This is a genomic window from Chlorobium ferrooxidans DSM 13031, from assembly GCF_000168715.1.
Taxonomy (GTDB): domain Bacteria; phylum Bacteroidota; class Chlorobiia; order Chlorobiales; family Chlorobiaceae; genus Chlorobium; species Chlorobium ferrooxidans.
Genome location: NZ_AASE01000012.1, coordinates 1 through 57671 on the forward strand (window position 1 = coordinate 1; position 57671 = coordinate 57671).

Consider the following 57671-nt stretch of genomic DNA (forward strand, 5'->3'; position numbering starts at 1 on the left):
GGATCCCCTGAGTGAAATATCCGGCCTTAACACCGCCAGATCTCCGAAATTGTCGGCAAACCTGTTGAGACAATACGGTTATGGCTTCTCTGGGGACGAAAACTGCTTGTCAATGACACCATGATGAAAGTTTCCGCCTGATCGACACCCTCCTCCCTCCTGTTAAAGGCCGCTTAAATCCCTGGCGGCCTTTTGTTTTTAGACAAGCCTCTTTATATTTGCTTTTCCTGCACCTTTCAATCTCTTTTACCCTATGATTATTCTCACCGGCGGAGCGGGATTTATCGGCAGTGCCATGGTTTGGGAACTCAACCGTTATGGTGAAGAGAATATCATCATTGTTGACGATCTTGGCTCGACGACGACAAATAAATGGCGCAATCTCTCCGGGCTTCACTTTGCAGATTTCATCCAGAAAGACCTTTTTCCCGACCTGCTGGAGAGCGGTGCATTCAGGGATATTTCCGCCATCATCCACATGGGTGCAAACAGCTCTACCACCGAAACCGATGCCGACCACCTTCTGGTCAACAATTACGTCTATTCAAAAAAGTTGGCCTCATACTGCATGGCTCATGATGTAAGGCTGATCTATGCATCAAGTGCGGCAACCTATGGTGACGGTTCCAACGGATACTCTGACAATATTGCAGAAATTGAGAGGCTCCGGCCATTGAACATGTACGGATACTCCAAACAGTTGTTCGACCGGTGGGCAGATGCAAACGGCATTCTCAACCATGCCGCAGGACTGAAATTTTTCAATGTTTACGGACCGAACGAGTATCATAAACATGATATGAGCAGCGTCGTTTTCAAGGCATATCATCAGATTTGTGAAAAAGGATCGGTAGAGCTCTTCCGCTCTCATCGCCCTGACTACCTTGACGGCCAGCAGCTGCGCGACTTTGTCTATGTCAGGGACTGCACACGGATCATGCTCTGGCTGCTCGACAACCCTTCAGCAACCGGGCTCTTCAACGTCGGTACAGGAAAAGCAAGAAGTTTTCTCGATCTCGCAACAGCAACTTTTTCGGCTCTCGGCCGGGAGCCGGTCATCAACTTCACGCCGATGCCTGAAACCCTCCGCGACAAATACCAGTACTACACCTGCGCCGATATGACCCGGCTGCGCTCTGCCGGATACCATGAACCATTCACCTCGCTTGAAGAGGGCGTAAAAGAGTATGTACAGCACTATCTCGCTGCCGACAACCCCTGGCTTGATCTCGCGAAAACCAATTCATAATGCCTAACAACCCTTCACATTGACCAAAGAAAAAATCATCGAGATCCAGGGTATTGAGCCGGTCATTCTTTTCGGGCCCTATGATGCCCACCTGAAAAAAATAAGGGCGGAATTTCCCGATCTGCTCATCACCGCCAGGGGAACAAAAATCACACTCAAGGGAAAGCCCGAAGAGATTGCTGTAACCGAGAAGATTTTCAGCGAGATGAAGTTTCTGGCCGACAAGCACGGCGAAGTGCTTGACAATGACCTGAACATGCTGATCACGCTTGCCTCGTCACCGGCACCGGAGATGAAACCCGGACATCTGGCTGATGAAGATATCATTGTCGCAACAGCCGACTATGTCGTCAGGGCAAAAACCAACGGGCAGCGGCGAATGGTAGCAGAAGCAAAAACAAATGATATTGTGTTTGCCATCGGTCCGGCGGGTACCGGAAAAACCTACACCGCTGTTGCCATAGCCGTAGCGGCATGGAAATCCAAAAGTGTCAAGCGAATTGTTCTTGCCAGGCCGGCCGTAGAAGCCGGAGAGAGCCTCGGCTTCCTTCCCGGTGATCTCGCCCAGAAAATTGATCCCTATCTTCGGCCGCTTTACGATGCCCTGCAGGATATGCTGACTGCAGAAAAGCTCAAAATGCTCACCGAAAAAAGAATTATAGAAATTGTTCCTCTTGCCTATATGCGGGGCAGAACACTCAACAATGCGTTCATAATTCTTGATGAAGCCCAGAACGCTTCGAACAAGCAGATGAAAATGTGTCTGACAAGGCTTGGTCTCAATTCAAAAGCGATCATTACGGGGGACGTCACCCAGATTGATCTGCCCGAACAATCTGACTCGGGACTCACCAATTCGCCGGAAGTCCTCAAGGATATCAAGGGTATCAGCTTTGTCTATCTTGACAAATCCGATGTCGTTCGTCACCGGCTTGTGCGCGATATCATCAACGCTTACGAAATACATGAGCAGAAATAGCACTTCCTCCCGTAAAAAGAGCGCTTCAGGGTGGAACTTTCTTATTCCCCGACCGGTTCAAACGAATGTGACCGATACGGGTGAGGCCAAATATCTGAAGGTCCCTGCCTGATTTTTTCAATAACAGTAAACGAGGAGAAACAAAATGGCACACAGAATCACAGAAACGTGCACCTATTGCGGAGCATGCGAACCTGAATGTCCGGTCAATGCTATCACTGCGGGAGATGATATCTATATTATCGATGAGACGACCTGCGTGGACTGCATCGGCTTTCATGATGAAGCGGCTTGCGTCCAGGTCTGCCCTGTAGACTGCATCATCAAGGTCTGAAGTGGAAACAAACCACAAAAAAAATACAGAAGAGACCATCTACAGCCAAAATAAAACCTTAAGGGATGGTGCGTTTTTTTTGAGGTGATAAAAAAATCTTATATTATTCGAAATTGACCCGAATCGTTCTTTCATAGTTTTCAAAACATTAACAAGCAAGGAACTTAATATGGCACTCTACATTACTGAAGAATGTACCTACTGCGGAGCCTGTGAACCGGAATGTCCTGTTACTGCAATTTCTGCCGGCGATGACCTTTATGTTATCGATGCTGCTACCTGCACGGAATGCTCAGGTTACTCAGATTCACCCTCCTGTGCAGCTGTCTGCCCTTCAGACGCGATCGTTCAGGGATAAGCGATAAAGGAAGTTCAATAAATAAAAAAGCGGAAGGTTCATCCCTTCCGCTTTTTTATTTTCCGCTACCTTCCCGCCCGAAAACAGGCAATCAGATCTCGTAATCCACAACCCTCCGTTCCCGGGAGGCCTCACCGATAAACGGCTTCAATGCCTGATGCAGAGGATGCAGCTGATAGGCATCAAGCGACTGCCGGTCAACAAATTCACTGTAGAGCACCACGTCACCCGAGCTCTCGCTTCGACTGAAATCCAGACCAACCTCAATTGCACACATCCCCTTAATTCTGCCCCGCAACGCCTCCAGCTTCTCTTGTATCAGGCGTGCATTTGTCTGACTGTCGTTTCCATGTGCAGCATCCTTAAGCTGCCACATCACAATATGTTTGATCATTTTTTGCAACGTCTGCGTTAGAGTAAAAAATCAACTTTCTGTCTGTTTTTTTCTTGCGGATTTTGACAGCGCAAGATCACGCTTTTTAAGCTTTCCCGCAGATTTCGTTGCAGAAATCCCTTTTCTGTCGAGCTTTCTTCCCCTTTTCGTAATCGCCAGATCACGTAACTTCGACTTCCCGGCCAATTTTGCTGCAACCAATGCTTTCCGGTTCTGCTTCACGCCGGATTTTGCAACAACCGGATCTCCCTTTTTCATCTTTTTTCCGGATTTGGCTATGAGCACGGTGTGCTGTTTCGACTTTTTGGCCGATTTTGTCAGGGCAACTGCATGGCTGGCATGATGCTTCGATTTTTTAGCCGAAGCAGCAACTACAGGCGCACCCTTTCGGGCTTTCCGGTTATGCAACCGTGACGCATGCGCTATTTTACGCTCTCCGGCATCGGCTCTCACCGCCCGCTCTGCGGGAGGAACAGAGGAGCGTGCAATCAGAACAGGTTCCTCCCTCTGAATCAGCAGCGCCCGATCAAACATCTCTGCGGCAACATTCCAGCGATCCGTCCTTGAATTCAGCATAACCAGAAGAATATCCCGGTTATCCTTGATGGCACGACCGATCAGGCACCTTCCGGCCCTGCCGGTATAGCCTGTTTTGATCCCGACTGCATAGGGATATCTGCCCAGAAGCTTGTTGTGCGTTTTAAGGGAGTAGACCTTGCGGGTAGACTGCTCAACAAACACAGCACGATCAAGGCGCGCCACCGCATTAAAAACAGGATTCCTGACCGAATATTCCGTCAAACACAACAGATCTCCAGCCGTTGAGGTGTTGCCGGCATAAATCCCTTTATCAAAACCTGCCGGGTTGGTAAAACGGGAATTTCTCATCCCGATCGCTCTCGCCCTGGAGTTCATGGAAGCGACAAAGGCATCAACACTTCCGGAGAGATGTATCGCAATGGCAAAAGCCGCATCATTGCTTGAATTGACCATGGCCGCCTTGACAAGATCAAGAAGCCTGATTCTCTCTCCAACCCTGAATCCCGCTTTTGATGGCTCTACATTTGTGGACTCACGGGTAATCACCACATCCTGATCCAGCTTTCCGCTTTCAATCGCCATGATACAGGTCAGAATCTTGGTCAGGCTTGCAGGAGAGACCGGCCGGTCAATATCCTTTGCCATCACAACCCTTGAGCTGCATAAATCCTTGACAATATAGGAGTCTACCGGAGCCTGTATCTGGTAGGAACCATTACCGGGCTCTGCATGCAGCAATGCAGGGAGTGCTATGGAAGCCGTAAAGGCAAAGAAGCAGATACCGAGAGTTAATACCCTCGCTCTGGCGGGAAGATGTTTCCTGCTTTTACGGAAGAGTGGCGTCCATGGACGGCAAATTGCGGCTGTCGAAAATTGTTCTTGCATCGAAAGTGGTCTACTGTTCTTGTAATTACTGTCAACCGGAGTAAAAAAAGCCTCTCTGTAAAGCATAATCACTTCATCCGAAGGTACATATCCAAACCCTGAATCCCTTTATTTTATCACAAATAATCACCTTCTTTTTTTTATACCCTCAGCTATCAACCCGCGCTTTGCTGCACCGGCACTCTCGGAAAGCTCAATACTTGATACCATTGACTGGTACTGGTGGACATCAAGCAGTACAACCGTACTTTTGCCATGCTGCGTAAGCACCAGTGGTCGTCCGGTCTTCTTGACCAGCTTCACCAGTGATGCTGTGTTTGCGCGAAACTCCGACAACGGCCTTATATCTTCCTCAAGATTGATACTTCCCATATAAAACCATAAATAGTACTATTATCTGTACCAATAATTGTACGATTTTAAGTACTAAAAAACAACTCTTTCCGGAATATTCCGAAGCGAAAAGCTGATTTACAGCAGTTATTCCGAAAGCGTTCCGGCCTCTGATATTTTGGGTTTCGGGGTATGAAGATCGGTAACATCCATACCCTTTATCTGCATGACCAGATGGAGCGTGTTGGTCACCAGCTCTTTGACGGAGCGTTTTACATAGCGGCTTCTGAAAAAGGTGTTGTAATTATTTTCAGTATCTTCGGCGATCCACCCTCTGCTCCATCCGACAAAATTAAACGGCGGAAAGGTAAAACCGAGGTCGCTGAAAAACGCATTGAGATTGCCCGCAACGCCCTGCACATTATCCTGTCCCCCGGTTATAATGAACGAAGCAACCTTGTTTTTTATCAGCACCCTGTCATGTATGGTTATCTGGTTCTGAACGGTATTGAGTCGTTCTGCCATTTTGTAAAAAAGTGAGGATGCGTTACCCCACCGGATAGGAGTAGCAAGAATAACTGCATCCGCCCACAACACCATGGCGCGGTAAACCGCATTCATCCCGTCCTCCGGATCCATTTCCGATATGGAACAGGGCCAGGTACAGGCATTTTCATGACGACTGTAGTACCCTTCGCAATGCCGGAAATCAAGATCACGGATTCTGATCATTTTTGTTGCCGCACCGAACTCCGATGCCGCAAAATCGAGTGCACTCTGCAGAGCCGTTTCGGAAGTGGAAGGACGTGGCAGATCACGATTCATATTGGTAGTGGAAATACCGAGCACATTGAGACTACTCTTTGTGGTCTGATACTCCATCTTTCGCAGATCGGCCAGAGGGTCATCATCATGAACTGCCCTGAAAGCTTCTCTTGAGGGCTCTTCAGAAACCATGATCATACCGTTCTCGACAATCACGTCATAGAGCGCCTGACGATCCCTGTAGCCCTGGGGCGCCTTGCCGCTCTTCAGGCTGTATTGCCAGCCATGCCAGGGACACACAATATAAAGCTCTCCGTCTTCGAGCCGCTGAATGGATCCCTGGCTGAGATCTCCACCCTCATGAATGCAGCTGTTCCCGAGTGCGGTAACCGTGCCCTCATAATGAAACAACACAATGGTATGTTTGTCGGACCGGACCGATTTATGCGTATTCTCGGGCAGCTCCGAGAGCGGTATGAGTGGAATGTAGTGCATGGAATCAACGGTTGGTTACATAACCTCTTTTCAGAATCTGATCGCTTCACGGGCTGCTGGCAGGGATGTGTTCCCTGCTACCGCTCCGTCAGCACAAGCTTGAGGGCAAGGCCGACAAAAAGTGCTGCAGCAACTCTGTTTACAACGCTCTGAGCACCGGGAGAGTTGCGGTAACGCTCCCCCACCCCTCCGGCAAGCATACTTATCGCTCCGAAAACAAGTATGGTTGCCAGAATGAAGAGCCCTCCAAGCAGAAAAAACTGCATCGTCACGGAGCCTCCTGCCGGATCGACAAACTGCGGGAGAAACGCCATAAAAAAGAGCGAGACCTTCGGATTGGTGAGATTCATGACAATCCCCCTTCTGTAGAGCTCTCCCTTTGAAAAATGAGGAACCTCTCGCTTCTCCGCCGTTGATCCTCCGGCCCGGAAAGCCTGCCATGCAAGATAGATGAGATAAGCCGCTCCGATATACTTGAGGATAGTGAAGGCAAACGCCGAGGAGTTGACAAGCGCGGCAAGCCCTAAAGCCACCGCAACGGTATGGCCAACAAGACCGGTGGAAAGACCAAAGGTCACAAAAATACCGGCCTTCCGTCCGTTCTGCGCCGCCTGGGCCATAACAAAAAGGTTATCGGGACCGGGAGAGAGGGCAAGAATTATCGCGGTCGAAAAAAAAGCAAGCATCGTATGGGTATCAATCATCATAAACTCATTTTAAAACCAGCAAAAAAAGGAGGCTCTGTTTATTGTCGTGAGTTTCCCCTCAAATTATTTTCTGACAATATACCACATCAAACCTCACCCCTCTTTTCTCTCCGACTCCCGTCAACCTGCCGCACTCCGTGAACCCGTTGTTTCGATGAAAATCTATACTGCCGGGGTTACGTGACGAGATGCTCACCAGAATTGAGGTAATACCCATGCCCTGCGCTTTCTGCTCAAGGCAGTGGAGAATATGTTTTCCAATCCCTCTGCCGGTATATCCATGTTTCAGAAAGCAGGTAAGTTCGGCCGTAGAGGAAAATGCCGGAATTGAGCTGTAGGGGCGAAGCACTCCGAAACCAACGACAATGTCGGACTCATCCCGGGCGGTGACTGCCGGATATCCCGATGAAAACTGCACAAATGATTCGAACATTTCATAAGAGAGCGGGCTCTCGGTATATGCAGCAAAACCCGATTCCGTATAGAAATTGAATATGTCAATAATCGCTTCCCTGTCATGGAGCGTAACCGGCTCAAGAGAAATCCTCATATCCCTTAAAAAAGTTGCTACCGTTTTTGGCCCGGCTTCAATTGCGCCTTGCAAAAAGTTATTCCCGTATTTTAAATTTACAGTGAAGTGAGCAGAAAACATCGAAAAGGGCGGAAATTCTCTCCACTCCGCATTGAGCCCGATTCAGAGTATCAATCCGGGAGGATGATAATAAGCGGTTTTTCCATCCTCCTCTTGAACCTGACAGAAGAGCGGTTTATATTACCCTCTGAATACAGATTCCTCTGTCGATGATCGGAAAGTCACCATGATGGTGAACTACATTATTTTCAGAGGTCTCTACTAACGTGCAACCGTCACGGTAAATTAAGGGAGTTCTATGCTTAAAGAAGCGGCAGGGGTAGGCGGTGCTCTATTGCTTACACCTCTTGGCGTCCCGATAGCGCTTCATGGAATTGCAGGAATTCTTGTCGGAGGAGCCGGGCTTTTTGTTGTGGATGCAGTACTGAAACAGGCTGAAGATATCATGCAAAAACCGGAAACTCAGTCAGGAATGCCGGAGTCAGAGGATAGAGATATTCCGGATTAGCGCCATCGGAGAGTTCAGATCAACCGCAGGTGGTTTCAGCAGGTAGCCAGGCGGAGTTGAACAGTTGCAGTCAACGCATCTGTGGAGGACATTTTTTTCAAAAAATGTATCGCACGGGTATTAAACTCCAGAGGCTGGTCAACATTGCAGACATGGCCGGAATTATCGATCACCTCAAGCCATGAATTGGTGTGGCGGGTTATGATGTACCGTACGGCAGGAAGAAACATGTGATCCTCATCACCCATGAGATAGAGTGTCGGTATCGCGGTATCCTTTTCCTCAAAATATTTCAGGAGCGGCGTTATCTCATTGGTCAGACGGAACCAGCGCATAAACTCCTTCTGCGCCACTTTCTTGGCTTCATTGACAAAGAGCAGCCTCGACTTTTTATGGCGCTCGCTCGGCATGATAATCCACGCAAAAAAACGATAGAGCCACATATAGGGGACAACCCGCTTGAAGGTGTTGCCAAGGGTAACCAGCACCTTTGCCCGGATGTTGAGCCGGATAATCGCTCCGCCCATCACCATGGATGATACCCTTTCGGGAGCTATTTCACTGAGATTGCGAATAAGAATTGTTCCAAGCGAGATACCGATAAAATGGGCTTTCTGAATCCTCAGTGAATCGAGCACCTCTATGATATCACGGGTGATATCCTCAAAGTCGTAGTGACGATCCTCCTTGTGCAGGGCCATGCCTTTTGACTTTCCGTGACCACGGAGATCGACAAGCAGAACGTTGAAATGACGGATAAACTCCTTTATCTGCAGAAACCATATCGAAGAGCTGCCGCCCGCTCCATGTACAAACACCACCCAGGGAGCTTCGGGGTCATCCAACTCATATGTTTTGTAATGAAGCATGGAAGAACACGGTTCAAGAGAAATTCTGTCAAAAGAGAATCGGTGGTGAATATACCTAATTTTGGGGACTACCGGGAACAAAAAAGGCGGCTTTCCATCAATGAAAGGCCGCCTCTGTTGTTTTATCAGGGTTTAACCGCTTCACAGAGAAGTTGATCATACTTTCTGACAATGCGGACATTGCTGAAGCCAATATTTTCAAGAATACCCTGGTAAGCGCTTTGCTCTTTGAAACCAAGCACTGAAAACGGCATACCTGCACCGAGAATATAGTGGCTCAGGTAATCAAAGTTCGGACTTTCAGGATCATCGATAATCATATCGAGAATGAGCAGTCTGCCGCCGGAAGGAAGGGCGTCAAAAGCTTTGCGGCACATCATATCAGTCAACTGCGCATTTGCGGAATAGAGAATACGGCAGAACATCACCGCATCAGCTTTCGGGTATGCATCCTTGTAGATATCCACGGCAGCACCCCTGAGACGACCCTCTACACCTTTTTCTGCTGCATTTTCATTAACCAGTTCGATTGCACCGGGAAGATTAAGAATGGTGGAGTCAAGCTGCGGATATTTTTTCAGAAGAGCTGCTGAAATATCACCGATACCGCCGCCCACATCAACAAGAGTTTTTGTCGCTGACAGGTTTGCCTCCTCAAGAAGAAGCTTTATGGCAAAATGGGCATTGCTGCGATGAATCTCTTCAAAATACCAGTTATCTGCTCGAGTTACCGGTGGATAAGCGACTTCTGCCTTGAAGTTAATCTTACCTTTAACCGCATCTGCCATCTGCAGATAGAATGTATCAGCAAGATTTGCCATCGCTTTCGCTACAGGAATCATATAGAGATTGGGATGCTCCGGATTCAGAACAAACATCTCTCTTGCTGATGGAGTCAGGCTCCATTTGCCCCCGGATTCCGTGGTAATACCAATCTGACGTAGGGCTTCAAGAAGCATAACAAGTCTTTGCGGTACTGCCCCGGCAGCAGAAGCAAGTGTTGCTGTATCTTGCGCCTCACCGGCAAGGTGAGTAAAAAGATCGAGCTCAAGAGCGGCCTTGAAACAGCCAAACTCTACAAGACCTTTGAAAATAAGTTCATTAGCCCTGTGATTTTGTTTCAGTAACTCAATGTCATTCATGTTGCAGGGGCGGATAAAAAGTTGAAAAAAAGTGGTGTTTACAATAATAACTTCTGTTCATTGCCGTCAATGCTCCGTGATGGCTGAACAAATCCATTCAGCGCCTCTCCTTGATATGATGCAACTCTTCAAACGTATCAAGCTGTTCACGCAGGTTTTTTCTGAATGCGAGGCTGGTGATAAGATTCAGCAGTTTATACGGATTTCGCCTCACCCTGTTGGCAATATTTTTCCAGGCGTAGGCTTTATAGTAACTGGTCATGAATTTGTGCTGGAACTCGACCGGATCGTATTTATCCGAGCGGATAACAAGATTCATGGCGTTGTAACGATCCCAGTCCTCATCGGTAATCAGCCCCTTGTTCTTGTACTCCCAGTACATCGAGGTTCCGGGATAGGGGGTGATAATCTGGAATATCGGCATGAAGACATTGTTCTTGCTGACAAACTTCACCAGATCATCCATATCCTCATAGCTGTCGAGATCGGGATTGACAAGAAAATTGCCCTGCACATTCAGTCCGGCCTGACGGCACTCCTCAATAAGACGGGCAAATTGATCGGCAGAATTAACGTGACCCTTATTGTAGGCTTCAAGCGTACTCTGCTTGATGGACTCAAACCCGACAAGCACCATAATACAGCCTGCAGCGACAAGCTTTTTTACGGTCTCCTTGTCTTCAAGAAAATTGATACTGAAGAACACACTGAAGTTGATGTTGCACTCCTTGATCAGATCAAGTGTCTCCCATAGACGTTTCTTGCTGACACCGAGGTTCTCATCACAAAGCATAAACCAGGGCTTGGATGATTTGCTTTTAGCCTTGAAAAAGACCCGCTTTGCGGTTTCAATCTGCTTTATCAGATCTTCAGGCTTCTGGGCCCGGTAGAGCTTGCCGGTAAAGTTCGGGGTAACGCAAAACGAACACTCGAACGGGCACCCTCTGGTGATGTAGATCGGAATGGATTTTGTTCCGTCCACCTTTGTGCGTTTGGAGGCTTTGGCAATACGCTCGTAATCAAGAGGAACGATCTCCTGTACCTGGGGAAAGTCTTTGGAGTTGTAGCTGGCTTTGAGTGTGTTCGAGGCAACATCATCAAGGATGGTTTGCCAGAGGTTCTCGGCTTCACCGCAGACAAGTGTGTCAGCATGGGGTGCTGCCTCTTCAGCATTGAAGGAGACATGCAGCCCTCCGAGAATGACCTTCTGACCTCTTTTACGAAACTCGTCCGCAATTTCGTAAGATCTTTTTGCATCGATTGTTCGCGACGTTATGCCGACAACGTCATATTTCTGACTGTAATCGACCGTATCACCGAAATGCTCGTCGATAATCTCGATATGATGATGCTCCGGCGTCAGACTCACCAGTACGCCGAGCGCCATATTAAACAGCGGCTTCTGATTTGATTTCGAGTCTTTCCTTCCTTTCGGGGCAACGAGCAGCAGCTTGAGTGATTTTTTGCTGTGCGGTACTGGGTTACTCATGCTTGAGATCTTTTATATCGGTTGTAATTCAATAAATAACATTGCCAGAACAACGATCACTCATACTTCTCGGGCGCAATAGCCCACTTGCTTCGGCCCGGAATCAATCAATTCAGAGCCTTGTTATACTCCTTCTTATGCCTGGTCTGTTCATGATTGTTAAGATTAAAAGGAATATGCAGCCATTTATCCTTGAACACCGCATTGCCGGGCTCAAGTCCGGTAAGACTGATCGGCAGCGAAATAATTTTACGCTGGTTGCCGATATGCACATAGAGCTCGTCACCGGTAACCCATACATCGATATCGACAGGGTTGGCAAACATGAGCTTCAGCTGCACCTCATAGATATCGCCGTTACGAACAAACTTGATCGGTGGTTCATCATACATGAGATCGGATGGATCCGTATCTCCGTACATATCCTTTGCGAACTGCTCAAGCGCCTTCAGTCCGACAATCTCCTGTTCATACATCCTCAGCTTTTTAACCGGAAGGGGTGAAAAGCCCTCCTCGATTTCACCAAGGTACTTCTGCTGTATAGTTTTCCAGTTCTCCAGATATCCGCTGTTCTCCTTGGTATCAAGAAGCCTGTTGACCAGCACCATATCGACCTTGAAACCATAGAGGTTCAGGTAGGTCAGCGCCCGCATGGTCTCCTTGATGGACATCTTCTCCGCATTCATGACGAGACGCACCGTGGACTTCTGGTTATCGGTCAGAATCTCGCGAATACCCTCCAGCTCATCAAAGACCTGATCAACCGAATCCATAGCCTCATCCGGCGGAATGTAGTAGGCAATCTTGTCAGACATCTTTGAGAGCGGCTTGCTGAGTGGCCGGACAATATATTTGGTAACATTTTTCACTGCCTTCATACCCCATGCAAGGGTATCGGGAAGGGAGAGAAGCCGGAGCGTTTCTCCGGTCGGGGCGGTATCGAGCACCAGCACGTCATAGAGGCCTGAAGCCTTGTATCGCTTGATTCTCAAAAGGGAAAAGAGCTCTTCCATACCGGGAAGGATGGTCATCTCATCGGCCATGACCCCGGAAACACCCTGAGCCATAAATATGCGGGTATAAAACTTCTGTACCGACTGCCAGTTCTCCTTGAGATCAACGTATGGATTGACCTCAATGGCATGCAGGTTTTCCGTGATTTTGGTAGGTTCGGCACCAAGGGGGAGGTTGAAAGAGTCCGAAAGACTGTGCGCAGGGTCTGTGGAAAGGACAAGAGTACGATAACCGAGTTGCGACAACCGAACCGCTGTTGCAGCAGAAACACTGGTTTTGCCAACTCCACCTTTACCGGTAAATGTTAAAATACGCATGAGCCGAACATTGGATTAAAATGGACTATGAAAAATTTATTTTCGGACTTTAACAGCTCCTCCCGGAGCTTATCTATATTATTTGAGCAAGAGGCAGGCAGGAATAGCTATAAACTCACCACAGCTTCCCCAAAGCATGATCGGCTGACCGTTGTTCATCATACACAGATATCAAGAGATAACAAGCAGGGGATCTTACGGTACAAATTATTACAGCTAACCTTTTACAGAAAACCGGATTTATATTTCGAACCTTATACGAAAGAGATATTTACAGCAATCCGAATGCGAATGGACTACATCCATACTATCTCTGCGAAGTCTCCAATGTACTAATAGTTAACAGTTTATTCCAAGATTTTTCTTTATCCTCCTGTCAGGAATTCCGGCAAAGAAGCGGACATGCACATATTTCTGCCCGGGATAACAACGAAAATACTGCAACAGAAACGGGCAATATATATACACGATACATCGCGTATATATAGGCATACAGAAACAGGAAGACATACTCCTACGTCCTCCATGCACCACAACTGCCGTAAAAGTCTGTTGTGCCTGCGGCATCTTTCTGCCTGACTACTGAACAGTTCAACAGGGTTCTGCTTCATAAACCGAAGTGATCTCAATGCAGCTTTCAGGGGGACTGAAACAGCCGCTTCGTTTGATTATTTATCTTATCTGCTTCGCTTCTTAAGTTTTACCTGTTATTTTTGCGAAGAATGGATTTCAACTAACCATAATGCGAACAGGGTGAGCGAGTTTCGGTCAAAACACAACAGAGAGGAGAGAAGCTCCGATAAAGGGTTGTTCAACTCACTCCACAGCCGCAAGTCGGTAGCGCCCGTAATTCGCTCGACTGAACCCCTTTCAAAACTTGCTCTCTTCATAAGATTCCTCAAGCCGGTCACCTGGATTCCGGTTATGTGGAGCTTTCTGTGCGGAGCTGTTTCAAGCGGCTTTTTCGGATGGCATGATATTACGGGAATAAAATTTCTGCTCGGCATGCTGCTTACCGGACCGCTTGCAAGCGGAACCTGCCAGATGCTCAACGACTATTTTGACCGCGATCTTGACGAGATCAACGAGCCCAACCGACCCATTCCCGGAGGAGCAATATCACTGCAAAACGCTACCATCCTGATCGCACTCTGGTCAGTACTTTCCGTCATCACGGGATATCTGATTCATCCCCTGATTGGTTTTTATGTTGTGATCGGCATCATCAATGCCCACCTCTACAGCGCCAATCCCATCAAGCTGAAAAAGCGGCTCTGGGCTGGAAACTCCATTGTCGCAATATCCTACCTGATCATTCCCTGGATAGCCGGAGAGATCGCCTATAACCCGAACCTGACCCTCACATCGCTTCAGCCTTCCCTTATCGTGGCCGCGCTCTTTACGCTCTCAAGCACCGGCACCATGACCATCAACGACTTCAAGTCCATTGAAGGTGACCGGCAGGTAGGCATAAGAACCCTTCCTGTTGTATTCGGCGAAACCCGGGCCGCTCTCATTGCCGCAATCCTGATCAATCTCGGGCAGCTTCTTGCCGCTCTCTACATGCTGCTTGTCGGTCAAAACGGCTATGCACTCGTCGTTGCCCTGCTCGTTATTCCCCAGTTTTTTTTGCAGTTCAGCCTTGTCCGCTCACCCTCCACCATGGATGTGCGCTATAACGCCATAGCGCAGAACTTCCTTGTTGCCGGCATGCTTGTCTGTGCCTTTGCCATAAAAGCTGCAAAACCATGAGATTCAGCTTCACGCCTGAAATTTCGGTCATCATGGCAACCTTTAACCGGGCCCGTCACCTTGAAACTGCCGTAGAGAGTGTCCTTGCACAGTCATACAAAGAGTGGGAGCTCATCATTGTCGATGACGGCAGTTCTGACAACACCTGTGAAACGCTCGACCCGTTTATCCGGAACTATGCCAATATCCGCTATCTGAAACACAGTAACCGCAAAGCCGCACTCTCACGCAATGCCGGAATCCAGGCATCATTCGGCCGCTATATCACCTTTCTTGACAGTGACGATCACTACCTCCCTGCCCATCTTGAATCAAGAATGGAGATCATCTCCAGTCTGCCGGAGATTGACCTGATAACCGGCGGCTATCTCTGTGACGACACCATCATGGTCCGGGACTGCAAAAATCCCGATAAACTGATCAACATAAGGGAGTGTACACTTGGCGGCACTTTTTTCGGCAAAAAAGAGCTCTTTTCAGCGCTGAGAGGCTTCAGGCCGCTTGATTACGCCGAAGATACCGATCTCTGGGATAGAGCTTCAGCGAGCCATTCGGTCAAAAAAATAGAGGATCCGAAAACCTATGTCTACCGGCGTGCGGATGACAGCACCACCCTTAACTATTAGCATCCCATGATCTCATCCGTAACCGTCTACTGCAGTTCAAGCAATCAGGCACCGCGAGAGTATTTCACTGCCGCCGAAGCTCTTGGCCGACAACTGGCACAAAACGGAATCGGTCTGGTCTTCGGAGGCGGACGGGTCGGATTGATGGGAGCAGTTGCCGATGCCGTTCTGCAGCACGGTGGAAACGTCAAGGGGATCATCCCCCGGTTTCTGGAAGAGCGAGAGGTTGCCCACTACGGTCTGAGCGAACTGCATGTGGTAGAAACCATGCACGAACGGAAGATGAAACTTGCCGAATGGGGCGATGCCTACCTTGTACTGCCGGGCGGTTTCGGCACCATTGATGAATTGATGGAGGTGATCACCTGGAAACATCTCGGCCACCACAACAAAAAAGTCATCCTTCTCAATATCAATGGATTCTGGGATCCTCTGCTCCTCTTTTTCAACCGGATTGCAGAGGAGCATATGATCAAAGCAGAGTATGAAGCCTACTACACGGTATGCAACACCGTTGAGGATGCCGTCAGGCTGCTGCTGCGCTGAAATCAACTCCTGCCTGTCAGCAGGCACCACACCGCCAGTATTACAATATAAGGGGAAACAGTCAAGGCGCGTCCGGTCGGGTAACCCAGAACAGCAGGAACCGCTTGCGCCTCTTTTTTTCACGGCGAAACGGAAAAGCATCCTGAAGGGCCTCGATCACCAGAGACATGGCAGGTTCCGTCCAGCGATGAGGATGCTCTTCAAGCCACTTCCCCACTGTTGCACAGACCTGACCCTGGGTTGCACCGTCCGGAGTCGTAAAAAGCCATCGATTACAGACATCACAGACCCCCGCAACATAACCCCGGAAATCACCGGCATTGATATCCTTTGCCGGTTGACCGGTATCGAATTTCTTGTACTCCCGCCACACACCAACAAGATCATTTCCGGTAATCAATGCACATCTTCCATCTGGCGGGTATGAACTCTTCCGGCTGTAACCATCAGAAAATTCTTCATAGCAAACCCCTTGTTAGAAAAGCCTGCGCAAAATTACAAAAATTCCCCGTAAATCTCTCAAGCACCCCAACATACCGAACAGGCCCCGTTATAAATAGTCGTGAGCGGGTTGAAAATTCATCTTCTCGCTCTCCATGTCGTCCACGTTGTCCATTTCCTACGTGAGCACTAAAAGCGCTTCTGATAGACATGACAGTAGGGCTGATGTCCATTTTTTTCATAATAGTCCTGATGGTACCCTTCGGCTTCCCAGAAGGTTCCGGCCTTTTCAACACTGGTCACAACACGGTACCCTTTGGTCTTCAACTCGGCAATCAGCTTCTCTGCCACACGTTTCTGCTCCTCATCAGCATAAAAAACCGCCGAGCGGTACTGCGAGCCGATATCCGGCCCCTGCCGGTTCATCTGACCGGGATCGTGAATCTCGAAAAAGAGTTTTGCCAGGGTCTCATAACTGACCAGAGCGGGATCAAACTCAATCTCAACCGCCTCGGCATGCCCTGTTTTTCCGCTGCACACCTCCTTGTAGGTCGGGTGATCGGTCAAACCGCCAATGTAACCCGATTTGGCTGAAAGCACCCCCTTGATCTTGCCGAAGTGATACTCGACGCCCCAGAAACACCCTCCGGCAAAAATCGCCTTCTCTGTTTTTGATTGAAGCGCTGCTTCCGGCTGAAATTGCAGGGAGACCGAGTTGACACAGTGTCGCACATTTTTCGGAGTAAGCCCCTCATGCAGAAAAACATGACCGAGATGGGCCCCGCATTTGGCGCAAACTATCTCGGTTCGCCGGCCGTCAGCATCCGGAACCTCTTTTACCGCCCCGGCAATGGCATCATCAAAACTCGGCCAGCCGCATCCTGAATCAAACTTGTGATTCGAATAAAAAAGCGGAGCGTCACACCGCCGGCAGAGATAGCTCCCCTTCTCCCTGTTCTGGTAATATTTCCCGCTGAAAGGGGCCTCTGTTCCTTTATGCACAATTACCCGCTCCTCTTCCGGAGTCAACTTGTTAAAACTCATACCACTCTCCTTTTGAATAGTAAAACGCGGCTTCTCAACTGCCTGCGACAACCTGTCACCACCACACCCGCAGAGGAGCAGGAGTTGTATGCAAAGCAAAAAAACCGCCTGCATACCGTGATACAAAGGTTTATGGTCGCTGAAAAACATGGTTCACCGCCTATTTTTTAACCGTAAAATCAAGACAACATCAATAGAACCCGCAGGTGCTGCTGAAGGTTTCCCTGAACGCGCAATCAACGCATTGTTGTTCACTGTTATCTTTTTACGACGGGAGGAGAGTCCCTGCCAGATACCAGCGTGTGGCCTTTGTCAGGGCGAAGAGGGCTTACCCCTTTGGGCAAGGGGGCGGTTACTATTCAGAACGAGAGGATCGGATTCAGGATTCAATAATCCTCAGCATCATCCTGTTTTTCGGCGAGAGGGATCATATCAGAAAGTGCTCCTGAAGCTTTTCCGATAAGCGATCCGGCGGCAGCTACCGTAAGGCCTGCAACAGCCAGGCCTGCAAGTGCATGAACAAAAGGCATCGCAATCGGAGCCAGAAGTACTGTTGGAACCGCTACTTTGAGTGTCTTGCTCTGCAAAAGAGCATCCTGAATCTCCTCAATATTAAAGCCCATGATAGTGATAGTTGAACGGGTTACTGCCGGGCACAGTCAGCTTCAGCAGAAATAGTTTTCTGTATGCAATATAGCTTAATGACGTAATCTCGCCTCATGGAGACGAAAAATTAACCGTTACGTTGCAAAAACGGCCCTCATATCCTATACTCTTACTGTATGCGCCGGACAATTAGCTCAGTTGGTTAGAGCGTTCGCCTCACACGCGAGAGGTCAAAGGTTCGAGTCCTTTATTGTCCACCCCCTCCATCCATGCTCTTCTGCGAGCTTCTACTGAGATCATTGTCTTATCATTACAGTTAACAAAAAGTTAACACATTTCACTCTTTTTCACTCTCAATTGAAGAGCATTCAGGGACGTAAGTGACGGAGGTAACAAAACAGATCCGCCCGGCTCAGCCAAAAGGGATTTCAATTTACCGGTTGTATATTATCAGTAACAGCTGGCGACAGGCCGGATTGGCCAAGATCAGCAGATTCATCTGCAAGTGTCTCAACTGCTGCCCAGGTTGCTCTTTCAGAAACAGACAGGAGATGAAATATGTCAACTCTCATGAAAAAAGAGGAAGCCCACAAACTGATTGATCTCATGCCTGCGAATGCTACATGGGATGACCTGATGCATGAAATATATGTTCGGGAAGCAATTGAGCGCGGGTTAGCTGACAGTAAGGCGGGTCGGACAAAAGAGGTGAAAGAGATAAGAGGCAAATACGGCCTGCAGGAATGAAAGTCCACTGGACAGATACCGCAGCAGGTCATCTCGATGCCATCTATAATTTCATTGCTCAGGACTCTGCCGACTATGCCCGTCGCATGATTGATCGCCTTACGCGAAAATCCAAACAGATAGCCGAATATCCCTTTTCAGGCAGAAGCGTTCCTGAATATGAACTGGAGCAGGTCAGAGAAGTGTTCGAAGGCCCTTTCCGTATCATCTATTACATCAAGCCGGATCAAATTGATATTCTTGCGGTCATTCACGGAGCTATGAATCTCAGCAGCTGAGCACATTAAAATGGGGAATTCAGAAATTCAGGAACAAGCACACCTGCGAGCGATGCATCCTTTCAGTTCGGCATGACACCTTGAAGAGATTTTGATGAGGGGCAAAGAGGTTGGAGTCGCTGCTGTTGTCTTAACGGCCTCGAAACCGCTCCATGAGACATCATCAATAAGAAACCTGACGAAAAGTTTCTTGACGGGGAAAGAGGCTGCCAACTGTAGTAGAAAATCGGGAGTAAATACAGTAAATCACGACCTTCCCTGCGGGAGTAGCTCCGAAACATTGTAGTACTGGAAATATGCCGGGGCTGTGTAGCGGCAGGACAAAAGAGACTGTATAGTATTTCTATAATTGCGATTAGAATACTCGCTTTGCATAAATCATGTTATACAACAAATAATAAGAACAAGAATGCTTCAGGAATCTAATCCGAGCAAGCCATGTTTTTGGGCTCACAGCAAAAAACTATTCAGATGACAACGCGTCATTGTCAGTGAAATCCAGCTTTGCTCGAAGGCGATCAGATAAAATCTTTGCCAAATTCGCAAATTCTTCCAGTCGCTTGAGGCGGTTCTCAATTTCCTTACGATCCTCATTATTCTCAACTTCTTCGTCAGTCAAAGCAACTTCGTTTGAAATAACGCGTATGATGGGCAGATAGTCTACATCTATTTTGCCCGCTGCCTCAGCCAGAGTGACCCACTCCATAGACTTGTCAGCAGCATCCCGAGCAGCGCCCGCCAAACAAAAACGGATAAGAAGTCTTGCCGTATGATCAACCCCGTCAGCAATTTCGAGCCAAGCAGCACTCTCAGTATTTTTTTGTTCTTTGGCTGCTTCATTGCGAACAGGCCAGTAATATCTCGATTCTGCGTTTTTTGGATCAAGGCTCTCAAGTGCCCTCAGGATTGCTTCAAAGTTTTGGAACGGTCGGCGATCTCTCGGCATCGTAGAATGGTGATCCCAAAGTTCGAGAATTGCACTCGCACACTGAGCACGTTTTTCGTCTTTATCTTCTTCTTTTGCGGTTTCAGCACCGTGAATCAATTCTACAACATAGTGCGCCATCCATCGTCCGAGCGTGTCGACTGACTGGTCAAGGCCAAGTTCTTCGACAAGCCGTTTGCCGAGCTTTAGGATATTATCAAACCGTGCAGATTCTTCCATCGGATTTGAAAAGATAGATTCTTGTGTCAGGCGGGACATATCCAGGCTTCGTTTCTTTATTATGTTCATATCTGGAGCGAAGAATTTTTCGGTCGACCGCAACTTTTATTATCAGGTCTCGGTCAACCAGCTTAAGCAACTCAGTTAAATATCCAGGATCCACGATCAGTCTTCGCCCTTCCTCGACGCCATTTTCATCCTGTTTGCTTGGGTGATGGCCCCATATTTCGCACCAAATAACATTTTGACCATTATCCTCTTTAGTCCAAACTCTGCCATCTAAGTCAGTAACGATTGGTAGTACTTCCATGACAAATTTTGCGGGTTTGATCGGTGGATATTTTATATCCCCAGACCATGGATCAAATTCATCGAGTCCACTGCTTCGATCACGGTCCAAAACCCACCCTTTCAGTTGATATCTTCCCTGGTCTATCTGGAGGTCATCAACAGCATCCGGGATGCGGTAGTCATGAGAGTTAGTTGCTGTTTGAAGCGCTCGCAAAAGTGCATCCGATCGATCACGAGTCACAAAAGCACTGCTAATGCGAACAGACTCTTTCTGCTTTCCAGATATAGCTGTCCAATAACCCCAAAGATTTAGCCGCTGATGACAAATTCCCAATACCCTGTCGAAATCAACGACTTGAACTGAACATGACCACTCATCGGTATCTTTTTCATCCTTCCAATCCGGCCATTCAAGCGGTTGAGGATCGCGTCGGTCAGTAAGCCAACGTCCATCCTTCCGGGTCAGATTATGGTTATCAAGCCATTCTTGAAAATCGTCCTCTGGGTAGTCAGGGTTTTGGTGTAGTGGATCGGTTAGTAATAGCTTTCCGGCCACCGTCATCATCCCATGATATGCTAAATAAAACTGAAGATCGTCTGTTCTGGGAATATCCCCATGAGAATGATGGGTATCATCGTATGAATAGATCTTCTTGCTCAACCTCTGATCATTTCGCCATATTTGACGAGAGCCATATCCCCACTCATACTCGATGACATGGGCAACGTCTTTCGAAATTTCAGCCTCTGATAGCGCGAAAAATTCACCAAGTCTCGAAAACCAATATGGCCCAATATCGATACCAAAATAATATTCCCAATCTTTCGAACTCTCAGGGCTGTTCATTCGTCGTTCACTGACTCTCTCAAAGCTTTTTGTAAACTGAACAGGGAAACTCGACGTGTTTACGGAAAGGAGCTTCTTGCTCGTTTCATCATCTAGAATCCAACGTCCAGTTTTTATGAGCGATTGTAACGATTTCGTCGCAAAGTCTCGAATCAACACGTGTGGGGAACCATCAAGAGCAATCTTCACAAGAAAATCTATGTGCGGTATGATACTCTCCGGGCTTTCCAGGCTCGCTCGTGCCAATGCGATAAGAAGCCATTGAAGAGCGTGTAAATTATAGAAATGCAGTGTATGATCTGCAAAAGGACCCGCCTTTCCCTTTTCAGCTAGCTGTATCAGGTTTTTCAATATTTCAGAGTGATCAAGGAAGCACAATCCTCGTACAACGTGAGCTGATTGCCAACGGTGGGAACTGCTGGGCGCGGCTAAACCAGCCCAAATATAACCAGCTATCGCACCATTGATATCCACAGGAGGAAAAAGGTCTTCAGACCAAACGCCGTCACCATCATTCTCTTTCAGAAAATCATCAAACAGTTTTAGTCCGAATCTGAGCACCTCAAGGGCTTCAGTCTGATCAATTCGAAGAGCTAAAATCCCCGTAAGGGTGAACAATTGACCTGATGACAACTCTTCTGCTGTGCCAGCAATGGCTTCAATAACGGTATTGGCAATATCACTCTCTGAAAGACCGGAGACTTCACATGCCAAATCGAATGGGAAAATTTCATAATAGCGGCTTCTGTTTATCTTCATACAATATCGTCGACAGAAGACCTTCAGCGTATCTCGAAGTGCCGCATTTATTCCTGGTCGCGGCATCCATTTCGCTGGCACTTGTTCAAGAAAATTCCGAAATTGGTACAATTCAAACTCGGGCACTTCGGCCACTGATTGGATAAACTTGTTTTCTTTTCCAATCTCAACCCGATTGCATGCTTCGCTGAAGAAACGATCATAATCGTATGGTGTTTCTGTAGATTTGAAAAGATGGTAGGCATCTCTTATGCCGTTTGGGTTAGTCAAATCTGCCTGAGCAAATACTGCGTCCCAATCCCGTTCTTCTCCACGCGCTGAAGCTCGGTAGGAATCGTAATTCCCTAAGCTGTCATCATCTGATTGTTTAGATCGCTCTTTTCGTTCGCAATATGCAATGAGATCATCAATAGCTATCAACTTCACACCATGCGATATTGCAACAGCTCTCAACTTTTGCCAAATTGATGCACTATAATCATCTAGCCGCATGTAACGGTAGAGATAGTTCGTTACCTTAATCTTCTGTGTCTGGGTTTTACAGGCTCCAAGTGCGGAACTTAACAAGCTGACATTATCCCATTGAGCACGGAAACCAATGAGCGCCATCGGAGCTAATGGATCAAGGCTTCTTTCGTTTAAAAGAAACATCAATGCTTCAGGCAATAACCGCTCTGCCCAACCAAATTTCCTATCCCTCCACCGACTGAGTATTGTCAAACAAGATGAAGGACATAGAGCAGCAATAGCTCTGACAGTTGCTTCCCAGTCAAAATGATCGTCGTAACCGTATTCATATGTAAGTTCTGCACATCGAGAGAGTCTGTAAACTATTTCCGGTACAGGCTTTTTAGGATCAGCTGCGCGATCCGCCATATACAAAATCGATGACCAGCGATCCCTATTTTCGTCCCCAATATTACTTGCAACTTCCACAGCCTGATCAAAATACGACTTCGAATCGGATTCACTGACGGCCATAATAGCCCGTGCTACAGCAACGTATGAAGTAACTTTTGATCTTGCGTCTTCTCTCCCATTATGGGTTAATTCAAATGACCGTTGGGCATAACCAAATGATTTCGCCTGCATTGGCTTGTAGCGCGCGGTGATTCGGGCCATGCTGTTGAATGTCGATGTAAAAAGTGAGCGCTTCAAGGAAGCCACCCATGTGTCGAATTCTACAAGCCTTTTTTCTTGTGGTCCACCAGCCATGACCAGAATATCGAACCAAAGCAGGGCGATCTCATCAGCCGTATACGATTCCTCGCTATAGCTGATACTTTCAGCTTTCGAGGAAACAGCACAAGCATCAGCGATAGCTGCACTAAGCTGATCTTCAGTTACGTTCCCAAGAAAAACACTAACCCAAAGTTGGTGCCATGGCAAAAGTGCTCCTATAGCCGCTCTGAATTCTCGCGCATCCTGTGAATTGTAATGTGAGTTCTGCGTCTCCAACTCTTTCCGAAAATCAGGGTGTGCGAGATCATTCAGCTCTAATGCCACACCATCCATAGACGCTTTGAGCGAATAAGCACGAAGGAGTGAAAACCTTGAACCACTAAATCGAGAAGAAAGACCACGAGGTGGATTATCGGGTAGAAAGCGACTGAGAAGGACTGCCAATTCCTTTGGGTTAAACTGGGTAAGTTGGCATACCGCTTCTACGAGTGAAGTCACAACTACGAGCAGCTTTTCCTTGTGATCGAAACGTTCTACTTGCAACATTTTCACTCTTGAGTTACCCAGCAACCGTAACGAACGGTTTATTGCTTGCAACGGTGGGTACCTATGAACATTCCGCAATTCAGTAGTAACAGCAAGAACGAGACCAAGATCATTACCTGCCGCTAAGGCAACCGTATCTAAATCCGAATATCTCCCATGATCAACAAGTCTCTCTGCAACGATTCGTCCTACCCTGTACGAAACCTCACGAGGAGACCAACGACGAAGATACTTCACTGCTGACTGAGCACCATTAATATTGAGCTCTGTCAGCACTATTTCAGCAATTTCGGTATCTTCAATCCTTTCTTTTTCCCTGTCTTTTTCATTGAGACTCGACCAGTTTCGAATCCATTCATGAGCCATTCTCAATCGGCTAAGAGCATCACCTCGCAACTCGGGAAAAGCAGAAAGCAATCCTGCCTCGTAAGCATGATGGGAACCCATCCAACCACCGCCAAATGTCCTTCGCGATACTAGTTCCTGAATAAGGCTTGAATCCATAAATACGGCCGCCAAATCCGTATTTTCTTGGATAAGAATGTGTTGACGACTTTCGGCAGCCGTTTCACCGCCAGCTTTCAATGCGAGCTTTGCTGCATCAGCGTAGCGTTTAGCACGCAGGCTGGCTTTAAGTGCGAACTGCAACCGTTGCAATTCCACATCACGTTTTTCAAGTGGGCTACCTTCAGGAAGACTCTCAGTTGATAGGGCCAACTCCAACAGTTCGGAAAATTGGCCTGCTTCCAACATCAACTGTGGAAGTGCTGCTGCCACATAGGCACTTGTTGAAGCGAGGGGTCTCAGGATCTCAATGAATTTAGCGAGATCAGCCGCTTCCGGTTTGAAATGATCTCTGAACCATGTTTCAGCAGGTTCATCGAAAAACTGGACGGTCTCTCCTGCTACCATAAGTGGGCGGCCAAGGTCATAGGCAAAGCTTTTCACTGCCGCCTCCTCAATTCCAGAAATTGAAGCCAATACCTTGATCGGAATGAGAGGCCGAAGAGAAGCAAGTCCTGCACAGATAAGATTGATCTGCTCGCCTTCCGTCTTCCCGACTCTATCACGAAGCTCATGAAGTGCACGATCAAGCAAATTTGAGATCGCATTGTCGACGGTAGTAGGATTCGGACCAAGCGCTCTAAGAATTTCGTGTAATGGCACTTTAATGGATAGAGCATTCGCTTGAACGCGAGGATTTTGCGAGCTTAGCCGGTGAAACTCATCAACATCCTGCTCTGTTGCATCAGGAAACGTCAGTCGAAGTAAATTCGCTGTTTCTGATCGGCTAAATGGACACAATTCAAGCTGAAGTGCACCATACGGAGGATCAAGCAATTTAAGGCGATGAGTTCTGGCAGTCACAATCAGACGCACCCCGTCTGGGAAGTTTTCACGCAACAGATCACAAGCGAAAGATCTCGACTCGCCAAGTTCGTCAGCCAACATTTGTGCATTATCGGCAGCATCGACAACGATACAAAGCAATGCTTCTGGATGCATTTCTCTTATTGACGTAATGCTTTGATTGATCCGGTGTTTAAACGCTTTTAGATAAGCAGTTGGATCGGCATACAGTTTGGGAATAAGTGGATGACAGAGACCCATGCTCGATAGTTCGTTTACTATCTGCACCAAAGCGTCTTTGTGTCTATGTCGATATGCACTTGTATTGCGGTATTGTCCATTACCGAAGCAATCATAAAGAAGGCAAACAGACCCCAAGGGAAGCCCGTGCCGAATTCGTGTTGCAAAAACGGACTTACCAACACCACCGTCTGCGTGAATGATTACAGAAGAGGATTCTCCGCCTACGATTTTGGCTATCAGTGTCTCCTCTTGTTCACGTGGCACAACGTTATCCGTATCTACGATGCAACTGGTTGCGGGAAAAAGGGAAGTCTCATCAGTCCTGAATGCCCTCAATAAATCTGTTTTGGTAATCGTCGGATTATTCGAGCTCTCAGAAAGCGCCTTACGATTTACAAGTTCTTTAAGCTGTACCGGAGCATCCACGTCAGCACCAGGCAGATATCCACTGACTTCTTGTATCAGAATGTTTCGTTGATCCCAATACCCTTCATGCTGCCCATCCAGATGCAATAACCGGCAAAAGCGAGATAGTTCATCACCCGTAAGGTTTGTATGATGCTCAAGTTTTGCCAACTCATTTGGATGGCTAACTTCAGAACCAGCAACAATTTCAGCAACAGTCTCCAGAATATCTGCACTTATCGGTCGATTGGTAACAAAATAAAAGTGCAGCTTTTGTTGACATTGTTCTGTGCCATACTCATGGCATTTTGACCCATACCATTCAGCAAACCCTTTGAGTGTTTTTTTTAATCCGCTGGCTGTCCAAGGCTCGTTCGGATTCTGGGTCGAATGTTTGAGCTGATAATACTTGATAGAATCAGCTCTCTCAAAATTTTCACTTCCATAATATTCGGCAATGTCAATAAGTTCTTCACCGACATCTATGGCAGAACCGCTGTCGCTTTCAGATGTTGAAGCCCCTTCGATTGACACCGCCACCAATCCAGATGAATTTGATAGCAATGGTAGACAACGCCGAGCCGCCCACAAATAGTGAAATTGATCACCATCTCTACTATAGCGAACTAAATCACTGTTGCTCATATCTCGAATACCTAATGATGTGGGGTGAGGCTGACCAATCATGCTGATTTGGTTTATGGCCGAACGTATACGTCAGAGCTATTTCCTGCAACGTATTTTGAATGTAAGGCGTAATATCATGTCATACAAAGTGATTTCTTGTCAGGCATTCTTTCCAAGAAAAAAATAACCTGACCTTTTCAGCTTTAAGCCTGATAATTTGTTTTATCAACATTTATCAGCCTTGTCCCAAATTTGCGGATGACAACAGCACAATGTTTTGTGCAAACGCTTCATCGTACCCCATAGCAGAAAAAAGCGTATCATCATGCTCTTTCACCAGTTGCTCCATAACAATACTTCTGAAGCATTCCTGCCTATCCTTCTTTGACCCCTCGAAAATGAACATGCATTTCCGCAAGAGATGCTGTTCCTCGTCTTCTTCATATTGAAAATGCTGCGTTAGAACAGAGGGTTTTTCCTCTTTGTCGTGATGGGATAGATCGGGTGGATAGGCTTGTGTTGAGGGGGATGAGATTCGCGGGCAGATGTGCACGAAAATGGTAAACGGTAAAAAGGGTGCATGACGCGCCCTTTTTACCGTTTATTAACAAGTGATCTTCCTGCTTTGCAGGGAGCTTATTTGCAGGTTTGTCCTGAACAAAACACGGATCCGAGAGCGTTTGAAACCTGACCTGCTACTGAACCCGCTACAGACCCGACTGTGTTAATAAGAAAACCTGCGATCCTGATACCGACACTCGCAAAAAAAACGGGTATTCCGATTGAGGGAACAAACAAAAGAACGCCTACCACATTTTTAACGATATCGGGTGATTGTGACTGCTCTGACATGATATATATCTGTTTAAAGTGTTCAAAATAGATCACACTATCCATAACCACAGCGAGCAGTAAAAAAGTTTACAAAAATATCGGCCCGGGATACCACCTTCCGTCTCATAATCTCGCCTCGTGTCTCATTAAACCATCCAAATCACAATATGAGACAACCGCTCCTCCACTATTGCACCTGAACCAGCCGTTTCTGACGGAGAGCAATTGAGTGCTTTTCCATTTAAAAATGGACTTTTTTTATCTGCATTATCTCACGAAACAACGAGATAGCAACGGTTACCGGGCGTTATGAGAAGCCGGAATAGTTTGCCGGAAATATCTTTGGCACGGGAGTTGATGCATTACATGCAGAGAAATTAAATCAAACGACCATACTTAAAGGAACAACACCATGAAACACCTTAAAACAATCAAGTCTATAGCTTTGGGTGCAGCACTTCTCGTTATGAGCGCAATGCCAACATCAGCCGAAGCAGCAGTAACCCAGTCGGGAACAACCACGGTCACCGTTACGATGCCGGAGTATCTTGTTCTGCATTACTACAGCGCGGTTGCCCTGAACTTCTCGGCCACCTCGGCAAGTTCATCGCAGACCGGTTCACCGTTGTCGGCTACCTGGACCACGCTTGGTGATACCACAGAGACCCTCTCGGCCTCAGCAACAGAGGTTGGCCCGTCAACCGCCAAAATCACACTGAAGAATGCATGGGCGATTGCCGGTCTTTCAAGCAGCGGAACAGCAACCGTATCAATTACCGGTACTGATTTCACAGCAACAAGAGCCGGTTCAACCTCAAAGATCGGTGTGAGCGGATACGGACTGGCCTCAACCAATGGAGTGAGCGGAGCGGTTTCAGGAAGCACCATTACCACGCAGCTACGCGGTGTTACCGGCCAGACCCAGACCGTTGGAGATGTCAAGATGACGCTCAACTTCTCGAACACGACAGAGTCCGGTGCGCACACAGGATCGTTCACGATTACCGCACAGACTATCTAAGTTAAAGGAACGTTAAACGCACCGGTTCTTAATAAAGAGTCGGGGCAGTAAAAAGGGAAGGCTAATGAAGTATCAGCCTTCCCTTTTTTGATTTGGTCAAAAAGCCAAAACGCTCTTTTCCTTAAGCGGTCAATATGCTCAGAACTCCTCGATATAGAGCTCCCCCGGATCATCCGGATGGTGCCGCCTGTAACCGTACCCCACCAGCCACTCTGAAACGTGAGCCACCATATCCGGTTTGCCACTGACAAAAAAGTGTGTGCGGTCAGGGTCAGGAGAGATGTTGTATTCGTTCTGCAGAATATCCTGTTTCAGCAGCTCCTCAATCCACATCCGGTGACCATCCCAGCGCTCATCGGCATCGGTGAGTGTAGGCACATAAAAAAAGTTGGCGAAGCTCTTTTCAAGGAAGGTCAGCTCGCTGTAGTAACCCAGATCCCATCGGTGCGCCGCGCCCTGAATCACCACCATCTTGCTCTCGGGCCTTTCGATAATATGTGAACGGAGAAAGCTGATGTAGGGGGCAATACCGGTTCCGGTCGCCACCATAACAATGTCGCTGCCGTCCGGAGTTTCGTCGAGACGGAATATTCCGGTTATGGCTGTACCGACAAAAACCCGATCCCCTGTGTTGAGGTTAAACAACCTTGAGGTCAACTGACCGGACTTGACCTGTGATATATAAAACTCAAGCTGACTGGTCTCGGTTTTGGCAGAAGCAATTGAGTAAGGTCTCTTGATAAGTTTCTCTGCATCCGCAGGCACCACCTCAGGCTCTGAATTGGAAGAGCGCTTCTCGAAGCCGTAAAGACCGAGTAGCATATTCTGACCGGCTTCAAACTCCTTTCTCGGCTCATCGGTATCAACCCGAAGAATCATAAGGTCCGGAGTAACCATAATTTTACCCGTAACCGTCGCATTATATTCTGAACGTTCCATGTACTCACCATCCTGATACTGATTGCAATAACTTCATTTCACACTTTCAATAAATAACATACAAGAGATAACAACCGTTCATCTCTTTTCGCATCATATTGTTATGAGCATCACTATAAATCTGTTCCGCGATTCGATCAGTTGGTCGGGCGGTGCTCCCAAATCCCATCCCGGCCCCGAACATCGGCGTGGTCTACCAATATGTCGCCCCTCCGGGGCTTGAACATCACTCAATGATGATATCATACCGGTCGAGCAGACCGATAACCTGGGGCAGGAGAAAACGGGCTTTCTTCAGGCGGTTGCTTTCGGGATCAATGGAGTAGTTGAAGGCCGAACGGAGGTCGGCCTGTTCAAGATTGCTCTTCAGAAAGGTGGTGCGCAAAAGATCGCACTCCTCAAAAACTGCTCCGGTGAGATCGGCTTCGGTGAAATCGGCTTCCTGAAGATCACAGTTTTTGAAACGGGTATTTTTCAGCTTTAACTGACTGAAGAGTGCCAGTTTCAGCATGCACTCCTCAAAACCAAGCTGCAACAGAAACCCCTTGCACTCCGAAAACTGCACACCGAGCAGCTTGCAGCCCCTGAACTGCACATCCTGAAGCAGGCTGTTGCGCACGGTTGCCAGACTCAGATCACAGTTTTCAAACAGACAGTTCCTGAAGGTAATACCCGACAGATCGGACCTGTTTGCGTCACATTTTATGAAGCTGCACTCTTCATACACCCCTTTCAGCAGCGGGTTTTCTGTAAGGGAGACTCGCTCAAAAACCCTGTTTTCAATCAGCTCTGTCTGCATGGTGGCTCTCTCCCTGTTATCCGCTATCGCCATCCGCCGCCGAGCGCACGGTAGAGCTCTGACATGGCTGTAAGATGCTGACGCCGCACTGAGGCAAGGTCAAGCTCCGCCTGCAGGGCGCTGGTCTGAGCAACCATAACTTCAAGATAGGTTGCCATACCGCTGCGGAAAAGCATCCCTGCATTGGAAACCGCTTTATGCAGCGTTGCAACTCTCTCTGTTGCAATGCTCTCCTGCACTTTAACCTTGTCGAGCTGAACCAGCGCATCCGAGACCTCTCCGACAGCCTTGAGCAGCGAAAGCTTGAACTCAAGCTCCGTCTGCTCCCGTTTTATTCTTGTCTGCTGATAGCGTGCCTTCAATTGACCTCGCTGAAAGACCGGCTGCAACACGGCTCCCTGCACAACGCCGAAAATGGAGCCAGGAACGGTAAACCACTGGCTTCTTTTGAACGCTTCAAGGCCGCCGGTAGCGGTAAGCGTCAGCGAGGGGTAGAGCGACGCTTCGGCCTCACCCATATCCGCATGAGCACCCCTGACCGCCAGTTCAGCAGCACGAACATCCGGCCGGTTCTGCAGAAGGGCGGAGGGGATTCCTGAGGGCAGATTGTCTTCCACTTTAAGGGTAAAGAGCGTCTGGTCACGCTGAATGGCTCCGGGCATCCGGCCGCAGAGGATGCTGAGCGCATTCTCCTGCGCACTGATTTTCTGCTCAATCTGGGGAAGTGATCCCGCTATCGACTGCCGGAACGCCTCCTGTTGCTGAACGGCAAGAGCCGTTACCTGACCGGCATCATACTGAAGCCCGATCATTTTCAGTGTGGTATCGGCTATGGCAAGGTTTTTTCTGGAGCTTTCAAGCTGCCGGTCAAGCATCAGCAGATTGTAATAGCCTGAAGCAACGTCAGCCACAAGCCGTGTGCGCACTGCTTTTGCTGCCTCCCCTGTCTTCAGGTAACCGGCAAGGGCCGAGCTCTTTCTGCTTCGGATTTTTCCCCAGATATCAACCTCCCATGATGAGGTGCCGTAAACACTGTAGTCATCAATATTTGTCTTGACACCGTTATCGGACGGATGCGTTCTGGTATTCTGGACTCCGAGGTTCAGTGTCGGCAGAATGCCGAGACGTGCCGAGTTGAGCGTTTGACGGGCATAGTCAATATTTTTGAGCGCCACCTGCAGGTCTATATTGTTTACGATGGCGCTGTCAATGAGCAGACAAAGCGTTTTATCAGCAAAGAAACTCCGGTAGGGCATAAGGGCGATAACCGAATCGGAGGCACTGCCTCCTGGGCGCTCACCACTGCGATAAGTCGGGGGCATCGCCACTTCCGGCTTCCTGTAGCTTCCGGTAGTGGTGCATGCCGTGACCCCGAGAGAGAGCAGCATCAACATGCCTCTCAATACAAACCGTTCAACCTCTTTTCTCATAGAGAACCTGTTAATGCTATCATTTCCCGCCATCACAACTGCACCGAACCCTTATTCTCCTCTCGCTCAACCTCGTCAAGCAGCTCCCCCGCCTCCACAATGGCTGCCGCAGGGCCGGTAATCCGCTCCTGAAGATGCTGGAAGGTGACAAACAGGACCGGTACAACCAGAATACCGAGTACCATACCCACAAACATACCGCCGATAGCCGCCGCACCGATGGAGTGGTTACCCTGGGCCGCAGGGCCGGTCACAAAGAGGAGCGGGAGAAGTCCGGCTACAAAGGCAAGTGACGTCATAAGAATCGGCCGCAGCCTCGCTTTGGCTCCCTCAATTGCCGCAGCGGAGAGTGAACTTCCGGCAACCCTGCGCTGCAGGGCGAACTCGACAATCAGAATAGCGTTCTTGGCCAGAAGTCCGATAAGCATGATAACCGCCACCTGTACATAGATATTGTTCTCAACCCCGGCAAGCTTGATACCGATAAAGACCCCGAGCAGACCGGTCGGAATGGAGAACATCACCGCAAGCGGCAGGAGATAGCTCTCGTAGAGCGCGGCAAGCAGAAAGTAGACAAAAACAACGGAGAGCAGAAAGATAAAGAGCAGCCCGCCGGTTGATTCAAGCTCCTCACGGCTCTGTCCCTTCCAGTCATAGGTGTAGCCTGCCGGAAGAGCGGTTTTGGAGAGCTCTTCAACGGCCTTGATCGCCTGGCCGGTACTGAAACCCGGCTTGACCATGGCGTTGACCGACACGGCATTGAACATGTTAAAGTGGTCAACCGATTCGGTGCCGTAAACCCGCTTCAGGGTGATGAGTGACGAGACCGGTACCATGCTGCCGCCGGAGCTCTTGACAAAAATACCGTTCAGGGAAGCCGGTTCGGAGCGCTCCCCCGGTTCGGCCTGCATGATCACCCGGTAGTACTTGCTGAACCGGTTGAAATCCGATGCCTGCGAGCTGCCATAGTAAACCTGCATGACGGAGAGAAGCTCCTTGACATTGACGCCGAGCTGGGCAGCCTTGACGTTGTCCACCACAAGCTCAAACTGGGGGTTGGTTGCCTTGAAGGTGGTGAAGGCCGCGGCAATTTCAGGTCGTTTCATCAGCTCTCCGATAAAGCCCTGCGCAACACTGCCGAGTTTATCAAGCCCGCCGCCGCGACGATCCTGCACCACAAACTCAAGACCGCTGACGGTACTGAAACCCGGAACGGTAGGCTGGGCAAGCGCAAAGAAGGAGCCCTCCCTGCCGGAAAGTTTTTTTGATATGGTGGCCAGGATTTTTTTGATATTTCCATCCGGCCCGCGCTCCCCCGGCTCCTTGAGCTGCACAAAAAGCAGACCCGACGAGGGGGATGAACTTCTGGAAAGGATATTGATACCGGCAACCGAGATCGCCTTTTCTATCGCAGGAATGGTAGCGAGGGTTGCCGAGGCCCTGTCCATGACCGCCTGGGTTCGGGCAAATGATGCACCGGGAGGGAGGGTTACGGAGACAATCACAAAACCGTTATCCTCATCCGGAATAAATCCCGTCGGCGTCACCTTGAACATCACAAAGGAGAGCACAACCAGCAGGCCGAGAAAACCGAAGGTGACGCGCTTGTTGCGGATCAGATAGACAAGAGCACCGAGATATTTGCGCTTCAGCACGTCAAACGCGGTATTGAACGCGGTAAAGAACCGATGGCCGTATGCGCCGAATTTTTTCAGTTTTCCATGCCTCCCTTCCCCTTTCGCATCATGGAGATTGGTGAGAAAAAGAGCGCAGAGAGCCGGGCTCAGGGTAAGGGCGTTGACCGCAGAGATCAGAATGGCAATGGCAAGCGTAAAGGCAAACTGGCGGTAGAAGACACCGGTCGAACCCTGCAGAAAGCCAACCGGCAGAAAGACTGAAGCCATCACCAGCGTAATGGTGACAATCGCGGTGGTAATTTCGCGCATGGCTGAAACCGTGGCAACCTTGGCCGGATAGTTCTTCTGCTCCATTTTGGCATGGACCGCCTCAACCACCACAATGGCATCATCAACCACAATACCGATAGCAAGCACAAGCCCGAAAAGGGTGAGCACGTTGATGGAAAAGCCGAAAAGGTTCATAAAGAAAAAGGTGCCGACAATGGCGACCGGAACGGCAATGGCCGGAATAATGGTGGAGCGGAGATCCTGCAGAAAGAGAAAGACCACAAAAAAGACCAGCAGAAAGGCTTCAACAAGCGTATGCTCAACCTGTACAATCGACTCGTCAACCACCTTTTTGGAGCTGAAGGGAATCGAATAGCTGACACCGGCAGGCAGAGCACCTGCGGCCTTCTCAAGCACCTTGCGAAGCCCGGTCTCAACCTTGTTGGCGTTTGAACCAGGCGCCTGATAGACCGCCATCACCACGCCCGGCTGGCCGTTGGCTTTGGTATTGACCGTATAGCGATAGGCGCCGAACTCGATACGGGCGATATCGCCGAGCCTGAGCAGCGATCCGTCGGGATTGGCGCGGATCACCATATCCTCATAATCGCCGGGATAGGCGTTCTTCCCCTTGTACTTCATCACATACTGCATCGCCTCGCTGCTGTTCTCACCAAAAGAGCCCGGAGCCGCCTCAAGATTCTGGCTCTGGATTGCGGCTGCGACCTCCTGCGGGGTCACCTTGTATGCCGCCATCTGTTGCGGGCGCAGCCAGATACGCATGGCATAATCCATGTTGCCGTAAACCGAAACCTGCCCTACACCGGGCACACGGGCCAGATCATCGACAATATTGATCTTGGCATAGTTCTGCAGGAAGATCTGGTCATAGGCCTTTGAACTGCTTGAGAGCGTGATCAGCATGATCTGGCTGTTCTGACGCTTGACGGTCGAGACACCAATCTGGTTGACCTCCGCCGGGAGGCGGCTTGCCGCCTGGGCCACCCGGTTCTGAACATTGACCGCTGCCTGGTCGGGATTGGTACCCTGCTTGAAAAAAACCGAAATGGAGAGCGATCCGTCATTGGCGGAGGTTGAGGTCATGTAGGTCATGTTTTCAACCCCGTTGATCGCCTCTTCAAGCGGAGGAGCAACCGAACGACCGACAGTTTCAGCACTTGCACCGGGATAACTCGCACTCACCGAAACACTCGGAGGAGCGATATCGGGAAAGCGGGTAATGGAGAGCTGGTTGATGCCGACAAGGCCGAGAATAACCAGAATGATCGAGATGACGGTAGCAAGAACCGGCCTTGATATAAAACGTTCAAACATGAATAGTTACTGGTTTAGCGCCTTCAATCCGTTACGGAACTTTTTTTTCTCTCTTCACTCTTTTGCTGCCGCTGCCGCCGGAGCAGCGCTGAGCGGTTTTATCACTGTGCCATCCGGAAGTTTTTCCGTACCGGCAGTTACAATAGTCTCGCCCGCCTTCAGGCCGGAACCGACGATATAGTTGTTACCGCTCTTGCCTGTAACGGTAATCGCCTGCTTTTTGACCCGGTTGCCGCTGCCGAGAAGAAAGACAAAAACCTTGTCCTGCAGCTCAACCGTCGCCGCCTGGGGTACAAGCAGCACATTATGATAGATCGACTCCAGAACAACCTTGCCGGTGTTTCCCGAGCGCAGCAGCCCCTCCGGATTCGGAAATACCGCCCGTATCCTGACCGAACCGGTTGCCTGGTCAAACTCGCCGCTGATGGTATCGACCGCTCCCTTTGAGCCGAAAACCGTGCCGTCCGCCATGACCAGAGAGACCGGCGCCACCTGGCGGAGCTTCTCCTGTATGGTGCTTCCGGGATATCGGTTGCGGAACTGCATAAAATCAATTTCACTCATGCTGAAGTAGGCATAAATCTCGCTGACGTCACTGAGCTGCGTCAGCGACTGGCTCTGATTTTTGGTAACCAGACTTCCCATCCTGAAGGGAATTCTGCCAATGTAACCGCTTACCGGTGCTTTCACGGTGGAGTAATCCACATTGACCTGTGCAGAGCGGGCCGCAGCTCTTGCCTGCTCGACAGAGGCCTGGGCGGCCTGACGGCTTGCCCTGGCGGTTTTAAGCTGAATGTCCGAGACCACACTGTTCTTTACCAGCGGCACCAGTTTCTCCTCGTTGAGCTTTGCAACCACGAGCGAAGCTTCAGCGGCATGCTGGGATGCCAGGGCACTGTTGTACTGCTCACGATAGAGCCGGTCATCAATTTTAAAGAGCGGCTGACCCGCCTTGACCCATGCACCTTCATCAACATAGATTCTGCTGAGTGTGCCGTCAACCTGGGGACGGATCTCCACATTGACCTTTCCCTCAAGCAGGGAGGAGTATGAGGTGGTTACCGCAGCATCTCCGGGTGTAACCCTCATCACCGGAAGAGCCGGAGTTCCCTTCTTCTCGCCATCCCTGCCGCCGCATCCGGCAAAAAGAAGCGGTATAGAGAAAGCGATAACGATCTGAAACCGGAAAAACCGCTGTATCACCCTGTTCTTCATAATATCCTGTTGTTAATCCACTGAAACGTTAAAAAATCCTCTTGTATGCGCCGCCACTCCCGGCCTGCCGGAAATACATGCAACAATTTACAAGGATACCACTTACACACAAAAATTCAGCATCGGTTTCTCTCTCCTCAGTACCTACAGACGATATTTTTCACTATTTCTCTCTCTGCACGCTCAAACAGATATATTCAGAGCTTCAGCCTTTTTGTCTCGCGTTCAAGTTCAATCAGAAGCTTTTTAAGCGCCACCCCTCCACGATATCCGCTGAGAGAGCCGTTACTGCCGATGACCCGGTGACAAGGGATAAAAACCGGCAGAGGATTGCGATGATTGGCCATCCCGACTGCGCGGACAGCACGCGCATTTCCTGCGGCAATGGCGACCGCTCTGTAGGTGGAGGTCGTGCCGTACGCAAGAGCACTGAGCTCCCGCCAGACACGCTCCATGAATGGCGTGCCCGACGGGGCAAGGGGAAGTGAAAAATGGCAGAGAGAGCCCTGAAGGTAGGCGTTCAGCTGCCGGAACGCCTCCCCGGTCAGCTCCGTTTCACCGATTTCAGCATCTTCGGGAAGAGTGTCCGCAGGAAAAAAAAGGTTGGTGATAGCACCTTCACACTCCGCAACACCGATACGACCGATCGTGGTATTCTGAAAAGAGAGGATCATGTTGCCAACACCTTTTTCTGCAAGTTATAAAGAATACCAACAACAGCAGAGTGCAAAAAAACTCCGGATGAACCGCTCTATTACTCCTGAACCGGCTGAACGGGATTCCTTGCAGATTTTCCGACAGCATAACTTCCGGGATACTGGAAAATCCGCAAGTCAAAGTAGGAGAGAACGGCAATGATATGATCAAGGATATCCGCCTGCACCTGTTCAAATGCCGCCCACTCTTTTTCACAGCTGAAAACAAGGATCTCGATCGGCAATCCATTCGAGGTCGGTTCCAGATAACGGATAATCAGGCTCATCGACGCATTGACCTTCGGATGATGGTGCAGATAGGCCGACAGATAGGCCCGGAAGATGCCGATATTGGTCAGTCGCCGTTCATTGACCTCGAAACGGTCATCTATCTCATCACGGCGGTTATATGTGTCGATTTCCGCTGTTTTTTTATCGAGATACTCCCTGAGCAGCTGAATATGCTCCAGCCGGACAAGCATGGCATCATCACAGAACCGGATACTGGTCATATCGATATTGAGCGATCGTTTGATACGCCTTCCTCCCGACTCATTCATCCCCCTCCAGTTTCTGAAACCCTCCGAAATCAGGGCATAGGCAGGAATGGTGCTGATGGTTTTATCCCAGTTCTGAACAGAGACCGTCACCAGCGAGATATCGGTTACTTCACCATCGGCCTCGTATTTCGGCATATCGATCCAGTCACCGACGCGAACCAGATTGTTGCTTGAAAGCTGAATACCGGCAACAAAGCCGAGAATCGAGTTTTTAAAAATCAGGAGCAGTACGGCTGTAAACGCACCAAGACCACCGAGAAAAACAAGCGGCGATTTGCCCATAAGTTTGGACACCACAACAACCAGGGCGATTGAAACCGCAAGCGACTTGGTAACCTGGACAAAACTTTTAACCGGCACTCTTGACTCCGTAGAGAACTCGGAAAAAAATTCCAGCAAGGCATCAAGCAGCGAAAAAATCACCACAACCACAACCACAATCATGGAGAGCACTGCAAAATCCTTGACCAGAAGAACCGTTGCCGGATAATAGACAAGAACCGGTTCGGAAAAGAGATGAATGAGAACGGGAGGAATCAGACGGAAGAGACCGGTAAAGACGTTGTGCTTGACCAGCAGGTCATCAAGCCTTGTGCTGGTTCTCGAAGCAAGGTGATTGATCAGGCGCGAAATAATCCGGTCTGTCAAAACAAAAACAAGAGTGATAACAAGTAGCGCCAGAACCCCGGCAATGATGGTTGCTGCCAGAACAGAGAAATCGGAAGCTATACCATACTTAAGTAACAATCGGATCAATGAGGTCATAAAAAGAACGGATCAGTGCAGCAAAAGCAAGATTGGAAAAAATCAACACCTTTATACAACAGCAAAAGCATCTGCATAATTGCATGGACCGATTCTGCGCTACACCCGGAGATCAACCCCTACAGGATCAGCACACCGGGCGAAGATAAAACCGGGATCATCTCGTATATTTCAGAGTGCTGTATGGCGATATCTGAACAGTGAAGGTTACCCTCGCTGCATGCAGCTCATACCACCAGGAAAACAGAAACGCTGATGAAGAGTAACCCGTTGATTGCAATTGTCATACTGGCTCTTCAGCTTGTATTCAGCACAGAGCCCGCCGCTGCACCATCAGGAAGCAATGCAGGCGAAATAGTCGCTTTTGTGCGAAAGGGAAACATCTGGATCGCACGCCTCGACGGATCCGGTCAGCGCCAGCTGACAGGTTCCGGCAGAGACACGCATCCTGCACTCTCCCCGGATGGAAAAGAGGTTGCCTTTTGCCGTCGAACCGAAACGGAGATCTACCCGGATACCGGGTTCGGACAGCTCTTCATGGTTGAAACGAAAGGAGGAACACCCCGAAAAGTGCGCTTTGAAGGAGTTCTTGCCGCCGAAGATCCCGCCTTCTCGCCGGACGGAAAGAGCCTCCTCTTCGTCGGACTCTCCGAACTTCGCAGAGCAGGCAAAAAGGGTGAGCTTCAGGCATTCGCCACCATGTCGATCACCATTGGAGAGAGCCGGACTGGCAAATGCAGGCCGGTAGTGCAGAGAAAAAACAGCATGCTCGATGCGGGCTATATCTACTCAAACCCGGCCTTTTCGCCCGACGGAAAGTCGATACTCTGGCAGGAGAGCGGCAGTGATGTTTCGGGCGGTTTTGCAATCATTGATCTGAACGGAAAAAGGCTCTTCCGCTATCCCCTGAAGGGGTCGGATTTTACGCCATACTGGCGTCCGGCTCTCTCCTCTGACGGCCACAGAATACTCTGCTACTCGCCTGCAACGACAGAAGCGGCTGTAGACACGATCCATCTGATCAACCGGAGAACGCAGCGAAAGATTCTGGTGACCAGCGGCACCAATCCGGTTTTCATCCGCAACGGCAGCGCGATTCTCTTTGAACGGGGGGAAAACCGGTGGAGCAGCAACGCCTCTTCAAATCTCTGGCTCCTTGCATTACAACCGGGAGCCGTTGCAAAACAGATCATCACCGATGCATCCGAACCGGCAGCCGCGCTGCCGGGCAATGAGCATGTAAATCGAATCGCGGAATAGATTTATAGAGGTGCCGCCGGATAATCCGTATACCCCTTCTCCCCCGGAGAATAGAAGGTATCCATGTCGGGTGTGTTGAGGGGTGCTCCGGTTTTCCATCGTTTGACCAGATCGGGATTGGCAATAAACGCCCTCCCGAAGGCAACAAGATCACATTTTCCACCCTCCAGATCGCTTTCCGCCAGGGCCGCATCGTACCCGCCGGAGAGAATCAATGCACCCTTGAACTCCCTGCGGAATGTCGCCTTGATGCTCTCCGGCACCACAGGCGCACCCATGGAGGAGTGATCAACAATATGCAGGTAGGCCGGAGCTGACCGGTTGAGCTCTGTGGCAAGCCATGCATACTCCTCCTCCATGTTGTCGTAGAGCGGCATATCATTGAAGACGCCGAACGGCGAGAGCCGTATACCGACACGCGCCCTGCCGATAGCGTCACTCACCGCAGCAGTGACCTCAAAGAGAAAACGGGCACGGTTTTCAAGCGAACCGCCATACCGGTCGGTGCGAAGGTTTGAACCCGGACGGATGAACTGTTCGAGCAGATAACCGTTGGCTGCATGCAGCTCAACACCGTCAAATCCTGCCGAAACGGCATGTTCAGCTCCACGGGCATACTCTGCAATCGCATCGGTGATATCCTTCCCGCTCATCGCTTCCGGCAGGGGGAAAGGCTTTAGGCCATCCGCATCTGTATACATCTCACCGGAGGCAGCAATTGCAGAAGGAGCAATAACGCGGGCTCCCGCAGGCAGGTTAAGCGGATGAGCAATCCGCCCGCAGTGCATAAGCTGGAGAAATATCTTTCCACTGCCCTTGTGGACTCCTTCGGTAATGGCTTTCCACCCTTCGACCTGGGCAGGGGAAAAGACTCCGGGTATGCGGGGATAGCCCAGACCATTCGGTGATGAGGATGTTCCTTCGGTGATGATCAGCCCCGCCGAATTGCGTTGAGCGTAGTACGCCGCCATGAGCGCGTTGGGAATATTTCCGGTTGCACGGCTGCGGGTCATCGGCGCCATGACCATGCGGTTCTGAAGGGTAATCGGCCCGAGTGTGGCCGGTGAAAAAAGTAGAGACATGGTAAGCTCCCTGATGGAATGGTTTCAACTGGCAAGTAACAACAAACAGCGCTTGCAGGCTGTGGATCTACCCATTAACACCGGTATCAACTTTATGGTTCATCACCGTCCCTGCTTTCCTGCTCTTGCAGCTTCCTCACGAGGGAACTCGCTTCAGAAAATCTTTCAGCGCGATGAGAAAGGCTTCCGGCTGTTCTTCGTGGGGAAGATGGCCGCAATCAGGAACAACCACCAGTTGAGCCTGCGGAAGTTCACCGGCAAGCCGGATGCTCTCCTCTTTTTTTACCATAACATCGTGCTCCCCTGTAATCACAAGGGCGGGTTTCCTCATGGTGAAAAGTTGTTCATCAAGTTTGAGATGGTGCGTCTCCAGAAACACCTCCCAGAATGCTCTCGCCCAATCTCCCTGCATCTGGTCCCGGCGAAAAGCATTGAGAACCTCCTCTGCAAGGCGCTCCTTGTTGTACCACATGGCGCGAATCACCTTATTGTAGAGGCGGGCAATCAGAAACTTCATCAAGCCGGAAAAGAGCGGAGTCATGGCTTTCATTGCCGGTTTCATGAACGAGGGCACCTCGCTCGTCGCATAACCGCTGTAGATCATGGCATCCACAAGGACCACTCCCGCAACCTGCTCCGGGTAGCGAAGCGCCGTGAGCAGCGCAAGTGTGCCGCCAGTCGAGTTCCCGACCAGCACCGCTCTGCTGAAACCAAGCTGCCGGATCATCGTTATCACAAGATCACTCTGCGCCTCGGGAGTGTAACTGACCCCCGTTGCTTTTGATGAGAACGGACGTGAGGTGTGACCGAAAGCGGGCCTGTCAAAGGCGATGACCGAAGAGGTTTTCGCCAGCTCATCAAAAACAAGCCGCCACGAACGCATGCTTAAAAAGCTGCCGTGCAGAAGCACCAGAAGCGGCTCTCCCCTTCCGGCGAGACGGTAATGAACAGCAAACCCGTTCACGGTAACAGAATGATTCCCGGAAAATTCCGGAGAGGGTTTGGACACGGGGAGGGTCATAGCGTAAAGGGTAGTGTTCTCTCTCCTTGCTCTGTTTGATACTCACGCAGAGCGGCTTGCAATCAAACATGTTGAAGCTAAAAGTTATTACTCTCGACCGCAAGAAATACCGCACAGAAAGATTGAATTATTTTACTCTTCACTCCACGTTAACGGTCAGAGCGCCCGGCAGCACGAAGCGTCGGAGGGTGGTAAAATAAACTGAAAGAAAACGGCATATCCCGGCGTATCAGTATTGATGTTGACTTGTTCTCATCGTCAACTCTGTCATTTTCGAAAAATCAGATGCAAAAACAATCATCTCCAACTCCTGCCTGAAACCACTTTTTTTTATCGTGCCCGAATGATCACGCTACCCGCCGTAACTCTTGTGCAGAACCTGCATCAAATGAATTAACAAAAGCTATTTATATACTTTATAGCTATTTTTGGCTGATTTCGCGAGTCAGAAACATAAAAAGTATTATTTTTTTATATGTTGAGCCTTTTCATGACGATAGAAACACAAATTGGCAGTAACCATGATAAAACTCTCTGATGTTACCGGGAAAATTGCACTCTATATTGACCCGAACACCGGTCAAAAACATCTGCGCGCAACCTGCAGGCATACATCAGGATCATTGTTCCATGAGTTTTCTTCCAGCGAGGATGTAGAGGAGCCTACCTATCTCTCCCTGCAGATAGACCACAATCGCCATATTCACCTCAAACCGGACTTCCTTCAGTATCTCAATCACAGTTGCGACCCTAATGTCTATGTGGATGTGAAGCGCCATGAATTCATCTGCCTTCGCGATATCGAAGTGAACGAAGAGATCACCTTCTTTTACCCTTCGACTGAATGGGCTATGGAGCAGGTGTTTGACTGCAAGTGCCGGAGTGCAAACTGCCTGGGCGAAATTAAAGGGGCGATGCATCTGGACAGGGAGCTCTTGGCCCGCTACAAATGTACGCCCCATATTCTTGAAAAACTTCACGGTCAAGCAGAGGAACAACTGCCGGTTAACGAACCTGACACACATTAAGATCCTGCCATGAAACTCTGTGTACTCTACTCCTCCTACGAGCAATCCGATTCGCCGACCAAGGATTATGACCCGATGCGTGGCATAAAATTCTGGCTGGAAGGTCATGACGTTGAAATGGCCGACATTCATAAAGCCACAGCCGTTCAACAGGTACGGTCACTCATCCAGCAGGATTTCGATCTCTTTATCAATCTGTGCGACGGCTCTTTTGATTCCGACTGTGCCGGTATAGAGGTGGTGCAGACACTTGAATATTTCAATGCTCCCTTCACCGGTGCCTCCTCTGATTTTTACGACCCGACCCGTGAAGATATGAAGCGTGTAGCCCGCTCTTTCGGCATCGACACACCGCTTCATCGCTTTGTTGTAACGGAGGCGGATATTAAGGAAGCTGCTGAAAACCTGCGATTCCCGCTCATTGTCAAACACCCGAACAGCTATGCAAGTATCGGCATGACAAAAACTTCCCGCACAGAAACGCCGGAGGCGTTCAAGGTGGAAGCCGAGCGAATCGTAAGGGAGTTTGGTGAGGCGCTCGTTGAGGAGTTTGTTGAAGGCCGGGAGTTTACGGTACTGGTGGCAGAGAATGCCGAAGATGCTGCAAACCCGGTCGCCTTCCCGGCCGTAGAGTTTGTTTTTCCGGAAGGTGAATCGTTCAAACACTTCGATCTGAAATGGTCCGACTATGAGGATATGAACTGCATTCCGGTAGAGGACCCCGATCTTGACCGTCGTCTCAGAACCATATCGGCTCAGCTCTTCACCGGTTTGAATGGTTCCGGCTATGGCCGCTGCGATATTCGCATGGACGGCGAGGGACGGCTCTTCATGCTCGAAATCAATCCCAACTGCGGGGTTTTCTACAGCCCCGATGATGCTGGAAGTGCCGATTTTATTCTGCTCAACTATCCGGACGGGCATCAGGAATTTCTCCGGCTGCTGCGGGAGGCTGCAACAAAACGCTGCCGGAACAGCCTGAAAAACTGGAAGATAAAATTTGACCCGAAAGCGGCTTACGGCATGTATGCATCGCGGGATATTGAGCCGGGTGAGCTTATCGAAGCCTTTGAAGAAAAAGAGCATGTGCTGGTATCATTGAGCTATGCCGAAAAACACTGGGACAGCCGGAATCTGCGCTGGCTCCGGCAGTATGCCTACCCTATCACCGATGAGATCTGGGTGATGTGGAGCAAAAACCCCCGTGACTGGAAGCCCGTCAACCACTCCTGCAATCCCAATGCCTGGCTTGAAAACATGAATCTGGTCGCCCGTCGTTCTATCGGTGCAGGTGAAGAGATCACGATGGACTATGCAACCTTCTGCCACTCTACAATGGAGGAGTTTTCCTGCGAATGCGGTGAGGCTGAGTGCCGTCACCTCATTACCGGCAATGATGTCACGCAGCCTTTTATGCAGCGGTATACAGGGCATGTTTCAGATTATGTCAAAACAAGGATTGCCGCACGCTCCCTGTAAACGGTATAGTCATGGTGAGCGGTTTGATGTTCAAGCCCCGGAGGGGCGAAATATTGGTAGCGCAGTCCCGATGAAGTCGGGACCGGGATGGGATTTCGAGCACCGCCCAACGAAGCAATCGAATCGCGGAATAAATGAATAGAGGTGCCCATGAGTAACATTACGTTTGCAGCTGCCCTCTGGCAATACATTCGGCCCTATCGCTGGCGCGTACTCTTCATCCTGCTGGGATTGACGGTCGAGTTCTCCTACGAAGCGGGATTACGCTACAGCCTCAAGTTTCTGGTGGATGATGTCATCCTGAAAAACAGGCTTGATATTTTTCTCCTGCTCTTCGCTCTCTTTGCCGTGGGTGGCCTGGTCTACACCCTTTTTGCGGTCATTTGTGACTACTTCTGGGCAAAATACGGTTCCCGAATTTTCAGCGACCTTTGCCATGATCTCTTCCGCCATCTGCAGCTGCTGCCGATGGAATACAACGAACGCCAAAGCACCGGGGATTTGATGTCAAGATTCTCTTTGGATGCTGCGACGATTGATAACGCCCTGGTTATTGTTTTGCCTGCTGCGTTTCTCAGCATAGGGGAGTTGCTGCTCTCCTCGGCAATGCTCCTGCAGCTCAGTCCGCTCCTCTTTTCCGGCGTACTGGCCGGCATGGTTGTCTGCCTCACGTCACCCCGTCTCTTTGCGAAAAAAACCAACAGCAGTAATTATGAACTGAGCCGCTATAACGGGCAGTTGGGGATGTTTCTGCAGGAACATCTGAGTGCCTTCAAGATGATCCATGCCTACGGACTTGAAAACCACGTCACCGGCCAATACCGTCAAAAGCTGAAGCAGTTCGTTACCGTCGCAAGCCGGGCCAACTTTTTCTCCTACATCTCGCAGCGGATGCCCAATCTGGCCTTTCTGCTCCTGAATATCGTTGTACTCTTTGCTGCCGGACTGCTTGTGATGCAGGGACGGATGTCGGTCGGATCGCTGGTCTCCTATCAGATCATCTTTGTCAGCATGAGCGCCGCAATTAACCACATGACCTGGATAATCCCGAACCTCTTGTCGGCCAAAGCCTCCATGCAGCGGTTGCAGGAGGTGCTGGAGGTGCCTCTGCCCCCGGAAGAGCAGCACTACGACAATGAATCGGTTCACTTTACGGGAGACATTGAATATCGCCATGTCGGTTTTTCCTACAACAACGGCCAGTCGGTGCTCAATGACCTCAGCTTCAGGATCGAGCCGAAAAGCTTCACCGTTTTTGTCGGGCCCAGCGGATCAGGCAAAACCACACTCATCAATCTGCTGCTCCGTTTTTATGAACCCACGACCGGGCTTATCCTGATAAATGAAATGGAGAGCAGCAGGATCAATCCCCGCCTGCTGCGCAGTTTCATTGGCGTTGTTGCCCAGGAGGTCAATCTCTTTAACCTCTCCATTGCTGAAAACATCCGCATGGGTAACCTGGATGCCGATCAGGAAGCCATCGAAAAGGCGGCAAAGCAGGCTGAGATACATGAATTTATCATCTCACTGCCCGAGCAATACGAAACACTCTGCGGAGAGTCAGGCGGGCTGCTCTCGGGCGGGCAGCGCCAGCGTATCGCACTGGCACGTGCTCTGGTGCGTGAACCTCTTATGCTGCTGCTTGATGAAGCCACCTCGGCGCTCGACCCCCTGACCGAGCAGGATATTCTGAAAACCATCCTGAAACTGCGGAGTCAGTGCACCATAGTAGCCATTACCCATAAACTCAATCTGGCGGTTGAGGCGGATATGACCTTTGTGATGGACAAAGGCTCGATCGTTGAACAGGGCACCCATAACGAACTGTTGAACAATAACGGCTTGTATGTGCGCTTCTGGAATCACACTGAAGAGCTCGAAGAAACTGTGGTGACAAACACAATCTGATAATCAATCTAACCGGACAATAATGAAAGTTTTTGGTATTGGTGTGGGCAAGGGCAAGGGGTTCCTCGGAGTCTATGCGGTCAATTTTTACAAGGAGGGTGAAATCGTGATGGATCTCAGCATCGGAGACGAAAGTCCGGGCCGGGATCTCAGGACAATTGAGCTGGCTACCCGTCACATTGATCACCCGTTCGGCCGGTATGTCAACCATCACTGTGATCCGAACTGCTACATCGACAAAAAGCGGGAGCTGATGATAGCGCTCAGGGACATCAACATCGGCGACGAAATCACCTTCGACTACTCGCAGAATGAAACTGCCATTGCAGCGCCATTTGAATGCAGTTGCGGCGCTCAGAACTGCAAGGGATCAATTCGGCATTGATGCCGGTTATCATGAGCCGGACAAAGGCTTCAATCGATCACGTTGTTGTCAGCGTCCGATCATTTGGCAAGCGGATCTTCCCCCCACTCTGATACGTTGAGAGAAAACTTCTCCTTCAGGAGCCGTGGAATCTCCTCCTGAGTGACCTCCCTTTCCAGCGACCTACCTTCGGAAACCGATTTGAAGCTGTTGCCGTTGAGGAGCTCCTTGCCGGAGGGGGTCTGCAGAACAACCATCAGCGAGCGGACGAAAATCGAATCCGGATGCGTTGAATTCAGATAGTTGGCCGGTTCAAAATCAACCCACTCCTGCGGGGAGAGATTGAACTCATAGAGATTCTTCCATGAATCATCGGTAATGGACTGCAAGAGATAGTTCCCGTCCGGATTCAGGAAGAGCCCGAATGTATCAAAACCCTGCCGGATCTCCCGGTCGATCCAGCCGAGGTTGATCGGTTCGCGTATGCCGAAACTGCCGAAGCCGAGATCAAAGAGCCACTGCTCCCCCTCTATGGTGGCAACAATCGCCATATGAGTCTTCGGACGACGCACGGGATAGGTCATAGGACGCGCAGCCACAAACTGATAGGCAACTCCGAGCGAAGCGAGAGCCATGGCAAAGAGGCCGTTCACCTCGTAGCAGTATCCTCCCCGCCCTCTCTCCACGATTTTCGTGTAAATCTCTTCCGGTACAAGCGAGACGACCTTGCCCGCCTGAACATCCAGATTTTCAAACGGCACCGAAAAGAGCTGGCGAAGCATCAAGCGTTTCAATGTCGCTAAATCTGCTGAAGCAGCACCCTCAAAGCCGATTCTGGCCAGGTATGAGTGGAAATTGAAGTTCTCTGCTTTCATATATTACCTCTTCCATATCCTGTTACACAAGCCCATACCGGTATTGAATATCTGAACGATAGCCCCATTCCTGAGGGTATTACGATTCCTCGATCTGACGAAGGATTTCCTGCAGCGAAACTGCCGCACTCATCTTCTCCCCCTCACTGGTCGCGTTATAAAAACTGATAATCGCCCTGCCGCCTATACCGATCGGAGGATACTCCTTCCCGGCAAGCATCGGCATCAACTCAAGAAACTTCAACGCGCTCTCCTTCTCCATCCCGTTAATCCTGCTCACCACCGCTTCCACTATCCCGGAAGCGGCCTCCTCCCCCAACCCGGCAACATAGGCGGCACTCTGCACTGCGCCGTACTGGAACCCCAGAACAGCAAAAACAATATCCCTGTTGGTGCTGCTTTCCAGCCTTGCCGGGCACTGCCCGATCGCTTCAGCGAGAAACTGCAGCGCCATTTTCCTTACGCCCTCAACCCGCTCCTCATGATCGTTATGCATAACCACTGACTGTTTGTTTGGCTGATTATTTCACTTGCGGAAGTACATCCCCTGATCATTATCTGATTGATATTATTGAATTTAATGCTTTTTAAACGCGAGGTTTGGTTCACGCTGTTATGAACGCTCCGAAAGTTACTCTCTTTTAATTCAAAATTCAGCATTCATAATCTCTTCAACGAGAACCTCCCGGAATGCAACTATCAGATATATTAAAAATTGCTCATGCCATTTACCGGCAATTGCCGTTATTTAAGGGCACCTCTAATAATTGTCGTGAGCGGTTATCCGTTCAAGCCCCTGAGGGGCGAAATATTGGTAGCGCAGTCCCGACGAAGTCGGGGCTGGGAAAGGATTTCGGAACAAATACATAGAGGTGCCCCAACATCAAACATCAGTATGAAAATCGACCCCATCTACATCTTCCGCAAAACCTGGGCCACCTACCAGAAGGTCATCAGCCACAACCTCATGTTTCACCGCGAGATGCTGACTGCTGTCAAAAAGCTGCTTGAGAGCCATCCGGGTCCGCTCAATGTGCTCGACCTGGGATGCGGAGATGCCACCCATATCGGCAAAATGCTTAACCCCGGTCAGGTTGCGGAGTACTGCGGATGCGATCTCTCCCCGTATGCGCTCGATGTTGCCCGAAAAAACCTTGAGCCGTTCGGAGCCCGTGTAAATCTGCTTTGCAGGGACATGGTCGCCGTGCTGAGGGAGGCTCCCGCAAACCATTTCGACGTGGTGTACTCCGGCTATGCCCTGCACCACCTCTCCCTTGAGGAAAAACAGACCTTTTTCACCGAGAGCCGACGCACCCTTCGCCAAAATGGTCAGGTAATACTGGTTGATGTCATGCGCGAAGAGGAACAGCCGCGGCCGGCATATCTCGACAGCTACAACGGAGCCGTGGCAGCACGCTGGGAGGCCCTGACCACTCACGAACGGGATCAGGTACAGGAACACATCAGGAACTGCGATTTCCCCGAAACCCCGACCGATTTGCGGATGCTTGCCGGTAAAGCCGGACTGACAATCTGCCGGAGGCTCGAAAAACAGACCTGGCATGAAGCCTGGTGCTATTCGGCATAAGAGTAACTGTTGGTCAATTGAAGATCTGACCCTTTTTCACCAACCAAGGCAAATGTCTCCTCCGAAACAACTATTTCATTGATAACGTTTTACAAATTTTTAATTTCCGGCTACAAAAATTTATGTAAGGCCTCCTGAAACCAACAAACTCTTCCCGCCACGAAAAAGCTGATACTCCTCTCCCTTCTGTTCGTGATGCACTCGCTGACAGCATTTTCAGAGCCCGTCCTTCGCTGGGGAGGCGACCCAAGCGGCGGAGCCCCCTATGTCTATGCCGATCCTGCCAACCCCCAGACCTATACCGGATTTGATTATGAGTTTGCCGAGGCACTCGCCCGGGAGATGCACTTGAAAGCAGAGTTTGTCCCCACTGACTGGGAAAGCATTGTTGCCTCACTTCAGCGCAAGGAGTTCGATGTCATCATTGACGGCTTCGAACCGACTGAAGATCGCGCACGGGAGGTGCTCTTCAGCAAGCCCTACTATCTCTTCAGATTGCAGTTAACCGTCAAACGGACAGACAACCTCATCACCTCGCTTGAGGATTGCAGAAAACATCAGAAAACGGTTGGCACGCTGGTCAACTGCGCAGCCTCCCGCCTGCTTGACCAGGGCGGTTACAAGTCAAAAGCCTATCAGGATCCCGTCGGCGCCTATCAGGATCTTGAACTCGGACGGGTCGATGCCGTGCTGATGGATGTTGCCGGAGAGATGTTCTACGCCCGGCAGAACCCGAAACTGAAGGCGGTCGGCAAACCCTTCCAGACCGGCGCCTATATCGTCGGCATCCGGAAAGCAGATACCCTGCTGCTCGGCAGGGTCAACGCAGCAATAGATACGCTGGTCAACAACGGCACTGTCGAAAGGATTTTCAGGAAGTGGCAGTTGTGGGACGAAGAGCAGATCAAGCTGCGCACCACAAAAGAGCCTGTTTTTGAGATGACCAATACAAAACTCAACTGGAGCGAAGGGCTGATCAAACTCCTCAAAGCTGCATCCGTTACGGTGCTTCTCGCCTTCGGCGCCATGATCATTGCCGTCATTCTCGGCATTCCCCTTGCGGTCGGCCAGTCAAACGGAGGTCCGCTTACAAGAGCGCTGTGTACCGTCTACATCGAGTTTTTCAGAGGCACCCCCGTTCTTGTCCAGCTGCTCTTTCTCTATTTCGGCCTGCCGGTCATCGGCATCACCCTGCCCGGATGGCTGACGGCCATTGTCGGGCTCGGTTTGAACTATGCCGCCTATGAGTCGCAGGTGTACCGCACCGCATTCCAGGCCATACCGGAACGGCAGTGGCAGGTCGCCTACTCTCTCGGGATGCACCCGCTTCTCGCCTTCCGGCGCATCATTTTCCCCCAGGCCTTCCGTATTGCCCTGCCGCCAATGACCAATGATTTTGTGGCGCTTTTTAAAGATACCTCCACGGCCTTCGCCATTGCCGTCTGGGAACTTGCCACCGCCTACCGCGAGCTGGCCAATGCAACCCAGAGTTATCTCGGCATCGGCCTTGTTGTCTGCTGCTACTATCTTGCCATGAGCCTGCCGCTTGCACACTATGCGCATAAACTGGAGCAGAAACTGCAACGGAAATCAACCGGCATTCTATCCTCGGGAGCAGACAAATGATATCGATCAAAGGATTAACCAAAACAGTTCAAAACACCGCGCTCCTTTGCGACGTCAACCTCAAACTGGAGTCCGGCAAAATACTCGGCATCATCGGGCCATCGGGCAATGGCAAAACTACGCTGCTCCTCTCCCTCTGCGGACTGCTTCCTTTTGACAAAGGGGAAATCACCGTGGGAGATACATGCATCAGGGCAGCGGAAAGCTCCGTAAATTCCGAAAAGCTCTGGGCGTTCAGGAAGAAATCGGGAATCGTCTTTCAGCATCTCCACCTCTTTCCCCATCTCACCGTCCTCGGCAATATTACTGAAGCTCCTGTACAGGTAAACAAAATAAACCGGACGGAAGCGGAGGATGAGGCAAAAGTGCTTCTGGAAAAACTCGGGATCACGCAGCACATGAACAAATATCCCGAAGAGCTCTCCGGCGGCGAACAGCAGCGGCTTGCCATCCTGAGAGCTCTTGCCATGAATCCCGAAGTGCTCCTGCTCGATGAACCGACAAGCGCCCTCGACCCGATACGAAGCGGTGACGTCAGAAACCTGCTGCGCGAATTCGCCGCCACCGGCCATACGGTGGTGATCGTGTCACACTCCCTCCGCTTTCTCCGCGGCATTGCCGACTATCTGGCATTCATGGGAAAATCGGAACTGATCGAGATGAACACAACCGAAAACCTGCTCAACAATCCGCAGGATGACCGGACAAAAGAGTTCCTGCACCACTCGGAACTGAACTGAAAGCGCGCCGGATCGATGAACGATCAGAATGGATGATTGAGATGTTCAGGGAAGGTTTTGGAGGTGATTGGCAGGGTTATGCGGTACTCAGTGCTGTTTTTGTTCAGGTGAACAACTCCCGAGTCACTGAAACTCCTGATCAAGCCGCTCCTTTAAGCTCGGCAAGAGCCTCGCCCGCAAGTTTATCGAGTAAATCCTGAGATTCGTCAGTTTCCAGAAGTGTATCCCATTGAGCATTCTCAGCATCTATCGCTGAGAGTCCCTCTTCACTGACAAGCTCTTCACTTAAAATCTGGGCTTCCAGAAAACGGGCAAAATCTACCAGTTGCTCTACCCGGTTGGAAGGCAAGGAGCGGACAATGTTGATCAGAGTTTTTTCGTTCTCTTTGTCGGTATGGGTGACCGTATGCATAATCTCTCCTGAATGCCGATATCAGATTCGGTGATGCCAATTACATTATTCCTGCCTGCTCACTCACATCACAGATGCTGAACGATGCAGTACAAAAAAGCTATTAAAGAGACTACAAAACTATAACAATATCGTCAAATCCAGTGCTTCCATGCAGGACAACGCTGAATCGAGACAATTCCGGTTATCATCCTGCACTCGCCACTTGACAGAGTTATTTCACTTACAACACAACATCCCCAAGTAGCCAAATGGTTGATATTATTGACTTTAATAAAATTACCCAAGGAAGTTAGTTGAAGCGGTTATGAGCGTCCCGGAGGTCGGGAAGTCCTTGTATTCAAGCCCTGTAGGGGCGAAATATTGGTAGCAAAACAAGGCTCCCGCCGCCCCCCTCTTTTGCTTTTTGTAGCTCTACCCACGTTTGTAGAGTTTGTCGAGAGCGTCCCGGAAGTCGGGAGTTCGTCGTAATCAAGCCCCGTAGGGGCGAAATATTGGTAGGCAAACAAGGCTTACGCCTCCCCCCTCTTTTGCCTATTGTAGCTCTACCCGAGTTTGTAGCGTTTGTCGTCATCGGGTCGGAGAGAAGTTAGTTGAAGCGGTTATGAGCGTCCCGGAAGTCGGGAGTTCGTCGTAATCAAGCCCCATAGGGGCGAAATATTGGTAGCAAAACAAGGCTTGCGCCTCCCCCCTCTTTATCCTTTTGTAGCTCTACCCGCGTTAGTCGAGTTTGTCGTCAAATTCACGGAATTTCTCCCCACATCAGGAACTGCGATTTCCCCGAAACCCCGACCGATTTGCGGATGCTGGCCGGTAACGCCGGACTGACAATCTGCAGGAGGCTGGAAAAGCAAACGTGGCATGACGCCTGGTGCTATAAGGCATAAAACGGGGAGCTGTTTTTTTGGAATTCAATATAGCCTATGCACATCAAGCGACAGACAGCTATAGGCGACTGTGCCACTTCATTGGATCCTGAGATGTATGGAAAACACGACGATCTTCATACCACCAAGTAAGCATCACTAATATCCTGCTGCGCTTCCGGTAATAGTATCAGATCAGGAAGCATGACCGCTGCGGACATTTTGCTTGACCTCGGCCCATGTGAGCCCTGAAGCAGGGTTTTTCATCAGGTTACTCTTGCGACGAGCCAACTCCTTCTTTTGCCATTCATGTACGGGTACATCTTCCGGTTTAGCCGCCAGATCATCCCAGAGATCTTCAACCAATTGTAGTTTCTCTGGTGGGCTAAGGTCAAATACGGAAACAGTATGGGTTTTCATGACTATCTATATTTGAAATGGAAAATGACCGTTCTTAAATGTTTTTCCTGAATGGACTCTCTTGCTACGTACTGCCTGCTCACTCACATCACAGATGCTGAACGATGCAGTACAAAAAAGCTATTAAAGAGAATACAAAACTATAACAATATCGTCAAATCCAGTGCTTCCATGCAGGACAACGCTGAATCGAGACCATTCCGGTTATCATCCTGCACTCACCGCAGAACAGAGTTATTTCACTTACAACACAACATCCCCAAGTAGCCAAACGGTTGCTATTATTGACTTTAATAAAATTACCCAAGGAAGTTAGTTGAAGCTGTTATGAGCGTCCCGCTATTCCCGGTTTCCAATCCGCCAAAAGTTCAACATGGCTTTTCAAGCTATCGCCTCACTCTGCAGCGTTTCGGTCTTTGAAAACGACACCCGGTTTCGCCTCATGCCATAACGCACTGTATCTGACTTTTTCGGCATCGGTGAAGCGGATTGAACCGCTGAGGAACCAGGAACCCGAATGTTTATCGGGATCATCGCCTTCACGGGTGCCTGCATGCTCCAGACCCATCACCTTGCTCTCTGCATCCCGAATCACCCGCCAGCTACCTGAGATGTAGTGTTCCGTATCGGCTGCAACAATATCGAGCACCTCTTCCACCCCCCCTTCTTCGCTGTCACCACGGATATCAAGCGAACCATATACGTAGGCTATGGCGCTGAAGTCCTCAAGCACAAAGCGCATGAACTTGTTCCGAACCATATGGTGCAGTTCCAGACCATCAAGAACGTAGATGAACTGGCGCCCGTTTTTCCCAATGCCTGAAATCGAACGAGGCAGGCTGCCGTAATCCTCTGCAAGGCTGATATACCATTCCGAATATTCCTCGAAAAGATCGAGAAGAAGCTCCCTTGATGCAGTGGTTTCCATAAATAACTCAAACAGTAAAAACGTTACATGATACTATAACCCGGCGCCGACGGCATAAACACGTCAGGTTGCATTCCAATAGGCTGTTCTCTATACGTTGTTTAATAGCGATAAAACTCTCAATACATCACCGTTTTCGAATCATATAGTTCACTGCGCTTGTCGTTACGCCTAACTGCCGGGCGGTCTCGGCGAGTGACAGTCCATACTCACTGGTAAACTTTACAGCGAGACTCTTTCTCAGCACAGGCAGTGTTCCGCTCCGGCTCCCTGATCGAAAAAATGCAACAGTAATACCAGCGTCTTCACAAACTTCAGCAATATCCTGCCGCACCTGATCCAACCGTTCACTTGCAGAAAGCTGATTATCCACAGACTCTTCGGCATCTGCAAGCAGCGAATGCACAAACTCTCCGCTCCCCAAAATCCTTTCATCACCCTGCTCTTTCAATCCCTGTTTGCGCATCGAAAGTACTTTCGACCACCCTCCATGCGAACGAACCAGACCGCCTCCCGAGAGTTCCGATTCACGATCAATACCCATCTCCTCTTCAAGAAACACAAGGTATGCTTGTCTTGCTTTCCCGTCCGTACTGCCGAAAAAGCGCAGCACATAATCCCGGTCAAACCAGTCATGATGAATCCGTTTCATCAGCACCGCATGACCGCTCCAGGGATATCGGGCAAGTTCCTCAAAAGACGCAACAATGCCCGCCTTCAGCGGATTGAGATGGATATAGGCAACCAGTTTGTCAAAATATGCCTCCTCTTCGCAGATAATCGATTTGTAACGGTTCTGGAAGAGATGCCCGGCTCTTTTATGACGGCGGTTGTAGAACTGAGCATATCCTGAAAGCAGGCGGCGCATGTAGGTTGAGAGTCCGCTCTCACCGCTTTTTAGCAGGATATGCAGATGGTTCGTCATCAGAGCGTAGGCATATATTGCTGTACCGGAACCCTTCGCAAGAGTACCTACGCGACGCAAAAACTCTTTCCGGTCTTCATCATCGGTAAAAATAGCACCCTTCTCTATCCCCCGGATAATAACATGATGCAATGTTCCCGGCGCATCAAGTCTCGCTCCTCTCGGCATTTCAGCTCCTCAGATATATTGCTCACTGATCCTTTGCTGTGAGCAATATAATGAATATACACGAACTTCTTCTCTTATTAAACAACGTCCCCAAGTCCACTATTTCTCGAAGTTCCTGATCCCAGATCGTTATGTGTTCTGAGTGCAGGCCACGTTCTCTGAGAAATCCACCCAGTTGTTCATTATCAATGCCGGCAGCTTCAAGCACCAACTGGCATTTCTCTTTCGGGGTCATGAATCGTGGACTGCTCTACTGGCTGCCATCTGGTAAGATACCCGATTCACACTTTTGCACCCAATTCTGGATTGCCTGATCATGAATGCCGGTTTCTCTGCTGACTTGAGGTATACTTTGCTGCTCAGGCGGCAAGACTTTTTTCAGCACACTTAATTTCACCGCTCGGGTATATCTCATAATTTGCCTCCTTGGTTGAGGCGACAACTATGTTAACACTTAGGGGTGTCCGGGAAGTCGGAAGTGGCTTTCTGGTTAATTCGGAATTCAGCATCCAAAATTCAACATCTCTAAAAGTTTTGGGGAAGGGGTTTGTGTGATCTCCCCTGTTACTTGGAAGTCGGGAGATGTGAAAAGGATGCTTGACAGCCGTTCATCAACATGTCGGATACCAGATAACGATAAGGTACGAGATTCCTTGAAAATGAGCAACCCGCCTCTTTTTTTCGTGTTTTACAATGCACTCGAGGGGCTATGGTGTAAACGGTAAAACTTTGTTTTTGGTGATTTCAATATAGGATGTCCTTAAGGGCGATGCCCAATGCACTCATAGCATAATACTTTCATTAGCGAATACCATACACCTATATGCTGAAATCAAAGCAATTGCACGCTTGTTTGGCGGAATTGTCCCGACACGTGTTGATGCTTGCATAAATTCCTTCATTAAACATAACTGAAAATCAAATATGTCAAATAAATCATCATATATTTTATCAACATGATTTGTCAACCAATTTATCGCATTTATATAATTATCATTGACTCCATCTAATTCCACATCTTTTCTTGTTATTATTAATTCAGCAATCTTAACGTTTTTTTCAATTTGTGATATGTCGTAATATTCTTTTTTATCGTTATCTATGCCCTTTAAAAACAAATCCACAATTAATCTACATAAATCCGAACACCAATAATCATATGATATTCCGCCTGTATCTATTAAAAATGGATTCAAACCCTGTATAAGAATATTTCTCGAATGCAAATCTCCATGACATAAGACTAAGGGCTTGTCGATATTTTTATTATTTTTATCAAGTCTCTCATATGATTGATTAATTGATAAATTTTTCATATTTGAATAGTTTACGCCAAAATCGTTAATCAATAGCCTTATCTCATTAATCACACTTTCAATAATCGAATATTTTGTTCCTTTATATTTCCTAAATATGTGCGTCCAATTTTCTGATCCATATCGCTGCTCCTTGTAATGTCTTTTTAAACTATAGTCATCCATAAATATTCTATTTAGGATGCGATAGATATCTTCAAATGTATTTGATTCTTTTTTTATATAATCAAAAATCGTCTCACCATCCTCAACCAATTTTATCAATATCCCTAATGCATTATAATTATTGGTATAATATTCTTTTGAATGAATATAATTAAAAAATATTGAGGGGAATTTCGGGTAATATTTTAGGGAGTCTTCATATTCCTTTTTGAGACTTTCAGTATCTTTGGAAATTTTTAGAATATAAGCAGTATTGTCAATATAAAATCTTATTAGTATAGCGCCGCTATACCCTGACACCATTCTTTCTAACAAAACCTCATCAGCAATACCGTACTCTTCTTTTATTTGTCGTAATATTTGATTTAAATTACTTTCACCAATTGTCGATATCTGCAATTGCAATATTAAATCATTTTCGTTTTTTAATTTATATTGAATTGGCAATTTATTAATTAACTCAACTTCAATCATTTCCGATAGGCCAGATATTTTCTCTTTATACTTATCAATATCATCAAGAACGAATGGATAATCTTTTTTGAAATTACGTTTTCTCATATCGCCTTGCTTATCACCAGCAAATATAATTGTCTTTGTATTAATACCTGATGTTTTTATTATCTCTAAACAATCAATACCATACCACTTATCATCAACATTATCGTACAAATCCAATATTAATAAATCAGGCTTATCATGTACTAAGCAATTATTTAATATATCTTTAAAGGCTACTTGTTTTGGATCTGCAAGATATGGATATTTATTTTTTAATGACTTTATCATTGCCTCTATCATTGCTCTTCGCGCATGTTCATCCTCACATATTATTATCTTAAAATTCTTATTCATAATATTTAAATTTGAATTGTAATTTAAATAGCCCATTTCTATCGGTATGGTGTTCAAATTCTAAAGAGCCTCCAAATAGCTCAATCTCTTTTTTAATGTCTGTTAATGCACCCGTTCTTGAATTATGATTATTTTTATCAGTTAAGTTATATTCTATCAATAAGGACACATATTTATTTTTATCAATTAAATCTATATATGCATTTATCAATACCTCCTTAATAGATCGACCATCATTTAAACGACCCTTAATATTTTGTATTATATTATCGAAATCTTCATATATTTTCGCCCTTGGGTAAAAGACCCTTAATTCACGCTCCCCGGTATTATTTATTTTTGTTAATGGGAATACAGATTTAAATTTTTCTTCAATTACTTCTTTTAAATTAACAGGAAACTGATCTATAAATTCAAATAACCTTGAATTTCTTGATATAATATTTTTTGTCAGTACGTTATGATAGTAGTCATATTTTTTTTTAACTCTCAAATAATATAATGGGTTTTCATGAATTTGGTGAACCAAGACTGAAAACTCATCAGTAACACCAAGTTGATTATCCCCATCAAATATTCTCGCAGCAAGATCATGAAAGAACATATGTTGATATGAACTTGATTTTTTTATTTTTTCTGATAATTTTATTGTATATGATTGAATTGTTGCCTCAATAAAATATGACACTTGTCTCCAATAATCAAGTAGCTTATTGGTAA

Annotated in this window: 52 protein-coding genes and 1 tRNA gene (1 of these 53 running past the window's edge); 20 read left to right on the forward strand and 33 right to left on the reverse strand. The window is 48.7% G+C overall.

The annotated features are described in order from the left end of the window. The first annotated feature begins 253 nt into the window (after positions 1 to 253). The 4 genes from rfaD to CFERDRAFT_RS06925 all read left to right on the forward strand — a co-directional run bounded on the left by rfaD (position 254) and on the right by CFERDRAFT_RS06925 (position 2920). Complete coding sequence (rfaD, locus tag CFERDRAFT_RS06910) at positions 254 to 1249, forward strand: ADP-glyceromanno-heptose 6-epimerase (RefSeq protein WP_006366503.1); 996 nt, start codon at positions 254 to 256, stop codon at positions 1247 to 1249. A gap of 19 nt (positions 1250 to 1268) precedes the next feature. Then, complete coding sequence (locus CFERDRAFT_RS06915; protein ID WP_006366504.1) at positions 1269 to 2228, forward strand: PhoH family protein; 960 nt, start codon at positions 1269 to 1271, stop codon at positions 2226 to 2228. A 145-nt stretch (positions 2229 to 2373) separates the two neighbouring features. Next, positions 2374 to 2562 carry a 4Fe-4S binding protein gene (locus tag CFERDRAFT_RS06920; RefSeq protein WP_006366505.1) on the forward strand — a complete coding sequence of 63 codons (189 nt, stop codon included), beginning with the start codon at positions 2374 to 2376 and terminating at the stop codon, positions 2560 to 2562. A gap of 169 nt (positions 2563 to 2731) precedes the next feature. Next, positions 2732 to 2920 carry a 4Fe-4S binding protein gene (locus tag CFERDRAFT_RS06925; RefSeq protein ID WP_006366506.1) on the forward strand — a complete coding sequence of 63 codons (189 nt, stop codon included), beginning with the start codon at positions 2732 to 2734 and terminating at the stop codon, positions 2918 to 2920. Positions 2921 to 3011: 91 nt separating this feature from the next. Here the strand turns inward: CFERDRAFT_RS06925 and CFERDRAFT_RS06930 are convergent, their stop codons facing one another. The 6 genes from CFERDRAFT_RS06930 to CFERDRAFT_RS06955 all read right to left on the reverse strand — a co-directional run bounded on the left by CFERDRAFT_RS06930 (position 3012) and on the right by CFERDRAFT_RS06955 (position 7589). Beyond that, complete coding sequence (locus CFERDRAFT_RS06930; RefSeq protein WP_006366507.1) at positions 3012 to 3314, reverse strand: Dabb family protein; 303 nt, start codon at positions 3312 to 3314, stop codon at positions 3012 to 3014. A gap of 30 nt (positions 3315 to 3344) precedes the next feature. Beyond that, a complete protein-coding gene (locus CFERDRAFT_RS11710; protein ID WP_156778026.1) occupies positions 3345 to 4739 on the reverse strand; it encodes a serine hydrolase in 1395 nt (464 codons plus the stop codon). Positions 4740 to 4865: 126 nt separating this feature from the next. Next, positions 4866 to 5111, reverse strand: a complete 246-nt coding sequence (locus tag CFERDRAFT_RS06940; RefSeq protein WP_006366509.1) for a type II toxin-antitoxin system Phd/YefM family antitoxin — start codon at positions 5109 to 5111, stop codon at positions 4866 to 4868. A gap of 108 nt (positions 5112 to 5219) precedes the next feature. After that, positions 5220 to 6332 carry a Rieske 2Fe-2S domain-containing protein gene (locus tag CFERDRAFT_RS06945; RefSeq protein ID WP_006366510.1) on the reverse strand — a complete coding sequence of 371 codons (1113 nt, stop codon included), beginning with the start codon at positions 6330 to 6332 and terminating at the stop codon, positions 5220 to 5222. Between the two features lie 77 nt (positions 6333 to 6409). Beyond that, positions 6410 to 7036, reverse strand: coding sequence for a LysE family translocator (locus tag CFERDRAFT_RS06950; RefSeq protein ID WP_040433432.1), 627 nt, complete (start codon positions 7034 to 7036; stop codon positions 6410 to 6412). A gap of 61 nt (positions 7037 to 7097) precedes the next feature. Continuing rightward, complete coding sequence (locus CFERDRAFT_RS06955) at positions 7098 to 7589, reverse strand: GNAT family N-acetyltransferase (protein ID WP_040433414.1); 492 nt, start codon at positions 7587 to 7589, stop codon at positions 7098 to 7100. A gap of 340 nt (positions 7590 to 7929) precedes the next feature. Between CFERDRAFT_RS06955 and CFERDRAFT_RS06960 the strand changes: the two genes are divergently transcribed. Further along, positions 7930 to 8139, forward strand: a complete 210-nt coding sequence (locus CFERDRAFT_RS06960) for a hypothetical protein (RefSeq protein ID WP_006366550.1) — start codon at positions 7930 to 7932, stop codon at positions 8137 to 8139. Between the two features lie 35 nt (positions 8140 to 8174). Here the strand turns inward: CFERDRAFT_RS06960 and CFERDRAFT_RS06965 are convergent, their stop codons facing one another. The 4 genes from CFERDRAFT_RS06965 to CFERDRAFT_RS06980 form a co-directional block, all read right to left on the reverse strand. Further along, a complete protein-coding gene (locus CFERDRAFT_RS06965) occupies positions 8175 to 9008 on the reverse strand; it encodes an alpha/beta fold hydrolase (protein WP_006366513.1) in 834 nt (277 codons plus the stop codon). A gap of 125 nt (positions 9009 to 9133) precedes the next feature. Continuing rightward, positions 9134 to 10150, reverse strand: coding sequence for a bacteriochlorophyllide d C-20 methyltransferase BchU (bchU, locus tag CFERDRAFT_RS06970; protein WP_006366514.1), 1017 nt, complete (start codon positions 10148 to 10150; stop codon positions 9134 to 9136). 97 nt (positions 10151 to 10247) lie between these two features. Further along, positions 10248 to 11639 (reverse strand): B12-binding domain-containing radical SAM protein, encoded by a 1392-nt coding sequence (locus CFERDRAFT_RS06975; RefSeq protein ID WP_006366515.1) that lies wholly within the window; start codon positions 11637 to 11639, stop codon positions 10248 to 10250. 107 nt (positions 11640 to 11746) lie between these two features. Further along, positions 11747 to 12970: a TRC40/GET3/ArsA family transport-energizing ATPase gene (locus tag CFERDRAFT_RS06980; protein WP_006366516.1), complete on the reverse strand. Its 1224-nt coding sequence runs from the start codon at positions 12968 to 12970 to the stop codon at positions 11747 to 11749. A 753-nt stretch (positions 12971 to 13723) separates the two neighbouring features. Here CFERDRAFT_RS06980 and chlG point away from each other — a divergent pair. Genes chlG through CFERDRAFT_RS06995 form a run of 3 tightly spaced genes read left to right on the forward strand, consistent with a single transcriptional unit; the run spans position 13724 to position 15894 of the window. Next, the gene (gene chlG, locus CFERDRAFT_RS06985) at positions 13724 to 14722 is read left to right on the forward strand and encodes a chlorophyll synthase ChlG (RefSeq protein ID WP_006366517.1); all 999 of its coding nucleotides are present in this window, start codon (positions 13724 to 13726) and stop codon (positions 14720 to 14722) included. Further along, on the forward strand, positions 14719 to 15348 hold the full coding sequence (locus CFERDRAFT_RS06990; protein ID WP_006366518.1) for a glycosyltransferase family 2 protein: 630 nt from the start codon (positions 14719 to 14721) through the stop codon (positions 15346 to 15348). Before chlG ends, CFERDRAFT_RS06990 begins: the two co-directional genes overlap by 4 nt. Before the next feature lie 6 nt (positions 15349 to 15354). Continuing rightward, positions 15355 to 15894 carry an LOG family protein gene (locus tag CFERDRAFT_RS06995; protein WP_006366519.1) on the forward strand — a complete coding sequence of 180 codons (540 nt, stop codon included), beginning with the start codon at positions 15355 to 15357 and terminating at the stop codon, positions 15892 to 15894. A 61-nt stretch (positions 15895 to 15955) separates the two neighbouring features. Here the strand turns inward: CFERDRAFT_RS06995 and CFERDRAFT_RS07000 are convergent, their stop codons facing one another. The 3 genes from CFERDRAFT_RS07000 to CFERDRAFT_RS07010 form a co-directional block, all read right to left on the reverse strand. Further along, positions 15956 to 16294 carry a Rap1a/Tai family immunity protein gene (locus CFERDRAFT_RS07000; RefSeq protein WP_006366520.1) on the reverse strand — a complete coding sequence of 113 codons (339 nt, stop codon included), beginning with the start codon at positions 16292 to 16294 and terminating at the stop codon, positions 15956 to 15958. A gap of 230 nt (positions 16295 to 16524) precedes the next feature. After that, positions 16525 to 17379, reverse strand: a complete 855-nt coding sequence (locus CFERDRAFT_RS07005; protein ID WP_006366521.1) for a bifunctional methionine sulfoxide reductase B/A protein — start codon at positions 17377 to 17379, stop codon at positions 16525 to 16527. A gap of 386 nt (positions 17380 to 17765) precedes the next feature. Next, positions 17766 to 18002: a hypothetical protein gene (locus tag CFERDRAFT_RS07010; protein ID WP_006366522.1), complete on the reverse strand. Its 237-nt coding sequence runs from the start codon at positions 18000 to 18002 to the stop codon at positions 17766 to 17768. A 166-nt stretch (positions 18003 to 18168) separates the two neighbouring features. Between CFERDRAFT_RS07010 and CFERDRAFT_RS07015 the strand changes: the two genes are divergently transcribed. From CFERDRAFT_RS07015 to CFERDRAFT_RS07025, 3 genes are all read left to right on the forward strand, one after another. Then, positions 18169 to 18242: transfer RNA gene (locus CFERDRAFT_RS07015), tRNA-Val, on the forward strand. A gap of 301 nt (positions 18243 to 18543) precedes the next feature. Further along, complete coding sequence (locus tag CFERDRAFT_RS07020) at positions 18544 to 18732, forward strand: hypothetical protein (RefSeq protein WP_040433416.1); 189 nt, start codon at positions 18544 to 18546, stop codon at positions 18730 to 18732. Beyond that, on the forward strand, positions 18729 to 19010 hold the full coding sequence (locus CFERDRAFT_RS07025) for a type II toxin-antitoxin system RelE/ParE family toxin (RefSeq protein ID WP_006366523.1): 282 nt from the start codon (positions 18729 to 18731) through the stop codon (positions 19008 to 19010). The genes CFERDRAFT_RS07020 and CFERDRAFT_RS07025 overlap by 4 nt, the downstream gene beginning before the upstream one ends. A gap of 463 nt (positions 19011 to 19473) precedes the next feature. Here CFERDRAFT_RS07025 and avs3b read toward each other — a convergent pair whose 3' ends face one another. Next, positions 19474 to 20214, reverse strand: a complete 741-nt coding sequence (avs3b, locus tag CFERDRAFT_RS07030; RefSeq protein WP_232209777.1) for an AVAST type 3 anti-phage proein Avs3b — start codon at positions 20212 to 20214, stop codon at positions 19474 to 19476. Continuing rightward, a complete protein-coding gene (gene avs3a, locus CFERDRAFT_RS07035; protein ID WP_006366551.1) occupies positions 20153 to 26485 on the reverse strand; it encodes an AVAST type 3 anti-phage nuclease/ATPase Avs3a in 6333 nt (2110 codons plus the stop codon). Before avs3a ends, avs3b begins: the two co-directional genes overlap by 62 nt. Before the next feature lie 1186 nt (positions 26486 to 27671). On the opposite strand from avs3a, the gene CFERDRAFT_RS07045 reads away from it, so the two are divergent. Continuing rightward, positions 27672 to 28280, forward strand: coding sequence for a hypothetical protein (locus CFERDRAFT_RS07045; protein WP_006366525.1), 609 nt, complete (start codon positions 27672 to 27674; stop codon positions 28278 to 28280). Between the two features lie 138 nt (positions 28281 to 28418). Here CFERDRAFT_RS07045 and CFERDRAFT_RS07050 read toward each other — a convergent pair whose 3' ends face one another. The 7 genes from CFERDRAFT_RS07050 to CFERDRAFT_RS07080 all read right to left on the reverse strand — a co-directional run bounded on the left by CFERDRAFT_RS07050 (position 28419) and on the right by CFERDRAFT_RS07080 (position 37925). Continuing rightward, entirely contained in the window at positions 28419 to 29219 is an 801-nt protein-coding gene (locus CFERDRAFT_RS07050) for a ferredoxin--NADP reductase (RefSeq protein ID WP_006366526.1), read from the reverse strand. Positions 29220 to 29445: 226 nt separating this feature from the next. Continuing rightward, a complete protein-coding gene (locus tag CFERDRAFT_RS07055; RefSeq protein ID WP_232209778.1) occupies positions 29446 to 30051 on the reverse strand; it encodes a pentapeptide repeat-containing protein in 606 nt (201 codons plus the stop codon). Next, the gene (locus tag CFERDRAFT_RS07060; protein ID WP_006366528.1) at positions 30042 to 31448 is read right to left on the reverse strand and encodes an efflux transporter outer membrane subunit; all 1407 of its coding nucleotides are present in this window, start codon (positions 31446 to 31448) and stop codon (positions 30042 to 30044) included. Before CFERDRAFT_RS07060 ends, CFERDRAFT_RS07055 begins: the two co-directional genes overlap by 10 nt. 32 nt (positions 31449 to 31480) lie before the next feature. Continuing rightward, positions 31481 to 34690 carry an efflux RND transporter permease subunit gene (locus CFERDRAFT_RS07065; RefSeq protein WP_006366529.1) on the reverse strand — a complete coding sequence of 1070 codons (3210 nt, stop codon included), beginning with the start codon at positions 34688 to 34690 and terminating at the stop codon, positions 31481 to 31483. A gap of 54 nt (positions 34691 to 34744) precedes the next feature. Continuing rightward, positions 34745 to 35905, reverse strand: a complete 1161-nt coding sequence (locus tag CFERDRAFT_RS07070) for an efflux RND transporter periplasmic adaptor subunit (protein WP_006366530.1) — start codon at positions 35903 to 35905, stop codon at positions 34745 to 34747. Positions 35906 to 36102: 197 nt separating this feature from the next. Beyond that, positions 36103 to 36579 (reverse strand): methylated-DNA--[protein]-cysteine S-methyltransferase, encoded by a 477-nt coding sequence (locus CFERDRAFT_RS07075; RefSeq protein WP_006366531.1) that lies wholly within the window; start codon positions 36577 to 36579, stop codon positions 36103 to 36105. 80 nt (positions 36580 to 36659) lie between these two features. Further along, entirely contained in the window at positions 36660 to 37925 is a 1266-nt protein-coding gene (locus CFERDRAFT_RS07080; protein WP_006366532.1) for a mechanosensitive ion channel family protein, read from the reverse strand. A gap of 255 nt (positions 37926 to 38180) precedes the next feature. On the opposite strand from CFERDRAFT_RS07080, the gene CFERDRAFT_RS07085 reads away from it, so the two are divergent. Beyond that, positions 38181 to 39185, forward strand: a complete 1005-nt coding sequence (locus tag CFERDRAFT_RS07085; protein WP_006366533.1) for a TolB family protein — start codon at positions 38181 to 38183, stop codon at positions 39183 to 39185. A 2-nt stretch (positions 39186 to 39187) separates the two neighbouring features. Here the strand turns inward: CFERDRAFT_RS07085 and CFERDRAFT_RS07090 are convergent, their stop codons facing one another. Both CFERDRAFT_RS07090 and CFERDRAFT_RS07095 read right to left on the reverse strand, forming a co-directional pair. Beyond that, complete coding sequence (locus tag CFERDRAFT_RS07090) at positions 39188 to 40267, reverse strand: alkene reductase (protein ID WP_006366534.1); 1080 nt, start codon at positions 40265 to 40267, stop codon at positions 39188 to 39190. Positions 40268 to 40403: 136 nt separating this feature from the next. Further along, positions 40404 to 41288, reverse strand: coding sequence for an alpha/beta fold hydrolase (locus tag CFERDRAFT_RS07095; protein WP_006366535.1), 885 nt, complete (start codon positions 41286 to 41288; stop codon positions 40404 to 40406). A gap of 521 nt (positions 41289 to 41809) precedes the next feature. Between CFERDRAFT_RS07095 and CFERDRAFT_RS11715 the strand changes: the two genes are divergently transcribed. The 4 genes from CFERDRAFT_RS11715 (at position 41810) to CFERDRAFT_RS07115 (ending at position 46088) form a co-directional block, all read left to right on the forward strand. Continuing rightward, entirely contained in the window at positions 41810 to 42316 is a 507-nt protein-coding gene (locus CFERDRAFT_RS11715) for an SET domain-containing protein-lysine N-methyltransferase (RefSeq protein ID WP_006366536.1), read from the forward strand. Positions 42317 to 42325: 9 nt separating this feature from the next. Beyond that, the gene (locus tag CFERDRAFT_RS12470; RefSeq protein ID WP_006366537.1) at positions 42326 to 43795 is read left to right on the forward strand and encodes an SET domain-containing protein-lysine N-methyltransferase; all 1470 of its coding nucleotides are present in this window, start codon (positions 42326 to 42328) and stop codon (positions 43793 to 43795) included. Positions 43796 to 43945: 150 nt separating this feature from the next. Further along, positions 43946 to 45703, forward strand: a complete 1758-nt coding sequence (locus tag CFERDRAFT_RS07110; RefSeq protein ID WP_006366538.1) for an ABC transporter ATP-binding protein — start codon at positions 43946 to 43948, stop codon at positions 45701 to 45703. 22 nt (positions 45704 to 45725) lie between these two features. Continuing rightward, the gene (locus CFERDRAFT_RS07115) at positions 45726 to 46088 is read left to right on the forward strand and encodes an SET domain-containing protein-lysine N-methyltransferase (protein ID WP_006366539.1); all 363 of its coding nucleotides are present in this window, start codon (positions 45726 to 45728) and stop codon (positions 46086 to 46088) included. Positions 46089 to 46147: 59 nt separating this feature from the next. Here CFERDRAFT_RS07115 and CFERDRAFT_RS07120 read toward each other — a convergent pair whose 3' ends face one another. Both CFERDRAFT_RS07120 and CFERDRAFT_RS07125 read right to left on the reverse strand, forming a co-directional pair. Next, a complete protein-coding gene (locus CFERDRAFT_RS07120) occupies positions 46148 to 46942 on the reverse strand; it encodes an arylamine N-acetyltransferase family protein (RefSeq protein ID WP_006366540.1) in 795 nt (264 codons plus the stop codon). Between the two features lie 79 nt (positions 46943 to 47021). Further along, complete coding sequence (locus tag CFERDRAFT_RS07125) at positions 47022 to 47438, reverse strand: hypothetical protein (RefSeq protein ID WP_006366541.1); 417 nt, start codon at positions 47436 to 47438, stop codon at positions 47022 to 47024. A gap of 399 nt (positions 47439 to 47837) precedes the next feature. Here CFERDRAFT_RS07125 and CFERDRAFT_RS07130 point away from each other — a divergent pair, with 399 nt between their 5' ends. The 3 genes from CFERDRAFT_RS07130 to CFERDRAFT_RS07140 all read left to right on the forward strand — a co-directional run bounded on the left by CFERDRAFT_RS07130 (position 47838) and on the right by CFERDRAFT_RS07140 (position 50896). Then, positions 47838 to 48530: a class I SAM-dependent methyltransferase gene (locus CFERDRAFT_RS07130; RefSeq protein ID WP_040433422.1), complete on the forward strand. Its 693-nt coding sequence runs from the start codon at positions 47838 to 47840 to the stop codon at positions 48528 to 48530. A 195-nt stretch (positions 48531 to 48725) separates the two neighbouring features. Next, entirely contained in the window at positions 48726 to 50156 is a 1431-nt protein-coding gene (locus CFERDRAFT_RS07135) for an ABC transporter substrate-binding protein/permease (RefSeq protein ID WP_006366543.1), read from the forward strand. Next, complete coding sequence (locus CFERDRAFT_RS07140) at positions 50153 to 50896, forward strand: amino acid ABC transporter ATP-binding protein (RefSeq protein WP_006366544.1); 744 nt, start codon at positions 50153 to 50155, stop codon at positions 50894 to 50896. Before CFERDRAFT_RS07135 ends, CFERDRAFT_RS07140 begins: the two co-directional genes overlap by 4 nt. A gap of 139 nt (positions 50897 to 51035) precedes the next feature. Here the strand turns inward: CFERDRAFT_RS07140 and CFERDRAFT_RS07145 are convergent, their stop codons facing one another. The 7 genes from CFERDRAFT_RS07145 to CFERDRAFT_RS07175 all read right to left on the reverse strand — a co-directional run. Continuing rightward, positions 51036 to 51308, reverse strand: a complete 273-nt coding sequence (locus tag CFERDRAFT_RS07145) for a hypothetical protein (RefSeq protein WP_006366545.1) — start codon at positions 51306 to 51308, stop codon at positions 51036 to 51038. A 1061-nt stretch (positions 51309 to 52369) separates the two neighbouring features. Further along, positions 52370 to 52594 carry an addiction module protein gene (locus tag CFERDRAFT_RS07150; RefSeq protein WP_040433424.1) on the reverse strand — a complete coding sequence of 75 codons (225 nt, stop codon included), beginning with the start codon at positions 52592 to 52594 and terminating at the stop codon, positions 52370 to 52372. A 394-nt stretch (positions 52595 to 52988) separates the two neighbouring features. Further along, the gene (locus CFERDRAFT_RS07155) at positions 52989 to 53522 is read right to left on the reverse strand and encodes a hypothetical protein (protein ID WP_006366546.1); all 534 of its coding nucleotides are present in this window, start codon (positions 53520 to 53522) and stop codon (positions 52989 to 52991) included. Between the two features lie 127 nt (positions 53523 to 53649). Further along, positions 53650 to 54615: a transposase gene (locus tag CFERDRAFT_RS07160; protein ID WP_006366547.1), complete on the reverse strand. Its 966-nt coding sequence runs from the start codon at positions 54613 to 54615 to the stop codon at positions 53650 to 53652. A 250-nt stretch (positions 54616 to 54865) separates the two neighbouring features. After that, complete coding sequence (locus CFERDRAFT_RS12580; protein WP_232209779.1) at positions 54866 to 55030, reverse strand: transposase; 165 nt, start codon at positions 55028 to 55030, stop codon at positions 54866 to 54868. A gap of 367 nt (positions 55031 to 55397) precedes the next feature. After that, on the reverse strand, positions 55398 to 56951 hold the full coding sequence (locus CFERDRAFT_RS07170) for a phosphotransferase (protein ID WP_040433426.1): 1554 nt from the start codon (positions 56949 to 56951) through the stop codon (positions 55398 to 55400). Beyond that, a protein-coding gene (locus CFERDRAFT_RS07175) for a hypothetical protein (RefSeq protein WP_198002407.1) crosses the window boundary here: on the reverse strand, positions 56944 to 57671 show its 3' portion. It continues 4009 nt past the right edge of the window; 728 of the gene's 4737 nt are visible here — the last part of the coding sequence; its start codon lies off the right edge, out of view; the stop codon is at positions 56944 to 56946. Before CFERDRAFT_RS07175 ends, CFERDRAFT_RS07170 begins: the two co-directional genes overlap by 8 nt.

Coding starts and splice junctions, on each gene's coding strand:
- CFERDRAFT_RS06950 (WP_040433432.1), bottom strand. CDS start 7,036: ATGATTGATACCCATACGATGCTTGCTTTTTTTTCGACCGCGATAATT.
- CFERDRAFT_RS07095 (WP_006366535.1), bottom strand. CDS start 41,288: ATGACCCTCCCCGTGTCCAAACCCTCTCCGGAATTTTCCGGGAATCAT.
- CFERDRAFT_RS07060 (WP_006366528.1), bottom strand. CDS start 31,448: ATGAGAAAAGAGGTTGAACGGTTTGTATTGAGAGGCATGTTGATGCTG.
- CFERDRAFT_RS06980 (WP_006366516.1), bottom strand. CDS start 12,970: ATGCGTATTTTAACATTTACCGGTAAAGGTGGAGTTGGCAAAACCAGT.
- CFERDRAFT_RS07050 (WP_006366526.1), bottom strand. CDS start 29,219: ATGGAACGTTCAGAATATAATGCGACGGTTACGGGTAAAATTATGGTT.
- CFERDRAFT_RS07080 (WP_006366532.1), bottom strand. CDS start 37,925: ATGACCTCATTGATCCGATTGTTACTTAAGTATGGTATAGCTTCCGAT.
- CFERDRAFT_RS07020 (WP_040433416.1), top strand. CDS start 18,544: ATGTCAACTCTCATGAAAAAAGAGGAAGCCCACAAACTGATTGATCTC.
- CFERDRAFT_RS07025 (WP_006366523.1), top strand. CDS start 18,729: ATGAAAGTCCACTGGACAGATACCGCAGCAGGTCATCTCGATGCCATC.
- CFERDRAFT_RS07150 (WP_040433424.1), bottom strand. CDS start 52,594: ATGAAAACCCATACTGTTTCCGTATTTGACCTTAGCCCACCAGAGAAA.
- CFERDRAFT_RS06945 (WP_006366510.1), bottom strand. CDS start 6,332: ATGCACTACATTCCACTCATACCGCTCTCGGAGCTGCCCGAGAATACG.
- CFERDRAFT_RS11710 (WP_156778026.1), bottom strand. CDS start 4,739: ATGCAAGAACAATTTTCGACAGCCGCAATTTGCCGTCCATGGACGCCA.
- CFERDRAFT_RS07090 (WP_006366534.1), bottom strand. CDS start 40,267: ATGTCTCTACTTTTTTCACCGGCCACACTCGGGCCGATTACCCTTCAG.
- CFERDRAFT_RS07110 (WP_006366538.1), top strand. CDS start 43,946: ATGAGTAACATTACGTTTGCAGCTGCCCTCTGGCAATACATTCGGCCC.
- CFERDRAFT_RS07170 (WP_040433426.1), bottom strand. CDS start 56,951: ATGAATAAGAATTTTAAGATAATAATATGTGAGGATGAACATGCGCGA.
- CFERDRAFT_RS06995 (WP_006366519.1), top strand. CDS start 15,355: ATGATCTCATCCGTAACCGTCTACTGCAGTTCAAGCAATCAGGCACCG.
- CFERDRAFT_RS07135 (WP_006366543.1), top strand. CDS start 48,726: ATGCACTCGCTGACAGCATTTTCAGAGCCCGTCCTTCGCTGGGGAGGC.
- CFERDRAFT_RS06920 (WP_006366505.1), top strand. CDS start 2,374: ATGGCACACAGAATCACAGAAACGTGCACCTATTGCGGAGCATGCGAA.
- CFERDRAFT_RS07160 (WP_006366547.1), bottom strand. CDS start 54,615: ATGCCGAGAGGAGCGAGACTTGATGCGCCGGGAACATTGCATCATGTT.
- CFERDRAFT_RS07075 (WP_006366531.1), bottom strand. CDS start 36,579: ATGATCCTCTCTTTTCAGAATACCACGATCGGTCGTATCGGTGTTGCG.
- CFERDRAFT_RS06955 (WP_040433414.1), bottom strand. CDS start 7,589: ATGAGGATTTCTCTTGAGCCGGTTACGCTCCATGACAGGGAAGCGATT.
- CFERDRAFT_RS06930 (WP_006366507.1), bottom strand. CDS start 3,314: ATGATCAAACATATTGTGATGTGGCAGCTTAAGGATGCTGCACATGGA.
- CFERDRAFT_RS07140 (WP_006366544.1), top strand. CDS start 50,153: ATGATATCGATCAAAGGATTAACCAAAACAGTTCAAAACACCGCGCTC.
- CFERDRAFT_RS06975 (WP_006366515.1), bottom strand. CDS start 11,639: ATGAGTAACCCAGTACCGCACAGCAAAAAATCACTCAAGCTGCTGCTC.
- CFERDRAFT_RS12580 (WP_232209779.1), bottom strand. CDS start 55,030: ATGAGATATACCCGAGCGGTGAAATTAAGTGTGCTGAAAAAAGTCTTG.
- rfaD (WP_006366503.1), top strand. CDS start 254: ATGATTATTCTCACCGGCGGAGCGGGATTTATCGGCAGTGCCATGGTT.
- CFERDRAFT_RS06960 (WP_006366550.1), top strand. CDS start 7,930: ATGCTTAAAGAAGCGGCAGGGGTAGGCGGTGCTCTATTGCTTACACCT.
- CFERDRAFT_RS06925 (WP_006366506.1), top strand. CDS start 2,732: ATGGCACTCTACATTACTGAAGAATGTACCTACTGCGGAGCCTGTGAA.
- CFERDRAFT_RS06965 (WP_006366513.1), bottom strand. CDS start 9,008: ATGCTTCATTACAAAACATATGAGTTGGATGACCCCGAAGCTCCCTGG.
- CFERDRAFT_RS06940 (WP_006366509.1), bottom strand. CDS start 5,111: ATGGGAAGTATCAATCTTGAGGAAGATATAAGGCCGTTGTCGGAGTTT.
- CFERDRAFT_RS11715 (WP_006366536.1), top strand. CDS start 41,810: ATGATAAAACTCTCTGATGTTACCGGGAAAATTGCACTCTATATTGAC.
- bchU (WP_006366514.1), bottom strand. CDS start 10,150: ATGAATGACATTGAGTTACTGAAACAAAATCACAGGGCTAATGAACTT.
- CFERDRAFT_RS07145 (WP_006366545.1), bottom strand. CDS start 51,308: ATGCATACGGTCACCCATACCGACAAAGAGAACGAAAAAACTCTGATC.
- CFERDRAFT_RS06990 (WP_006366518.1), top strand. CDS start 14,719: ATGAGATTCAGCTTCACGCCTGAAATTTCGGTCATCATGGCAACCTTT.
- CFERDRAFT_RS07155 (WP_006366546.1), bottom strand. CDS start 53,522: ATGGAAACCACTGCATCAAGGGAGCTTCTTCTCGATCTTTTCGAGGAA.
- CFERDRAFT_RS07130 (WP_040433422.1), top strand. CDS start 47,838: ATGAAAATCGACCCCATCTACATCTTCCGCAAAACCTGGGCCACCTAC.
- avs3b (WP_232209777.1), bottom strand. CDS start 20,214: ATGTCCCGCCTGACACAAGAATCTATCTTTTCAAATCCGATGGAAGAA.
- CFERDRAFT_RS07045 (WP_006366525.1), top strand. CDS start 27,672: ATGAAACACCTTAAAACAATCAAGTCTATAGCTTTGGGTGCAGCACTT.
- avs3a (WP_006366551.1), bottom strand. CDS start 26,485: ATGATTGGTCAGCCTCACCCCACATCATTAGGTATTCGAGATATGAGC.
- CFERDRAFT_RS07085 (WP_006366533.1), top strand. CDS start 38,181: ATGAAGAGTAACCCGTTGATTGCAATTGTCATACTGGCTCTTCAGCTT.
- CFERDRAFT_RS07120 (WP_006366540.1), bottom strand. CDS start 46,942: ATGAAAGCAGAGAACTTCAATTTCCACTCATACCTGGCCAGAATCGGC.
- CFERDRAFT_RS12470 (WP_006366537.1), top strand. CDS start 42,326: ATGAAACTCTGTGTACTCTACTCCTCCTACGAGCAATCCGATTCGCCG.
- CFERDRAFT_RS07125 (WP_006366541.1), bottom strand. CDS start 47,438: ATGCATAACGATCATGAGGAGCGGGTTGAGGGCGTAAGGAAAATGGCG.
- CFERDRAFT_RS07010 (WP_006366522.1), bottom strand. CDS start 18,002: ATGGGCTTTAATATTGAGGAGATTCAGGATGCTCTTTTGCAGAGCAAG.
- CFERDRAFT_RS07070 (WP_006366530.1), bottom strand. CDS start 35,905: ATGAAGAACAGGGTGATACAGCGGTTTTTCCGGTTTCAGATCGTTATC.
- CFERDRAFT_RS07005 (WP_006366521.1), bottom strand. CDS start 17,379: ATGAGTTTTAACAAGTTGACTCCGGAAGAGGAGCGGGTAATTGTGCAT.
- CFERDRAFT_RS07065 (WP_006366529.1), bottom strand. CDS start 34,690: ATGTTTGAACGTTTTATATCAAGGCCGGTTCTTGCTACCGTCATCTCG.
- CFERDRAFT_RS07055 (WP_232209778.1), bottom strand. CDS start 30,051: ATGGCGATAGCGGATAACAGGGAGAGAGCCACCATGCAGACAGAGCTG.
- CFERDRAFT_RS07115 (WP_006366539.1), top strand. CDS start 45,726: ATGAAAGTTTTTGGTATTGGTGTGGGCAAGGGCAAGGGGTTCCTCGGA.